This is a genomic window from Caballeronia ptereochthonis (assembly GCF_001545075.1).
In the GTDB taxonomy this organism is placed as follows: domain Bacteria; phylum Pseudomonadota; class Gammaproteobacteria; order Burkholderiales; family Burkholderiaceae; genus Caballeronia; species Caballeronia ptereochthonis.
In genome coordinates, this window is record NZ_FCOB02000029.1 from 1 (window position 1) to 57,671 (window position 57,671).

At 63.0% G+C, this 57,671-nt stretch carries 44 protein-coding genes, 1 tRNA gene and 3 pseudogenes (1 of these 48 running past the window's edge); 10 read left to right on the forward strand and 38 right to left on the reverse strand.

Annotated features, from left to right (window positions below; translation table 11 throughout):
- Both AWB83_RS37000 and AWB83_RS26520 read right to left on the reverse strand, forming a co-directional pair.
- Window positions 1-226, reverse strand: a pseudogene (locus tag AWB83_RS37000) (hypothetical protein); the annotation flags it as partial.
- A gap of 680 nt (window positions 227-906) precedes the next feature.
- Window positions 907-1,959, reverse strand: coding sequence for an IS110 family RNA-guided transposase (locus AWB83_RS26520; RefSeq protein WP_087048599.1), 1,053 nt, complete (start codon window positions 1,957-1,959; stop codon window positions 907-909).
- Window positions 1,960-2,215: 256 nt separating this feature from the next.
- On the opposite strand from AWB83_RS26520, the pseudogene AWB83_RS37845 reads away from it, so the two are divergent.
- From AWB83_RS37845 to AWB83_RS26535, 4 genes and pseudogenes are all read left to right on the forward strand, one after another.
- A pseudogene (locus tag AWB83_RS37845) lies at window positions 2,216-3,109 on the forward strand (flagellin N-terminal helical domain-containing protein); the annotation flags it as partial.
- Window positions 3,110-4,060: 951 nt separating this feature from the next.
- Window positions 4,061-4,447 (forward strand): annotated as a pseudogene (locus AWB83_RS37850) (flagellin); the annotation flags it as partial.
- Window positions 4,448-4,586: 139 nt separating this feature from the next.
- Window positions 4,587-6,407, forward strand: a complete 1,821-nt coding sequence (gene fliD, locus AWB83_RS26530) for a flagellar filament capping protein FliD (protein WP_087048601.1) — start codon at window positions 4,587-4,589, stop codon at window positions 6,405-6,407.
- 23 nt (window positions 6,408-6,430) lie between these two features.
- Complete coding sequence (locus tag AWB83_RS26535; RefSeq protein ID WP_087048602.1) at window positions 6,431-6,730, forward strand: flagellar protein FliT; 300 nt, start codon at window positions 6,431-6,433, stop codon at window positions 6,728-6,730.
- 238 nt (window positions 6,731-6,968) lie between these two features.
- Here the strand turns inward: AWB83_RS26535 and AWB83_RS26540 are convergent, their stop codons facing one another.
- A complete protein-coding gene (locus AWB83_RS26540) occupies window positions 6,969-8,108 on the reverse strand; it encodes a tyrosine-type recombinase/integrase (RefSeq protein ID WP_087048672.1) in 1,140 nt (379 codons plus the stop codon).
- Window positions 8,109-8,198: 90 nt separating this feature from the next.
- Between AWB83_RS26540 and AWB83_RS36550 the strand changes: the two genes are divergently transcribed.
- A tRNA-Arg gene (locus AWB83_RS36550) sits at window positions 8,199-8,290 on the forward strand.
- 212 nt (window positions 8,291-8,502) lie between these two features.
- On the opposite strand, the gene AWB83_RS26545 is transcribed toward AWB83_RS36550, so the two are convergent.
- Window positions 8,503-9,528: a Rieske 2Fe-2S domain-containing protein gene (locus tag AWB83_RS26545; protein ID WP_087048603.1), complete on the reverse strand. Its 1,026-nt coding sequence runs from the start codon at window positions 9,526-9,528 to the stop codon at window positions 8,503-8,505.
- Between the two features lie 191 nt (window positions 9,529-9,719).
- On the opposite strand from AWB83_RS26545, the gene AWB83_RS26550 reads away from it, so the two are divergent.
- Entirely contained in the window at window positions 9,720-10,814 is a 1,095-nt protein-coding gene (locus AWB83_RS26550; RefSeq protein ID WP_087048604.1) for a GGDEF domain-containing protein, read from the forward strand.
- Between the two features lie 38 nt (window positions 10,815-10,852).
- On the opposite strand, the gene AWB83_RS26555 is transcribed toward AWB83_RS26550, so the two are convergent.
- The 3 genes from AWB83_RS26555 to flhF are packed head-to-tail and all read right to left on the reverse strand — an operon-like array spanning window position 10,853 to window position 14,291.
- Complete coding sequence (locus AWB83_RS26555) at window positions 10,853-11,584, reverse strand: RNA polymerase sigma factor FliA (RefSeq protein ID WP_087048605.1); 732 nt, start codon at window positions 11,582-11,584, stop codon at window positions 10,853-10,855.
- 18 nt (window positions 11,585-11,602) lie between these two features.
- A complete protein-coding gene (locus AWB83_RS26560; protein WP_087048606.1) occupies window positions 11,603-12,520 on the reverse strand; it encodes a MinD/ParA family ATP-binding protein in 918 nt (305 codons plus the stop codon).
- Window positions 12,513-14,291: a flagellar biosynthesis GTPase FlhF gene (gene flhF / locus AWB83_RS26565; RefSeq protein ID WP_087048607.1), complete on the reverse strand. Its 1,779-nt coding sequence runs from the start codon at window positions 14,289-14,291 to the stop codon at window positions 12,513-12,515. Before flhF ends, AWB83_RS26560 begins: the two co-directional genes overlap by 8 nt.
- A 311-nt stretch (window positions 14,292-14,602) precedes the next feature.
- Here flhF and AWB83_RS26570 point away from each other — a divergent pair, with 311 nt between their 5' ends.
- From AWB83_RS26570 to AWB83_RS26580, 3 genes are all read left to right on the forward strand, one after another.
- A complete protein-coding gene (locus AWB83_RS26570; protein WP_087048608.1) occupies window positions 14,603-16,309 on the forward strand; it encodes a thiamine pyrophosphate-binding protein in 1,707 nt (568 codons plus the stop codon).
- Window positions 16,310-16,387: 78 nt separating this feature from the next.
- Window positions 16,388-16,651 (forward strand): PepSY domain-containing protein, encoded by a 264-nt coding sequence (locus AWB83_RS26575; RefSeq protein WP_087048609.1) that lies wholly within the window; start codon window positions 16,388-16,390, stop codon window positions 16,649-16,651.
- A 25-nt stretch (window positions 16,652-16,676) separates the two neighbouring features.
- Window positions 16,677-17,204: a cytochrome b/b6 domain-containing protein gene (locus AWB83_RS26580; RefSeq protein ID WP_087048673.1), complete on the forward strand. Its 528-nt coding sequence runs from the start codon at window positions 16,677-16,679 to the stop codon at window positions 17,202-17,204.
- A 48-nt stretch (window positions 17,205-17,252) separates the two neighbouring features.
- On the opposite strand, the gene AWB83_RS26585 is transcribed toward AWB83_RS26580, so the two are convergent.
- The 4 genes from AWB83_RS26585 to hemE form a co-directional block, all read right to left on the reverse strand.
- Window positions 17,253-18,398, reverse strand: a complete 1,146-nt coding sequence (locus AWB83_RS26585) for a branched-chain amino acid ABC transporter substrate-binding protein (protein ID WP_087048610.1) — start codon at window positions 18,396-18,398, stop codon at window positions 17,253-17,255.
- A gap of 100 nt (window positions 18,399-18,498) precedes the next feature.
- On the reverse strand, window positions 18,499-22,437 hold the full coding sequence (gene putA, locus AWB83_RS26590; RefSeq protein ID WP_087048611.1) for a trifunctional transcriptional regulator/proline dehydrogenase/L-glutamate gamma-semialdehyde dehydrogenase: 3,939 nt from the start codon (window positions 22,435-22,437) through the stop codon (window positions 18,499-18,501).
- A 519-nt stretch (window positions 22,438-22,956) separates the two neighbouring features.
- A complete protein-coding gene (locus tag AWB83_RS26595) occupies window positions 22,957-25,209 on the reverse strand; it encodes a primosomal protein N' (RefSeq protein ID WP_087048612.1) in 2,253 nt (750 codons plus the stop codon).
- A 458-nt stretch (window positions 25,210-25,667) separates the two neighbouring features.
- On the reverse strand, window positions 25,668-26,765 hold the full coding sequence (gene hemE, locus AWB83_RS26600; RefSeq protein ID WP_087048613.1) for a uroporphyrinogen decarboxylase: 1,098 nt from the start codon (window positions 26,763-26,765) through the stop codon (window positions 25,668-25,670).
- A 183-nt stretch (window positions 26,766-26,948) separates the two neighbouring features.
- Between hemE and AWB83_RS26605 the strand changes: the two genes are divergently transcribed.
- A complete protein-coding gene (locus AWB83_RS26605; RefSeq protein ID WP_096059394.1) occupies window positions 26,949-27,797 on the forward strand; it encodes a transporter substrate-binding domain-containing protein in 849 nt (282 codons plus the stop codon).
- Window positions 27,798-27,814: 17 nt separating this feature from the next.
- Here AWB83_RS26605 and AWB83_RS26610 read toward each other — a convergent pair whose 3' ends face one another.
- The 27 genes from AWB83_RS26610 to AWB83_RS26740 all read right to left on the reverse strand — a co-directional run.
- The gene (locus AWB83_RS26610; protein WP_087048614.1) at window positions 27,815-28,756 is read right to left on the reverse strand and encodes an alpha/beta hydrolase; all 942 of its coding nucleotides are present in this window, start codon (window positions 28,754-28,756) and stop codon (window positions 27,815-27,817) included.
- A 620-nt stretch (window positions 28,757-29,376) separates the two neighbouring features.
- Complete coding sequence (locus tag AWB83_RS26615; protein ID WP_087048615.1) at window positions 29,377-31,107, reverse strand: AMP-binding protein; 1,731 nt, start codon at window positions 31,105-31,107, stop codon at window positions 29,377-29,379.
- A 329-nt stretch (window positions 31,108-31,436) separates the two neighbouring features.
- Window positions 31,437-31,862: a F0F1 ATP synthase subunit epsilon gene (locus tag AWB83_RS26620; RefSeq protein WP_016346650.1), complete on the reverse strand. Its 426-nt coding sequence runs from the start codon at window positions 31,860-31,862 to the stop codon at window positions 31,437-31,439.
- Window positions 31,863-31,939: 77 nt separating this feature from the next.
- On the reverse strand, window positions 31,940-33,334 hold the full coding sequence (gene atpD, locus AWB83_RS26625) for a F0F1 ATP synthase subunit beta (RefSeq protein WP_087048616.1): 1,395 nt from the start codon (window positions 33,332-33,334) through the stop codon (window positions 31,940-31,942).
- Window positions 33,335-33,372: 38 nt separating this feature from the next.
- Entirely contained in the window at window positions 33,373-34,257 is an 885-nt protein-coding gene (atpG, locus tag AWB83_RS26630) for a F0F1 ATP synthase subunit gamma (protein ID WP_087048617.1), read from the reverse strand.
- Between the two features lie 74 nt (window positions 34,258-34,331).
- Window positions 34,332-35,873 carry a F0F1 ATP synthase subunit alpha gene (gene atpA, locus AWB83_RS26635; RefSeq protein WP_087048618.1) on the reverse strand — a complete coding sequence of 514 codons (1,542 nt, stop codon included), beginning with the start codon at window positions 35,871-35,873 and terminating at the stop codon, window positions 34,332-34,334.
- Between the two features lie 57 nt (window positions 35,874-35,930).
- The gene (locus AWB83_RS26640) at window positions 35,931-36,473 is read right to left on the reverse strand and encodes a F0F1 ATP synthase subunit delta (protein ID WP_087048619.1); all 543 of its coding nucleotides are present in this window, start codon (window positions 36,471-36,473) and stop codon (window positions 35,931-35,933) included.
- A gap of 2 nt (window positions 36,474-36,475) precedes the next feature.
- Window positions 36,476-36,946, reverse strand: coding sequence for a F0F1 ATP synthase subunit B (locus AWB83_RS26645; protein ID WP_087048620.1), 471 nt, complete (start codon window positions 36,944-36,946; stop codon window positions 36,476-36,478).
- A 136-nt stretch (window positions 36,947-37,082) separates the two neighbouring features.
- Window positions 37,083-37,352, reverse strand: coding sequence for a F0F1 ATP synthase subunit C (gene atpE / locus AWB83_RS26650; protein WP_007180033.1), 270 nt, complete (start codon window positions 37,350-37,352; stop codon window positions 37,083-37,085).
- 87 nt (window positions 37,353-37,439) lie between these two features.
- Window positions 37,440-38,291 (reverse strand): F0F1 ATP synthase subunit A, encoded by an 852-nt coding sequence (gene atpB, locus AWB83_RS26655; RefSeq protein ID WP_087048621.1) that lies wholly within the window; start codon window positions 38,289-38,291, stop codon window positions 37,440-37,442.
- Window positions 38,292-38,468: 177 nt separating this feature from the next.
- Complete coding sequence (locus tag AWB83_RS26660; RefSeq protein ID WP_087048622.1) at window positions 38,469-39,002, reverse strand: ATP synthase subunit I; 534 nt, start codon at window positions 39,000-39,002, stop codon at window positions 38,469-38,471.
- Between the two features lie 223 nt (window positions 39,003-39,225).
- Entirely contained in the window at window positions 39,226-40,362 is a 1,137-nt protein-coding gene (locus AWB83_RS26665) for an SLC13 family permease (protein ID WP_087048623.1), read from the reverse strand.
- A gap of 12 nt (window positions 40,363-40,374) precedes the next feature.
- The gene (locus AWB83_RS26670; protein ID WP_087048624.1) at window positions 40,375-41,277 is read right to left on the reverse strand and encodes a ParB/RepB/Spo0J family partition protein; all 903 of its coding nucleotides are present in this window, start codon (window positions 41,275-41,277) and stop codon (window positions 40,375-40,377) included.
- Window positions 41,278-41,322: 45 nt separating this feature from the next.
- Window positions 41,323-42,102, reverse strand: a complete 780-nt coding sequence (locus AWB83_RS26675; RefSeq protein ID WP_087048625.1) for a ParA family protein — start codon at window positions 42,100-42,102, stop codon at window positions 41,323-41,325.
- A gap of 77 nt (window positions 42,103-42,179) precedes the next feature.
- On the reverse strand, window positions 42,180-42,845 hold the full coding sequence (rsmG, locus tag AWB83_RS26680) for a 16S rRNA (guanine(527)-N(7))-methyltransferase RsmG (protein ID WP_087048626.1): 666 nt from the start codon (window positions 42,843-42,845) through the stop codon (window positions 42,180-42,182).
- The gene (gene mnmG / locus AWB83_RS26685; RefSeq protein WP_087048627.1) at window positions 42,842-44,806 is read right to left on the reverse strand and encodes a tRNA uridine-5-carboxymethylaminomethyl(34) synthesis enzyme MnmG; all 1,965 of its coding nucleotides are present in this window, start codon (window positions 44,804-44,806) and stop codon (window positions 42,842-42,844) included. Before mnmG ends, rsmG begins: the two co-directional genes overlap by 4 nt.
- A 158-nt stretch (window positions 44,807-44,964) precedes the next feature.
- Complete coding sequence (locus tag AWB83_RS26690) at window positions 44,965-45,732, reverse strand: ABC transporter ATP-binding protein (protein WP_087048675.1); 768 nt, start codon at window positions 45,730-45,732, stop codon at window positions 44,965-44,967.
- The gene (locus AWB83_RS26695) at window positions 45,732-47,516 is read right to left on the reverse strand and encodes a branched-chain amino acid ABC transporter ATP-binding protein/permease (RefSeq protein WP_087048628.1); all 1,785 of its coding nucleotides are present in this window, start codon (window positions 47,514-47,516) and stop codon (window positions 45,732-45,734) included. The genes AWB83_RS26690 and AWB83_RS26695 overlap by 1 nt, the downstream gene beginning before the upstream one ends.
- 4 nt (window positions 47,517-47,520) lie before the next feature.
- Window positions 47,521-48,576: a branched-chain amino acid ABC transporter permease gene (locus AWB83_RS26700; protein ID WP_087048629.1), complete on the reverse strand. Its 1,056-nt coding sequence runs from the start codon at window positions 48,574-48,576 to the stop codon at window positions 47,521-47,523.
- Between the two features lie 148 nt (window positions 48,577-48,724).
- A complete protein-coding gene (locus AWB83_RS26705; RefSeq protein ID WP_087048630.1) occupies window positions 48,725-49,897 on the reverse strand; it encodes an ABC transporter substrate-binding protein in 1,173 nt (390 codons plus the stop codon).
- 288 nt (window positions 49,898-50,185) lie between these two features.
- The gene (locus tag AWB83_RS26710) at window positions 50,186-51,352 is read right to left on the reverse strand and encodes an ABC transporter substrate-binding protein (protein WP_087048631.1); all 1,167 of its coding nucleotides are present in this window, start codon (window positions 51,350-51,352) and stop codon (window positions 50,186-50,188) included.
- A 521-nt stretch (window positions 51,353-51,873) separates the two neighbouring features.
- Window positions 51,874-52,845: a branched-chain amino acid ABC transporter permease gene (locus AWB83_RS26715; RefSeq protein WP_167389173.1), complete on the reverse strand. Its 972-nt coding sequence runs from the start codon at window positions 52,843-52,845 to the stop codon at window positions 51,874-51,876.
- The gene (locus tag AWB83_RS26720) at window positions 52,845-53,729 is read right to left on the reverse strand and encodes a branched-chain amino acid ABC transporter permease (protein WP_087048633.1); all 885 of its coding nucleotides are present in this window, start codon (window positions 53,727-53,729) and stop codon (window positions 52,845-52,847) included. Before AWB83_RS26720 ends, AWB83_RS26715 begins: the two co-directional genes overlap by 1 nt.
- Window positions 53,730-53,825: 96 nt before the next feature.
- Complete coding sequence (locus tag AWB83_RS26725; RefSeq protein WP_087048634.1) at window positions 53,826-55,046, reverse strand: ABC transporter substrate-binding protein; 1,221 nt, start codon at window positions 55,044-55,046, stop codon at window positions 53,826-53,828.
- A gap of 95 nt (window positions 55,047-55,141) precedes the next feature.
- The gene (locus tag AWB83_RS26730; protein WP_087048635.1) at window positions 55,142-55,903 is read right to left on the reverse strand and encodes an ABC transporter ATP-binding protein; all 762 of its coding nucleotides are present in this window, start codon (window positions 55,901-55,903) and stop codon (window positions 55,142-55,144) included.
- Entirely contained in the window at window positions 55,900-56,679 is a 780-nt protein-coding gene (locus tag AWB83_RS26735; protein WP_087048636.1) for an ABC transporter ATP-binding protein, read from the reverse strand. The genes AWB83_RS26730 and AWB83_RS26735 overlap by 4 nt, the downstream gene beginning before the upstream one ends.
- 372 nt (window positions 56,680-57,051) lie before the next feature.
- Window positions 57,052-57,671, reverse strand: the 3' portion of a protein-coding gene (locus AWB83_RS26740) for a GMC family oxidoreductase (protein WP_087048637.1). It continues 1,057 nt past the right edge of the window; only the last 620 of its 1,677 coding nucleotides appear in the window; its start codon lies beyond the right edge, outside the window; the stop codon is at window positions 57,052-57,054.

A 57,671-nucleotide genomic window follows, 5' to 3' on the forward strand; every position in this document is an offset into this window, starting at 1 on the left:
GGTATCGCGACGAGGAATACTTCTTCCTCAAGATCCGCGCCGCGTTCCCCGGAAAAGCTCGATGAACCATAAAAAAGGCCGGCGCTGCGAGCCGACCACGAGAAGATGCTAAAGCGCAAACGAAAACGGCCCGCACAAGGCGGGCCGCTGAGTCATGTCGCAACTTGGACACGATGGCAAAAGCATAAACAAACATAACATCGCTGTCAAGTGCATCGATGGTCAATCCGGTGCGCCTGCGTGCCCCGAGGTCTGGTTCACCGCCCTCAGTTCACGACATCGCTACTGCGTCCAGCTTCGCTCGCGTCTTGTCGTGTCGCAGGTGGCGTAGTGCTGGTCAATCATCGCGGTCGATGTACCGGCGAGTCGCGCGACAACAAACGAGTCCATGCCCGCGGCGATCGTTTCTGAGATCGCTGTGTGCCGTAGCGAATACATAACGGCGGTAGGCGGTAGCTTTGCTGCAGCCGCTGCCGCCTTGAACGGCTTCTTCCAGTTGTCGTTATTTCACCGCTGGCCGAATTCCGTACCCAGCAGTGGCGCATTTACATTTACAAGACGCGGATATATCTCAGGGATCGGATTCCGCGAGCCAGTTCGCCGATATCATCAAAAGGAGTGCCCCGCAGGGCACCAAGCTATCCGTTAGACGGCAGACGGCTCCGAAAACTTAACCGGCTTCATGGTTCATCATGAGCCACAGAGGGAATGGAGTGTCTGTCTGCGCTGGACGATCAAGCGATCACCTGGATAGCAACGGCGACCGACGATAACGTCTGACAGTCGCGCACGGATGGATGATCGGTCGACGCATCCCTTCCTGAAGCGGCTTCAAAAGCCAATTTTTTCCCGGGATTGCCCACGTCTCGATGGCTCCATCTCTTACTACACTCAAGCAACAAAGGTTTAAGGTGCGGAACTACTATTGGTTTCGGGCAACCGGCGGCTCATCGGCTCCGGCTCAAACCTGCTATGCTGGCTGGCAATGGCCCACGCGATTCGCGCAAGCTTGTTGGCCAAGGCGCACGCGACGATATTGGTTGCCCGTCGGAGTTTCACCGCGCGCACCCATTCGGCAAGGGGGCCGGTTTTACGGTGTACGCTGCGCATGTAGGAATGGGCACACAGAATCAGTAACGTATGAAGCGGCTTGCCTGTTCCTGGACCAATCCCCAGCAAGGTCGTCTTGCCGCCTGTGCTGCGCTGGCGAGGTACCAGTCCAAGCCACGCCGCAAAATCACGGCCACTGGCAAATTGTCGCCCGTCTCCGAGCTCACCGGCGAGAGCGCTCGCGGTAATCGGCCCGATTCCTGGAATGGTCAGCAGCCTCTGGCCGAGTTCATCGGCCGCGAGTTCGCTGGAAAGCTCCTTTTCTACGACGGCAATCTGGGCCTGAAGATAGACGAAATGTGCCTGCAAGTGAGTAAGCAGTCTCACCATGCTCGGTGGCATCGACTGGCTAGCGAGTACGCTCGGCAAATGCTTGGCAAGATTGGATCTGGGCGGCAGGCTGACACCGAATTCCAATAAAAAGGCATAAATCTGGTTGCCGGTGCGTACCCGATCCTTCAGGAGCGTTTGCCGAACGCGGTGCAAGGCCGACAACGTCTGCTGTGATGGACTTTTGGGCGCGACAAAACGCATCGACGGTCGGGAGACCGCTTCGCAGACGGCTTCCGCATCGACGAAATCACTCTTGCTGCTCTTGACAAAGGGCCGGACAAACCTCGGCGAGACCAGTTTCACCTGATGTCCAAGCGCCGCGAGTTCGCGCGCTATGAAATGTGCACCACCGCAGGCCTCCATCCCGACTGTACAGGGCGGCAGCGCGGCGCAGAATTTCAGAAGTTGGGTGCGGGCGACCTTTTTACGAAAAACCTGCTGCCCCGCTCGGTCTTGACCGTGAAGGTGGATGACGTTTTTACCTAGATCAAGCCCGATCAGTGCCGCGTTCTCCATGGGTCACCTCTGCCAGCGTCTTTCAATAATACTGGCTCCGCCTGCTACTTCAAGCGCCTCACGACTGCTCGCTAAATAAGTTGAACAGCCTCGGCCGATGTCAGGGCTTTCTCCTGACATTTCTGCTTAAGTTTCTCGGGTTACCGCCGTCAACCACAAGTAGGCGGCCGGCTATCACCGAAAGGCAGGACCGCCCCGGTAATACATTCGGTGTTTCAGCCAAAGCCAGACCCAAAGTCTCCCAAGGGGAAATTTCATGCTCGGAATCAACAGCAACATCAACTCGCTCGTCGCTCAGCAAAACCTGAACGGCACGCAAAACGCTCTGTCGCAAGCCATCACCCGCCTGTCGTCGGGCAAGCGCATCAACAGCGCAGCAGACGACGCGGCCGGCCTCGCGATCTCGACCGGTATGCAAACCCAGATCAACGGCCTGAACCAGGGCGTGTCGAACGCCAACGACGGCGTGTCGATGATCCAGACGGCAACGAGCGGTCTGAGCCAGATCACGTCGAGCCTGCAGCGTATTCGTACGCTGGCAGTGCAAGCGTCGAGCGGCGGCCTCACGGCGGACAACCAGGCGTCGCTGCAGCAGGAAGTCCAGCAGCAGATCGCCGAAGTGAACCGTATCGCTTCGCAAACCACGTACAACGGCAAGAGCGTGCTCGACGGTTCGGCTGGCACGGTCAACTTCCAGATCGGCGCGAACGTCGGCCAGACGATCAGTCTCGACCTCAGCAAGAGCGTTTCCTCTGCCAACCTTGGCACGGGCGTCGTGGCGAAGGGTTCGGTGCTCAGCACGATGACGGGCCTGTCGCTCGACGCGAAGACCGGCAACGCCGCAACTGCAGGCTCGACGGCTACCCTGACGTCGATCAACGTTCTCGCTGATGGCAAGGGCGGCTTCTCGTTCACCGACCAGAACAACCAGGCTTTGAGCAGCAACGCGGTCGCCAGCCTGTTCGGCGGCGCTTCGGCCACGACGGGCACGGGCACGTCGATGACGCTGACGGCACAAGGCGCGCTGACCAGCGGCGCCACCGCTTCGCAGACGGCAGCAATCGCAGCTATCCAGACGGCCAACGCCAAGGTCACGCAAGGCGGCTTCGCGGCAGCAGGCTCGCCGCTCGCAACGCTGGCGATGACCAGCACCACGCCGCTCAAGCTGGACCTGTCGGGCGAAGCAGCGGGCGCGGACGCGACCAAGATCAACTCGATCCAGGTCAACGCAGACGGTTCGGGCGGTTACACGTATCAGGCGCTCGACGGCAACGGCAAGGACATCACGTCGCAGGTCAAGATGTCGGACGGCACGACCGGCAGCGCCGCGCTCGCCACGATGTTCTCGACGACGGCAGCTTCGGGTTCGACTCCGGGCACCATTGCGCTGTCCAATTCGGGCTCGAACGCACTCGGCGCCACCGACGCGGGCACCTCTGCGACGGCGCTGAGCGGCGCGGCAGCGAAGAACTATATTGCCCCGACGTATCAGACGGGTTACGCTGCAGCAGGGACGAAGCTCGGCGCGCTCAACCTGGACGCGGGCAAGTATCTCGACGGTACGAATCTCGCGGCTGAGACGGCCGTCAATCCCGGTGTCGGCAAGGCCATCCAATCGATCGAGGTTCTGGCTGACGGCAAGGGTGGGTACACCTTCCAGGCGTATTCGGGAGCAAACGGTACGGGGTCGTCAGTTGATACCAGCACCTCGGCCACTTCACTTTCCAGCCTGTTCACGTCTGCCCCGAATGCCAACGGCGCACCTGCCACGTTGGGCCTTTCCGGGGGCGCGCTGACCGCCGACGCGACCGCATCTGGCGGCCTCAGCGGCATCAACACCGCGGCGGCGAACACCTCTGCAACCAAGCTCGGCAGCGTCTCCGTCAACCTCGACGCGAGCGGCAATCCGCTGAGCAGCGGTTCGGCAGTGTACTCATCGGTGGACGTCTACGCTGACGGCAACGGCGGCTACACCTTCGCAGCCGTCAAGGCCGACGGTACTGGCGAATCGACCAACAGCGCGATCAACGGCCAAGCGGCCAAGCTCTTCTCGGTCGGCAGCGCGACGAGCACGGGCGCAGACGCACTGTCGGGCGTCGGCACGCTGGCGAACAACCCGAACGTGACGGCTGCAGCCAGCGCGATCACCTCCGCCAACACCAACAACCAGCCGGTCAAGGTGTCGGACATCAACATCAGCACGACGGCTGGTGCGAACCTGGCGATGGAGTCGATCGACAACGCGCTCAACGCGGTCAACACCATCCAGTCTAGCCTGGGCGCGGCGCAAAACCGCTTCACGGCGATCTCCACGACGCAGCAGTCGATGTCGACGAACCTGTCGCAAGCTCAGTCGCAGATCACCGACGCGAACTTCGCGCAGGAAACGGCGAACCTGAGCAAGGCTCAAGTGCTGCAACAGGCCGGCATCTCGGTTCTTGCGCAAGCCAACTCGTTGCCGCAGCAGGTTCTGAAGCTGTTGGGCTAAGCATCTCGCGGTAACGGCATGCGCACCGCTCGCTTCATGTGGCGCGCATGCCGCAGTTGTATGGGGAGGCCTGGCCTCCCGCAATGCTTTCTAAGACACTAACGGCTTCACTGATTTACCGAGGCACGGAGCTTTCCATATGTCCACCGTTTCGACGTCCACCACCAGCACGAGCGCAAGCAGCAACACGGCGCTTCAGCAAGCCGCTCAGTCCATCATCAGCGGCTCGACCGGCAATTCGTCGATGGACGTATCGTCTCTGGTGAGCGCACTGGTCAACGCGAAGACGGCAAGCCAGACGGCGGCGCTGACTTCGCAGCAGACGAGCGACAACACTAAACTCTCCGCCATCGGCACGTTGAAGTCGGCGCTCGGCGCGCTGCAGGCCAGCCTCACGAATCTGACGAACGGCAAGACGCTGGCGTCATACACGGCGACCGCAAGCGGCTCGGGCATCACCGCAACGGCCGGCGTCGGCGCCGTGGCGGGCAGCTACTCCATTTCGGTCTCGCAGATCGCGCAGGCCCAGACGCTCTCCTCCGGTGCGTACGATGCGACCAAGACGCTCGGTACCGGCACGCTGCAGGTCGCGCTCGGCAGCCAGTCGATGAGCATCAACATCGATTCGACCAACAATACGCTCTCCGGCATCGCATCGGCGATCAACTCGGCGAGCAACAACCCCGGCGTCACCGCGACCATCGTCACCGGCACGGACGGCGCGCACCTCGTGCTGCGCTCGTCGAGCACGGGCGCCTCGAACACGATCAGCGTCAGCACGAGCAACGTCCAGAATGACGCCGGCCTGTCGGGCCTCGGCGTGAGTTCGTCGCCGGCGCTGACTTCGGGCGCGCTCAGCTCGACGCAAGCGCTCGGCACCGGCACGATGAACGTGTCCATCGGCGGAAAGTCGATGAGTCTCACCATCGATTCGACGAACAACACGCTCTCGGGCATCGCGGCGGCAATCAACGGCGCGTCCGGCAATCCGCGCGTGACGGCCAAGGTCGTCACCACGTCCGGCGGCTCGCAACTCGTGCTCACCTCGAGCAACGGCGGCACCGACCCCGTCACCGTCTCCATGAGCGGCGTGCAGAACGATCAGGGACTGTCGAGTCTCGGCGACATGGCCACGACGTCGTCCGTCACTTCGTCGGGCACTCCGGCGTGGACGCAAACGCAATCGGCGCAGGATGCGCTCTTCACCGTCGACGGCACCGAAGTCAGCAGTTCCAGCAACTCGTCGACGACCGCGATCGCGGGCGTCACGCTGAACCTGACGGCGGCCGCGCTCGGCAGCACGTCATCGTCCGGCACTAGCACCGGCAACGCGCAGACGCTGACGGTTGCATCCGACACCACGTCGCAGGCGACCGCCATCAACAACTTCGTGAGCCTCTACAACACGATGGTCACGACGATGGGCACGCTCACCTCGTTCGACTCCACGCAGGCAGCAGGCTCCCAGGGTGGCCCGCTCCTCGGCGACTCGATGCTCAACACCGTGCGCAGCACGCTCGCGGGCATCATCAGTGGCGGCGTGATGAGCGGCAACTCGACGATCAACCTGAGCGCGATCGGCATCACTCTGAACGCGGACGGCTCGCTGACCACGGACACCACCGCGCTCAACACCGCGCTGACTTCACCGTCGAAGGTCGCAGCGCTGTTCAACTCGACGACCGGCATTGCAGCCAAGCTGAACAACAGCATCACGAATTTCACTCAGACGGGCGGCCTCATCGATACCGAAACGGCTGCGATCAACAAAGACCTGACGAACATCACCACGCAGCAGAGCGCGCTGTCGACCTACATGGCGCAACTGACCAACCAGTATCAGGCGCAGTTCACCGCGCTGAACACGCTGATGGCCACGATGAACAATAACTCGCAATATCTGACGCAGCTCTTCGGCGGCACGAACAGCGCGGGGGCGATGGCCACCAACAAGAGCTGATCGCGCAAAGGAATCGACGAATCATGAACCAAAAGCGACTGATCCAAGACGCCTGGACGCTCACCGAGGCGATCGAACTGGCGGTGGGCAAGGAAGACTGGGAGCACGCGGCTAGCCTCGCCGAGGCGCGCTCGCCGATGCTGATGTCCCTGCAGGCAGACCAGCCGGCGGAGGCGCTCGTGGTCATCCGCAAGATCCAGGCGAGCATCAACGCAGTTGCCTCACGCGCGCGGGCTGAGCAGGTAAATCTTTCGGCGACGTATTGCCAGTCGATGGAAAACGCGAAGGCGGCGAGCCAATATCAGCAGATGGCACGGTTCTAGGCATCGAACGATCACGACAGGCCACGCATTCTGCCCCGTTCTCGCCTCGTCCGTCCTCCCGGAAGGATTTGCCCTGATATGTTACGTTGAACACGATGACCGGACTGCTTCTTTATCGGCCTTTAGATGCTCGACCGCGCGACCAGTTGTGCTGGGTTGATCGCCGCCCGTCGCCTCGAGAATGAGCGCTCGTGACGAGATCTGACTGCGACTGTCCGGTCGCTTCCCTACTTCCGCGTCAAAACATTGCTACTGCGTCCAGCTTCGCTCGCGTCTTGTCGTGACGCAGGTGGCCATAGTGCTGGTCGATCATCGCGGTCGATGTGCCCGCCAGTCGAGCCACTACGAAGGAATCCATCCCCGCCGCAATCATCTCCGAGATTGCCGTGTGGCGAAGTGAATACATCACCGCCGTAGGAGGAAGCTTGGCAGCGGCAGCAGCGGCCTTGAACGGCTTCTTCCAACTGTCTTTATTCCATCGCTGACCGAACTCGGTAGCTAGCAGGGGCGCGTTCGCGATCTTCGCCTTTGAGCAATCGGCAAAGAACGACAATGCGGCGGACGACAGAGTCACCACGCGAAAGCCCGTCTTTCCTTGGAGCGCCAGAGTACCCTGCTCCCGATTGAGGTGTTGAACGTTCGCGTTCGCCAATTCCCCCGGCCTCGCTCCAGTCAACAGGAGAGCCGTAACCAGGCGCTGCAGATCCGCAGGACACGCATTCACCAGCTCTTTTCTCTGCGGCGCTGGCAAGAACGCGTCTCGCCGCCGGCCTACGTCGCGAAACTTCGAGACGGTCTTCCATCCGGCATCCGTGGCGACCAGCCGATCGCGCAAAGCCAGATTGAGAGCCGCCTTCAGAGAGGCGAGATTACGGTTTGCGCTGTCTTTCGCGCGCCTCAGATCGTCTTCGTCTTCAGCGTCGTCCTCGTCACGTTCGACCTGCATCGCGAGCCATGCCGTGAGGTCAGACGTTCGAAGTTTGGAAAGGTCGACCTTCCCAATCTTGGCGTCATATACGAGTCGCTTGAAGCGCCCCTCTGCATCGCGCTCGCTTGCAGCGCCTTTGTGAAGCGCGAGGTGCTTCACGTAGTGCTCACAGGCCGCCTTCACGGTCATGCCCTTCGATGACACGCCTGCATCGATCGCGTTGGCCCATTGATTTGCAGCTTTCACGGCCTCGTCGTAGCCCGGAAAGGTGCCAAGCGACTGATATGCCTGTTTTCCATCGTCGGACCGGCGGCGCGCAATCCATGTCCCTTGCCCCTGCTCCGGCTTCCTATACCCGATAAATAGACCGGTCTGAATGCGCGACCAGTACGGCTCGCGCCGAGGCGCAAGTTTGTCACGAGCTGTCTTGGAGTTGATCGAAACTGGCATATGCATCCGTACGGAATCTGTACGGAACGTCTACGGTGAACCCCGCCGAACGTCAATGATCTAAAAGTCTTTATTTCTCAGCACTTTAAGGCGCTATGTTGAACTTAGGCATACCGCCATAAACGTCCCTTCCTGCCCTCCGAAGGCAGGGGTTGCTGGTTCGATCCCAGCCGGGCGCGCCAAATAGATTTCATCCGCCGGTTCGTTTAATAACACCCAGTCATCCCGCCCTTGGCAGTACGCGGTCCAACTATCCCGGACACGCCGAACACTGGGTTGCTTTCACGTCTGGAGACGGGATGCGCCAACTGCTGTGCTGATCGACGGTGCTTATTTCGTCAAGCGACGACCTGCCCGCAAGCAGACAGAAGAAGCGCTGCTCGAGCCAGCGGAGTCAGCCCGCCGGCCTAGGTAAAGCCCTAGGTAAAGCATCAAGCACCGTGCCATACCCAAACCCCATCCCCGCCAGCCATCGCCTGTAAGCCACCGACATCCGATCACACCGCTGATGCAACTCCGCATCCGGATCCAGCGGCAAACACTTCGGCCATTGCGACTCCACGATCGGCGTGTCCTGCATCAGGATCTCCATGTTGAAGTCATAAAGCGCCTGATCGTCATGCCTCGTGTCGTCTTCGTGAATCGACACGAGCCACGCGCGCGTCTCCGTCTGCGTCACCGGCGAGGCCGCCAGCATGATATGCAGCGCGCCCTGCCCGCCCGACGCCATCTTCGTGAGGCTCGCGATCAACGGCCGCTTCACGCGATACACGTAATCGATCATCGCGCCACCGCCCTGCCCCGGCATTCCCGCAGGCTGCCAGTAGCGACACTGCCGCGCCTCCAGTCCGCCATTGGGAATCTGAACGACCTCGTAATCCGGCACCTCGGTATGCGCACGCTCACCAAGAATCCCCACATGCACGAACGAGAAGTGCGCCATATCCAGAAAATTCTCGACGACACGCGGCGCCGATGACCTCACCGTCTGCGGCGCGAGGTTGATCCGCCTGCCACCAGGAATCGCGGCTTCGGGGAAGAAATCGAGCGCATACGAAGGCTCGCCGAAGCACATCCACACGACGCCGTACCTCTCCTCGCTGACGAACGTCGTCGCACACACGCGCTTGCTCGGACGCAACGACGGATTCGACGGAATCCGCAGACACTGCCCTTCGACGTCATAGCTCCAGCCGTGATACGGACACGCGATCTGATCGCGCATCACGGAACCGAGCGACAACTGCGCCCCGCGATGCGGACAGTAATCGCGCCACACATGCGCCGCGCCGACGCCGTCCCGCCACACGACGATCCGCTCATCCGCGACGATGAACCCGCGCGCGCCGCCCGTCGGCACGTCCTCGCTATTGCACACCGGCAACCATTCACCGGCCAGAGAAAGAGATTCGTCGCGCATCACGGTGAACCGTAAAAAGGAAGTCCGAACGCCGTTCTTACACGAAACCCAGCGCCTTCGCAAAAAGTTGCAAAATAGCGGGTCGCTCGCGCGGTGCAACTCGATGGAACTCGTCACCGATGTCATGCGACGGGGCCGCAATACATAACAGCAAGAGAAAACGGCAAGAGATCACCATCCGGGGGTTCAGTATGGAGCAGGCGCATCAACCGGCACGCCGGGCTTATGCCTACGCATGGTCCGGCCACCGGAATCCGGAACGCGAGCAGGCCACGCTTCGGGTCTGGATGGGAGCGGCGGTTCTTCTGGCTTACGGCGTCTTCGCATGGTTGCATCCGTCGCACGACGCATCGCTGGTCACGCGCCTCATCGCGCTTTACGTGGCTTACGGCGCGATGACGCTGCTCGTCGTGAGCCGCATGAGCGCGCCGTCGCTGGCGCGTCTCACCGTCACGACCATCGCCGATCAGGCGCTCCTCGGGCTCGCGCTCGCCGCGGGCGGCGCGACCGCGCTGCCGCTGCTCTGGGTAGTGTTCTGGTTTCTGATCGGCTCGGGATGCCGCTATGGCAAGCGCACGCTCGCCGTTTCTTGCGTGACGGCGCTCATCGTCGTCGTGGCGCTCGGGATCTGGCAGCCGTGGTGGAGTGCGAATCTTCCCGCCGCGATCGGGCTGGGACTGAGCGTGCTGGGCGCATCGGTGTATCTGAGCGTGCTCGTCGATCGGCTCGGCAACGCGAACCGCGACCTGGCGCGTCAGGCATCGACCGATCCGCTCACGGGCCTGTCGAACCGCTACGCGCTGGAGCAGATCGTCAATCGCGCGATGCACGCGCCGGAAGCCGACGACAACGGCGCCACCGCGCTCCTGCTGATCGATCTGGACGGATTCAAGGAAGTGAACGACACCTACGGTCACGCCGTCGGCGACATGCTGCTGCAGTCGTTCGCGCAACTGCTCGCGAGGCGCATGCGCAAGACGGACACCATCGCGCGTCTAGGCGGCGACGAGTTCGTCGTGCTCGCGCATCAGGTCCGCGACCGCGGGGCGGTGCTGTCGGTGGCCGACAGCATCCACTCGGCCTTGAGCACGATCACGTCGGTGCAGGAGCGGCCGGTGTCGGTATCGGCGAGCATCGGCGCGTGCCTGCTTTCCAGCGCCACGGCCGCGCGCCGGGCCGACATGAGCGCCGTGCTGCGCGCCGCCGACCGCGCGATGTATCGCGCAAAAAGCCTCGGCGAAGGCAAGACCGTGTTCGCCGAAACGCGCGACTTCGAATCAGGCTAGGCAACTTCATTCGCCCGCCGTCGGGCGGGCAAATGTCTTCAGGCCTCGACGCTCGTCCAGGACTGCTCGCGCAGCTTCGCACGCAGACGCGCAACCGCCTGGCTGTGCAGCTGGCACACGCGCGACTCGCTCACTTCCATCACCGCGCCGATTTCGCGCAGGTTCAGGCCGCGTTCGTAGTAGAGGCTCATCAGGAGCTTCTCGCGCTCGGGGAGCTTGTCGATCGCGTCGATCAGCGCGCCGCGCAGGCTGTCGTCCAGAAGCGCCGAAAGCGGGTCCGAGCGATCGACGCAGTAGCGGTCGAGGAACGGCTCGTCGTCGGCGGAGCGGTCGAAATCTTCGTAGTAGATCAACTGGCTGCCGTGCAAATCCTGCAGCATCGACTGGTACTCGTCGAGCGGCATGTTCATGTGCTCGGCAATCTCCGTCTCGCTCGCGGCGCGGCCGAGGTTCTGCTCGACCTTGTGCACCGCCGACTCCACTTCACGCGACGTCTTGCGCATGCTGCGCGGCAGCCAGTCGTTCGCGCGCAGCTCGTCGAGCATCGCGCCGCGAATACGCTGGCTCGCGTAGGTTTCGAACTGCGCGCCCTGATCTTCCTTGTAGCGGCTCGCCGCATCCATGAGGCCAATCATGCCGGCCTGGATCAGGTCGTCGAGATCGACGCTCGCCGGCATCTTGGCGACGAGCTGAAGCCCCAGCCGGCGAACGAGCGGCGCATATTTCGTCAGCACGTCCGACTGTGAGAGTTTGCCTTGGGCGTTATACATCTTGGTCACCTATCTTGATCACATCGACGCCGTGCTGCTCATTGCAAGATCGTGAAGCGCAGCCGCACGACGCGCCGCCTCCCGCCCGCCCTGTTCAGAGTCGCCAACCGCAACACGCGCGTCCGCCGGTCCGCCCGCCGCGCGCATGTACGGCGCGGGGCGCATCGGCCAGTGCAGGAGCTCCGCCGCAATCGCGCGGTAGTCGCGCGCGGCGGCCGTGGCCGGGAACGCTTCGACTGCGCAGCGGGAGAGCTCCTTCGCCCGAGCGACGCGCGCATCCTCGGACACATACCCTGCCTGTGCCAGCGACACGGCCAGATACCGGCTCGCGACGCCCGACAGGTTGTCGAACGCGACCGCCGCGTCGGCCGGGTTCTGCACGTGATTGACGAGCACGCGGAACTGGCCGATCGCATGGGCGTAGTGCAGACGCTTCATGCACGCATACGCCTCGGTGATCGCCGACGCGGCCACCCGCGTCACGATGAGAAAGTCATGCGCCTGCGCCGCGAGCGACGAGAGCGCGCCGTGGCGATCGAGCTGCGCATCGATCAGCACGATGTCCGCCGGACCGTCGAGCAGCGCGCGGCACTGCGCGGCGTCGTGGCTGATGCGCTCGTCGCGCGGCGCCGCGATTAGCGAGAAGCCGAACGGCGTGCGCCCGACGACATCCGCAAGCGCCCGGCGGCCCGACATCACGGCGGCAAGCGCGCCCGCATCGGAGAAACCCGCGAGACGGCTGACCGATCCCGCATTGCGATGCTCGTCGATCACGAGCACATCCTTGCCGTGCACGGACAGCGCCGCGCCGAGATTCACCACCGCCGACGTGCACCCGATGCCCGCCGGCCCGCCCGCAACCGCCACCACGCGCGAACCTGCACGCGTGAGGAGCCGTCGCAGACCTTCCGCCTGGTCGAGCACGAACTTATCCAAAGTGCACCCCATGCATTTCGGTCATGGCGCGCGCGGACAGCGCGGACAGCAGCGCCGGCACTTCGTCGTCGTGCGGCACGAACGGCGAGCCGTCGCGCGGAATGCAGAACGCGCTCTTGATGAGGAATCGCTTGGTCGCGACGTACAGGTTCTCCGGCACCTTCTGGCCGGTCGAAACGTAATGCACGGGCAGCTTGTAGCGGATGACCGTATCGAGCACGCCGCCGAGATTGGTCGCTTCGTCGAGCTTGGTGAGGATGCAGCCCGCGAGCGGCGGCTGGTCCGGAGCGCTCTTGTACGCCTGCACGACTTCGTTCAGCGTGTCGCCGTGGCTCGTCGCGTTGAGCAGCAGGATGCGCTGCACCGGATGGCCCGCGCCGCACAGCATCGCGATCTGGTCGGAAACCATGCGGTCGCGCTGGCTCATGCCGATCGTGTCGATCAGCACGATATGTTTGTTGCGCAGCTCGGAGAGCGCGAGCTGCAGGTCGGCGGCGTCCTTCACCGCGTGAACGGAAACGCCGAGAATCTTGCCGAAGATGCGCAGTTGCTCGTGCGCGCCGATCCGGTAGCTGTCGGTCGTGAGCAGCGCGACCTTGCTCGCGCCGAAGCGCATCACGCAGCGCGCCGCCAGCTTCGCGGTGGTCGTCGTCTTGCCGACGCCCGTCGGGCCCATCAGCGCGAACACGCCGCCGCGCTCCATCAACGCGTCTTCGCTGTCCATCACCGGGATATTCGCTTCGAGCACCTGCTGAACCCACTCGAGCGCGCCTTCCACGCTCTCCATCTCCGGCATGTTGTCCATCATCATGCGCACGAGCTGGGCGGAGAAGCCGGCGGCGAAGAGACGCTTGGTCAGCGCGCCACCCGTCGGATTGCGGCGCTGGCGCTCGCCCCACAAAAGGCCGGAGAAGTGCTCTTCCATCATCTCGCGCATCGACGAGAGTTCGTTCATCACCGTTTCGTTGACGACCTGCTCCATGCGCGCGCGCAGCGCTTCGGTCACGGCCGCCGCCGCATTCGCGGGCAGCCCTTCGAACGCGCTTTCCGGCGCCGCGCTCGCATCGGCGTGCGACGAGCTCGCGTTGATCTTCCGAGCGGCGCGGCGGGCGGCGACCTGTGCGGCTTCGCGCGCCCAGTCGGGGGTTTCGATCTTCGGCTGGATGTCCGGTTGACCGATTGCCTCGGCGCGATTCGCCGGCTGGCGCATCGCGTACTTGCCTGCTTCCGGCGCGTGCTCGGCGCGAGCTTCATTCGACGGAACCGACACCGGCGACACCGGCACGCCCATGCCGCGCGCGATCGCGGCGGACGGCGTGAGCGGACGGTTCGCCGGCATCGACGCCTGCTGCGCGAGACGCTTCGCGTGCTCGATCAGCCATGGGTTCGAGTCGGCCATCGTGCGCGGTGCTTCGTCGGCCAGAGATGCTTCGCTTTCTGCTTGCGCGTAGTCGACTTCGGCGTCGGTGTTCGCGCCGAAGATGGAGGAAAACACGTCGCCGCTCACGTAGGGATTCGCGGCGGGCTGCTTCGCCGGCATCGCGGCCGCGGCGGCCGCCAGCGCTGCGCGGGACGTGCCGCCCGAGCGCACCGCCTGCTCCTTGACGGCGGGCGAGATCGAGGCGAGATCGCTGTCCGCGACCGCGACGATCTCCACGGAACCATCGTCCAGCGTGCGATTCGATAACACCACGGCATCGGGCCCAAGCGCTTCACGAACCTGACGCAGTGCGTCGCGGCTGTTCGCGCCAATGAATTTACGAATGTTCAAACTTGCCCCCGATGAGGTGTGAAACGGCGATCTTTGCGAGGCGGGCCGTCCGGCTCATATGCCGTGCCCGCTTTTCAGTGAGGCCATTATTGCGAACTTCACCTTTGGTCCATCGCTGGATAAAGGGTGAGAAAAAGGGGTATTTCGGCTGATGGAAACGTCGCGGCAGGCACGCGCAGTTCCGCGTACCGGAAAAAGATTCCGCGTGGCGGGTTTCGGAGCCGCGCGCGAGGGCGTAAGCTTGAGGGCATTTCGCTCACCGTCCGGCAGGCTTCCGAGCCGGCGAGGACACTCAAAGGAGACTTCATCGCATGGCGTCCGCTGTCCCCTCCGCGCAATCCGCTTCCCCTGAAGGTCAAACCACCGGCGCGCGACTCGTCGTCGATGCGCTCGTGCATCACGGCGTCGAGCGCGTGTTCTGCGTGCCCGGCGAGAGCTTTCTCGCCGTGCTCGATTCCCTCCACGACGAGACCTCGCAAATCCAGACGATCGTCTGCCGCCACGAGGCGGGCGCGGCGAACATGGCCGAAGCGGTCGGCAAGCTGACCGGCCGGCCGGGCGTCGCGATCGTCACACGCGGGCCGGGCGCGACGCACGCGTCGATCGGCGTGCACACCGCGTTTCAGGATTCGACGCCGATGATCCTGCTCATCGGCCAGTGCGCGCGGGATCACATGGACCGCGAGGCGTTCCAGGAAATCGACTACCGGCGCATGTTCGGGCAGATGACGAAGTGGGTCGCGCAGATCGACGATCCGCGCCGCGTGCCGGAGTACATGAGCCATGCGTTTCATGTCGCCACCGCTGGCCGGCCCGGTCCGGTCGTGCTGGCGCTGCCGGAGGACATGCTCACCGAGACGTGCCCGGCCGCGCCGCCGGCGCCGCGTTATCAGCGCGTCGCGGCAGCGCCCGCGCCCGCGCAGATCGAGCGGCTGCGCGAGCTGCTCGCGAACGCGAAGAAGCCGTTCGTGATCGCGGGCGGCAGCGGCTGGACGCTCGATGCGACGCGGGACTTCGCGCGCTTCGTCGAGCAATGGCAATTGCCGGTGGGCTGCGCGTTCCGCTATCAGGACACACTGAACAACGAGCATCCGAACTATGCGGGCGATGTCGGCCTCGGCATCAATCCGGCGCTCGCCGCGCGCGTGCGCGACGCCGACGTGCTCCTCGTGCTCGGCCCGCGCATGGGCGAATCGACGACGGGCGGCTACACGCTGCTCGATATCCCGAAGACGAAGCAGACGCTCATCCACGTGCATCAGGGCGCGGAGGAGCTCGGGCGCGTCTACAGCGCGGATCTGCCGATCGTCTCGGGCATGCCGGAAATCGCCTCGATGCTCGCGGTGCTGACGCCGCCCGCGAACATCGCGTGGTCGGGCGAGGCCGAAGCCGCGCACCGCGCCTATCTGGAGTGGCGCAAGCCGCGCCCGATGCTCGGCGACGTCCAGCTCGGCGAAATCATGCGCACGCTCGCGGAGACGATTCCCGCCGATTCGATCCTCACGAACGGCGCCGGCAACTACGCGACGTGGCTGCATCGTCACTATTCATATCGCCACTTCCGCTCGCAGATCGCGCCGACCAACGGCGCAATGGGCTACGGCGTGCCCGCCGCGATCGCCGCGAAGTCGCTCTATCCGGAGCGCACGGTGATCGCGTTCGCGGGCGACGGCTGCTTCATGATGTCGAGCCACGAACTCGCGACGGCCATGCAGTATCGGCTGCCGGTGATCTTTATCGTCGTGAACAACGCGCAGTACGGCACGATCCGCATGCATCAGGAGCGGCACTATCCGAATCGCGTGCACGGCACCGGGCTCACCAATCCGGACTTCGCCGCGTATGCGCGTGCGTTCGGCGCGCACGGCGAGCTGGTCGAGACGACGGATCAGTTCATGCCTGCGTTCGAACGCGCGCAGCGTTCAGGTCTCCCCGCAGTGATCGAGATCCGCATTCCGCCGGATCAGAGCACGCCGGGTGCGACACTTGAACAAATTCGCCAGCAAGGCAAGCGCTAAAGGACAAACTTTCGATATGCTTGCGATGCGATCCCAGTGGCAGTAGAGTAGCCAGTTCGAAAACACTGGGAGTTAGCGATGCTTAGGATTCTGGCTTTGTCATTGGCGTTGGGCTTTTCGGGTGCGGCATTCGCGAAGGCCGATTGCACGGCGCATCCGAAGAGCGAATGGATGAAGGAGTCGGACGCCAAGGCGCAGCTCGAGGCGCAAGGCTACAAGATCCGCAAGTTCAAGGTCGACGGCAACTGTTACGAGATCTACGGCCACGACAAGGACGGCAAGAAGGTCGAGATCTACTACGACACGAAGACGCTGGCCGTCGTGAAGTCGGAAGTGGAGTAAGCGCGCTGTCTTTCAGGTCATGACGATGCGCGTGAAAGTCTGGGACATCTGGGTGCGGCTCACGCACTGGACGGTGGCGGGCATCGTCCTCTGGAATCTGTTCGGGCCCACGGATTCCACGCATCGTCTGCTCGGCTATATCGTGGCGGGGCTCGTCGTTGCGCGCATCGCGTGGGGCTTCGTCGGATCGCGTCACGCGCGGTTCTCCGCGTGGTGGCCGACGCGCTCACATCTCTTCGAATATCTCCGCTCGCTTGCTTCGGCCAAGCCGATGCACCACGTCTCGCACAATCCGCTCGGCGGGTTGATGGCGCTCTTCCTGTGGCTCCTTATTCTCGCGCTCGCGGTGTCGGGATGGATCATGCGGCTCGATGCGTTCTGGGGCGAGGACTGGCCGCAGGAGATTCATATGTGGCTGTCGATCGCGGTCGAGGTTTGCGTGTGCGTGCATGTTGCCGCGGCGGTGCTGATGAGTTTCTGGACGGGGGAGAATCTCATCGGGGCGATGGTGACGGGGTATAAGCGGGACGGGGGAAAAGAAAAAGCCCCGTGACGCGAATCACGGAGCTTTCTCTCACTACCTTGAAGCACGAGGGACTGCTTACTTCCCGCCCACGCTCTGCAGCGTCGTCCACTTGCCACCGACGACCTTGTACAGCGTGATCCCGCCGTTCTTCAGATCGCCCTTCGAGTCGTACGACAGGTGCTTCGCCGTCACGCCCTGCATGTCCGTCTTCGCGAGGAACGGCAGGTACTTCGCCGGGTCCGTCGAGTTGGCCGCCTTCATCGCGTTGAACATCGCCATCGCGCCGTCGTAGGCGTAGGGCGAGTAGGTCTGCACGTCTTCGTTGAAGCGCTTCTTGTACTTCGCTTCGTATTCCGCGCCGCCAGGCATTTCGTTCATCGGCAGGCCGGCGAGCGATGCCACCGTGCCGTCGGCCGCGTCGCCAGCGATCTTGACGAACGTGTCGGTCTTCACCATTTCGCCCGCCATCAGCGGCGCGCGGAAGCCGAGCGTCTTCATCTGCTTGACCATCGGGCCGGCTTGCGAATCCGCGCCGCCGTAGTACACGAGGTCCGGGTTCGTCGACTTGATCTTGGTCAGAATCGCCTTGAAGTCCACGGCCTTGTCGTTCGTGAACTCGCGGTCGACGATCGTGCCGCCTGCCGCCTTCGCCGCCTTCTCGAACTGGTCGGCGAGACCCTGGCCGTAAGCCGTGCGGTCATCGACGATTGCAATCTTCTTGACCTTCAGGTTCTTCACCGCGAATTCACCCGCGACCGAGCCTTGCTGCGTGTCCGAGGTCATCATGCGGAAGGCCGTCTTGAAGCCTTGCGTCGTGTATTCGGGGGCGGTCGCCATCGCGATTTCGGGGATGCCCGCGTTCGCGTAAATGCGCGAAGCCGGAATCGTCGTGCCCGAGTTGAAGTGGCCGAGCATGCCCTTGATGCCGTCGTCGACGAGGCGCTGCGCGACGGTCGTGCCCGTGCGCGGGTCGGCCTGGTCGTCCGCCGAGTTCAGCACGATGCGAACCGGCTTGCCGCCGATCACCGGCTTGGTCGCGTTGAAGTCCTCGACAGCCAGCGTGATGCCGTTCTGCATGTCCTTGCCGTAGTGCGCCTGCGCACCGGTCAGCGGTCCGGCGTAGCCGACCTTCACGTCTTCTGCCTGCTGTGCAACTGCGGTCCCCGCGAACAGGCCGGCGAGCGTCATGGCTGCCGCCAGCTTGGTCATCGTGTGCTTCATAGCTTCTCCTGGTTCCAGTGTGGATGGCAGCCTGTGCCGGGATCGCCGTGCCTGCTGCCGCTTGTTTGAATTCGTTTGAATCGAGCGCTCGAGGGATAACTCAACCGATCGTCATCAAATTCGCATTACCGCCCGCCGCCGCCGTATTCACGCTCACCGAGCGTTCCGTCAGCAGACGTTCGAGCGCGTAGTCCTCGCCGTCGTGGCCAGCTTCGGCGAACGCTCCCGCCGCCACGCCCTGCACCGATACGATCGGCCCCGGACGCTTCGCGACTTCCTTCACGAGCGACAGCAGTTCATCGCTGTCGCCTTCGAACAGCACGGCGTCGAAGTCGGCCGATGCGTCCTTGACGTCTTTCTTCACCGATGCGTACGGCTTGAGCGGGGCCGGCAACGACGCCACCAGCTGCTCGCCCGCCGATCCGGCGAACAACGCGCGGTTGCCCGTCGCGAGCACCGCGGCCAGCTGCGCGCGCGCGCCGCTCGCGGTGGCCGCCACGCACAGCACCGTGCCGCGCGCGCCGAGCGTGTATGTGTTGCGCTCGCCGGTCGGGCCCGAGAGAACCGCCGTCGCGCCCGCCATTACATGCTGCAGATAACCGTCGCAACGCGCGGCCGTCTGCGGATCGCGCTCGCCGATCGCCCAGTCGCGCAATGCGGTGAGCGCCGCGGCCGGCGTGTCCTTCGACGCGGCCTGATCGACCACGAGCGTGCTCGCGAGCGACTTCGGCAAACCCGTCGGGCGCTTCGCCAGCAGGCGCTGCAGATACAGCGCGCCGCCCGCCTTCGGACCCGTGCCCGACAAACCTTCGCCACCGAACGGCTGCACGCCGACCACCGCGCCGATCACATTGCGGTTCACGTAGATGTTGCCCACGTGCGCCCGCGCGATCACATGCGCGATGGTTTCGTCGATCCGCGTATGGATGCCGAGGGTGAGGCCATAACCGGTCGAGCGAATTTGGTCGAGGAGTTTATCAAGGTTCGCCCGGCGATAACGCACCACATGCAGCACCGGGCCGAACACTTCGCGCTTCAGCTCGTCGATGCCGTCGAGCTCGATGAGCGTCGGCGGCACGAAAGTGCCTTGCGCGCAGTTCTCGGGCAGCGGCAGTTGCACGACCTTGCGGCCCTTCTCGCGCATCGCGGCGATATGCGCATCGATGCCGCGCTTGGCATCGGCGTCGATCACGGGGCCGACATCCGCCGAGAGGCGATCCGGATTGCCGACCGCCAGCTGGTTCATCGCGCCGGTGAGCATTTCGAGCGTGCGATCGGCGATGTCGTCCTGCAGGCACAGCACGCGCAGCGCCGAACAGCGCTGGCCGGCCGAATCGAACGACGACTGCAGCACGTCCGCCACGACCTGCTCCGCGAGCGCGGACGAATCGACGATCATCGCGTTCTGGCCGCCGGTTTCGGCGATCAGCGGAATCGGCCGGCCGTCCGGGTCGAGGCGCTCGGAGAGCGTCTTGTTGATGAGGCGCGCGACTTCCGTCGAGCCTGTGAACATCACGGCGCGTGTGCGCGGATCGGCGACGAGCGCCGCGCCCACGGTCTCGCCGTTGCCCGGCAGCAGTTGCACCGCGCCTGCCGGCACGCCCGCCTCGCGCAGAATGCGCACGGCTTGCGCGGCGATCAGCGGCGTCTGCTCGGCGGGCTTCGCGAGCACCGGATTGCCGGCCGCGAGCGCCGCCGCAACCTGACCCATGAAGATCGCGAGCGGGAAGTTCCACGGGCTGATGCACACCACCGGACCGAGCGGGCGATGCGTATCGTTCGAGAACTCGCCGCGGATCTGCGCGGAGTAGTAGCGCAGGAAGTCGACGGCTTCGCGAATCTCGGCCACCGCGTTCGGCAGCGACTTGCCCGCTTCGCGCACGACGAGGCCCATCAGCGTGTGCATCTGCGCCTCGAGCAGGTCGGCGGCGCGCGCGAGGCAATCGGCGCGGTCTTCGACGGGCGTGGCCTGCCAGATCGGCGCGGCGGCGACCGCGTTCGCGATCGCGGCGCTCACATCGTCCGGCGACGCTTCCACGACCGTGCCGACCACATCGCGCAGATCCGACGGATTGCGGATGTCGCGCGCAACGCCGTTGCCGACGGAGCCGCCCTCGAGCATCGGCTCGGCGCGCCACGGATGATTCGCGCTCGCGAGCAGCGCCGACGACAGCGACGCCAGGCGATGCTCGTTCGACAGATCGAGGCCCATCGAGTTGAGGCGCTCGTTGCCGTACAGGTGGCGCGGCAGCGGAATCTTCGCGTGCGGCGCGCCGAGCGGCACGATCTGCTGCGCTTCGTCGATCGGATCCTGCACGAGATCCTTCACCGGAATCGATTCGTCGGCGATGCGGTTCACGAACGACGTGTTCGCGCCGTTCTCCAGCAGGCGGCGCACGAGGTACGCGAGCAGCGTCTCATGCGTGCCGACCGGCGCGTACACGCGGCACGGACGGTTCAGCTTGTCGCGGCCGGTCACTTCTTCGTAGAGCGGCTCGCCCATGCCGTGCAGGCACTGGAACTCGTACTGGCCGGGATAGTAATTCTGTCCCGCGAGGTGATAGATGGCCGAGAGCGTGTAGGCATTGTGCGTGGCGAACTGCGGATAGACGGCGTCTGGCGCTGCGAGCAGCTTCTTCGCGCACGCCAGGTACGAGATGTCCGTGTAGATCTTGCGCGTGTACACCGGATAGCCTTCGAGGCCATCGACTTGCGCGCGCTTGATTTCCGTGTCCCAGTACGCGCCCTTCACGAGGCGAATCATCAGGCGATGACGGCTGCGGCGCGCGAGATCGATCAGATAGTCGATCACGAACGGGCAGCGCTTCTGATACCCCTGCACCACGAAGCCGATGCCGTTCCAGCCCGCGAGCTCCGGATCGAAGCACAGCGCTTCGAGCAGATCGAGCGAGATTTCGAGGCGATCGGCTTCCTCGGCGTCGATGTTCAGGCCGATGTCATAGCGGCGCGCCAGTTGGGCGAGCGAGCGCACGCGCGGCAGCAGCTCGTTCATCGTGCGTTCCTGCTGGGCGCGCGAATAGCGCGGATGCAGCGCGGAGAGCTTGATCGAGATGCCCGGGCCTTCGTAGATGCCGCGCCCGCCTGCCGCCTTGCCGATCGCGTGGATCGCCTGCTCGTAGGAGGCGTAGTAGCGCTGCGCGTCTTCCTCGGTGGTCGCGGCTTCGCCGAGCATGTCGTAGGAGTAGCGGAAGCCGCGCGCCTCGTACTTGCGGCTGTTGGCGAGCGCTTCGGAAATCGTCTCGCCGGTGACGAACTGCTCGCCCATCAGGCGCATCGCCATGTCGACGCCCTTGCGGATCAGCGGTTCGCCGCCGCGGCCGATCAGGCGTGTCAACGCGGAGGACAGGCCCGCTTCGCTGTTGGTCGTCACGAGCTTGCCGGTGATCATCAGGCCCCACGTCGCCGCGTTCACGAACAGCGACGGCGCTTGGCCCATGTGCGATTTCCAGTCGCCCTTGCTGATCTTGTCGCGGATCAGCGCGTCGCGCGTGGCGCGGTCGGGAATGCGCAGCAGCGCTTCGGCGAGGCACATCAGCGCGACGCCTTCCTGGCTCGACAGCGAGAATTCGTGGATCAGCCCTTCCACGCCGCCGCCCGAGCTCTTCGCGCGCAGCGCTTCGACGAGCTTCGTCGCGAGCTTTTCCGTCTCGGCCGCGACCGTCGCGGGCAGGCGCGCCTGGCCGATCAGGAACGGCACGCACTCCGGCTCCGGCCGGCGATAGGCCGCCGTGATCGCGGCGCGCAACACGGACTGCGGCTGCACGTTCTGCGCGAAGTCGAGGAAGGGATGCGGCGCGCCGTCTTCGTCGTTGTCCACGGAAGCGGCATCAGCCAGTTCGGACGAGCCGTTCGCGCCCGTCAGTTCGGGCGGAAGCTGGCCATGCTCGATGCGCTCGAGGTAGGCGAAGATCGCCTGCTTGATCAGCCAGTGAGGGGTGCGCTCAAGGCGCATCGCGGCATCCTTGAGCCGGGAACGCAGCAAATCGTCGACTTTGACGCCTAGGGTTGTGCTCGCCATATTTCCTTCGTTTGCCGGTCGTGCCCACCCGGCCAATGACCAAAAAGTTGGCGAATCGTACCCCGCTGTAATAAAAGGTGCAACCGAGATTTTCGATACGGTTGCACCATCTTAAAACCCTTGTACCATAAGGCTTTCCGCGGTGCACCGCCGGATGGCGGCTGGCGCTTTTGGCCTAGTAGTTTCCCTAACCCAAATATTTTTGGGATACCCCCTAAGCAAATCCCCAGGCGCCGCCGATATAAACGCAATGCGCGCCGCCGGCGCGGCATTCGCGGCCAGCGCGCCGCGGTCTCGGGGAGAGCAACGAGCATGAGCACTTGGATGGTCGTAACAAGCGTTTGGGTGATGTTCGCAATCTGCGTCGTCTTGTTCGTGCGGGGCGCCTCGCCGCACGTTCAGCGGTCCGACGAGGCCCGCGATGACGGCGACCACAGGCCCGCGGATATGTCCCGCGCGAAGGTCTGAATGGCATGACGAGCCGGTTGCGCTGCGGGGCGCGGCCGGCTCTCGCCGGAATCACACGTCCTGTGGATCGACTTCCACGCTCCAGCGCAGCACGCCCTTGAGCGAGCGCAGCACCGGCTGCCACGCCCGTAGCGACGCCTGGAGCGCGGCCCGCGAGGCGCTTTCCAGCAGCAGTTGCGCCCGGTGCACGTTGAACACCTTCACGATGGTGAGCGGCACGGCGTCGTAGACCGTCACGCGGTCCGCACCGGGCAAGGTCCCGAACGCTGCCGCCGCTTCCTCCAGAAACGCCAGCGCCGCTTCCAGCGTGCGGCCCTCGGCGCGCAGCATCGCCTGATAGACAAACGGGGGCAGACGCGCCTCGCGCCGTTCGGCGAGCGTCGAGTTGGCGAAACCGACGTAGTCCTGTCGCGTCAGCGCCTGGAACAGCGCGTGGCGCGGATAGCGCGTCTGAATCATCACTTCGCCGGGCAATCCGGCACGCCCGGCGCGTCCGCTCACTTGCGTCAGTTGCGCGAAGAGGCGCTCGCTCGCGCGGAAGTCGTGCGAGAAGAGCGCGGTATCGGCATTGAGCACGCCGACGAGCGTCACGCGCCGGAAGTCGTGGCCCTTGGCGATCATCTGGGTGCCGACGAGAATGTCGACTTCGCCCGCGTGCACGTCCGAGAAGAGCGCCTGCGCGCTGCCCTTGCGGCGCGTGCTGTCTGCGTCGATGCGCAGCACCCGCGCGCCCGGCACCACGCTGGCGAGCGTTTCCTCGACGCGCTGCGTGCCTCGGCCCATCGGCGCGATATCGATGTTGCCGCAATCCGGGCACGACTTCGGAATGCGCGCTTCCCAGCCGCAGTGATGACAGCGCAGCGCCCGCTCGGGCTTGTGCAGCACGGCATAGGCGCTGCAGCGCGGGCAGCCGGCGACCCAGCCGCACGCGTCGCACGAAAGGATCGGCGCATAGCCCCGCCGGTTCAGGAACACGAGACTCTGCTCGCCGCGTTCGAGGCGCGTCTTCAATGCGGCGATGAGCGGCCCCGCCAGCCCCTCGACCGACGCGCGGCCGCGCCGCCTTTCCTCTTCGAGATCGATGAGCCTCACGCTCGGCAGCACCGCCTCGGCGACGGCGCGGCGCGTGAGCGTCAGACGCGTGTAGCGGCCCTGCTCCGCCTGCCACCAGGTTTCGAGCGAGGGCGTCGCCGATCCGAGCACGACGGGAATGCCGAGTTGCTTCGCGCGATAGATCGCCAGATCGCGCGCGGAGTAACGCAAGCCTTCCTGCTGCTTGTAGGCGGGATCGTGCTCTTCGTCGACGACGATGATCGCGAGCCGGGGCATCGACGCGAGAATCGCGAGGCGCGTGCCGAGTACGATGCGCGCGCTGCCCGTATGCGCCGCGAGCCAGTTGCGCGCGCGCTCGCCTTCCGCGAGGCCGCTGTGCATCGTGACGATCGAGCCTTCGGCCAGGGTCGCGAACCGCGCGCGAAAGGCCGCTTCGAACTGCGGCGTCAGGTTGATTTCGGGCACTAAAACGAGCGCTTGCGCATCGGGACGCGCGGCGAGCAGTTCGGCCAGCGCGTGCAGATACACCTCGGTCTTGCCGCTGCCCGTCACGCCGTGCAGCAGAAACGGCGCGAAGCCTTCCGCGCCCGAGATGGCTTCGACGGCATCGCGCTGTTCGTCCGTCAGCACGGGCAGCGCGGCGGAGCCTGTCGGCGGTACGCCCGCTTGCGCGGCTTCGGTCGTTGCGCCGTCACTCGACTCCGCAAGCTCGATCCAGCCGCGCGCCAGCCAGTCCTCGAACGTCGCGCTCGCCCTGGGATGCAGCGCGCGGGCGTCGGACATGCCGAGCGACGCCTGTTCGGCTAGCGCATCTGCCAGGCGGCGCAAGGCGCTCGCGCGCGCGGGCAACGCGTCGGGCAGTTGGGCGCGGCCCGCCGGCAAAAGCCGGTAGCGTTCGTCGACCGCGAAAAGACGATTCCATCGCGATGCGTCACGCAATGCCTGCGGCAGCGCCGGCAACGCGACTTCACCCAGGCCGCGCTGATAATAATCGGCCGCGAAACCGGCAAGCGCGATCCACACGTCCGAAAGCGGTGGGCAGGCCGAGCAGACCGCGCTGACGTTGCGCAGCTTGTCGGCCGGCACGTCGCTCGTCGCGATGACTTCGCAGATCAGCCCCACCACCTCGCGTCGTCCGAACGGAACCAGCACGAGCGAGCCGACGGCAGGCGGCTCGGGCAGCGCATAGCGGTAGTCGAACAGCACGGGCATCGGCTGATCGACGGCGATCTGGACGAAAACGTCCGTCATTGCGCATGGCCCCGTGCACGGAGGCCCGACACGGGGGCGCGGCTCAGCCGGGCGAAGTTAAAGTAAAACATCAGAAAAGCCGGTAAACCGCAGATTATTTTTGGATTTCCGCTGCTTTCCACAGACCTGTGGATAACTTTGTTGAGAAGTGCCGACGAGGCCGCCGCAAGCAATGACAGGAATCCCTTATGTGCGTTTGCCCACATTTCGGGTCAAGCCATCGAATTTCTTTGAAAATCATTTACTTACGTCACATACAGAGATCTGTTATTGGTTGCGGCGAGCCATATGTCTGATGGCGCGCCGCAGCGAACAAAATGTGCATAAGTATGGTCTTGACATCGCCAGCGGCCGCGTGAGGCGGGCGATCCCGACGAAATCCTCAAGACACTGACAACCTGGTGCGGTGGCTCGATACCGCGCTGCAACATACATCCGTTGCCAGTTTCCGCGCAGGCTTAGCGCGCGGCATGCGCGGCGCGCATTGCCCGGCTGTGACGATGCACCTCGTCCACCAGTTCGGCGACATGCTCCGGGGGCGTGAATTGCGAGATGCCGTGGCCGAGATTGAAAACGTGGCCCGGAAAATTCCCGAAGCTTTCCAGCACGGCGCGCGCTTCGGTGCGGATCGTCGCGGGCGGGGCGAAGAGCACGCTCGGGTCGATGTTCCCTTGCAGCGCCACGCGCGACCCGACCTTCTCGCGTGCGATGCCCAGGTTCATGGTCCAGTCGAGACCGACGGCATCGACGCCCGTCGCCGCGATCTCTTCGAGCCACAGGCCACCGCCCTTCGTGAACGTGATGACCGGCACGCGCGCGCCATCGTGCTCGCGCTTCAGCCCCGCCACGACCTTCGCGATGTAATCGAGCGAGAAGCGCTGATATGCGCCGTCGGCGAGCGCACCGCCCCAGGTATCGAAGATCATCACGGCCTGCGCGCCGGCTTCGATCTGCGCGTTCAGATACGCGGTCACGGCTTGCGCGTTGACTTCGAGAATGCGCTGCATCAGATCGGGCCGGGCATAAGCCATCGACTTGACCGTGCGGTGGTCGTCCGAGCCGCCGCCCTCGACCATGTAGCACGCGAGCGTCCACGGACTGCCGGAGAAGCCGATCAACGGCACCTTCTGACGGCCTTGCACATCGGTGAGCGCGCGGCGGATCTGGCTGACGGCATCGGTGACGTAGCGCAGCGTCGCGTCGATGTCCGGCACGGCGAGACGTTTCACGTCGTCCTCCGTGCGCACGGTGCGCTCGAAGCGCGGACCCTCGCCCTGCACGAAATGCAGACCAAGCCCCATCGCATCCGGCACGGTGAGGATGTCGGAGAAGAGGATCGCGGCGTCGAGCGGAAAGCGTTCGAGCGGCTGAAGCGTCACTTCGGTCGCGTAATCGGGACTCTTCGCCAGGCCGAGAAAGCTGCCCGCGCGCGCGCGCGTCGCGTTGTACTCCGGCAGATAGCGGCCAGCCTGGCGCATCAGCCAGATCGGCGTGTAGTCGGTCGGCTGGCGCAGGAGCGCGCGCAGGAAGGTGTCGTTCAGGAAAGTGTGTGCCACGTCGCTCGATGCTGAAGGCAAAGAATCATTCATTCTACCGGACCGGCCCCGCGTTTTCGTTGACTGAGCCCGGCGATTCGGGAAGTCTCATGCAGCGCGGCCTATGCCGTTTGGCCGGCTATTCAGATACTCGGCCGCCTCGTTATGATCGACGGGCGTACACAACTAGAACCAGGAGAATCGATGAAACGCACGTCTGTCAGTCTTGCCGCATCCATTTCCGCCGTCGCGCTGGCGTTCGCATTCGTGGGCGCCGCGCAGTCTCAAACGATTCAGGCCGGCACCGTCTCCGGCGCGCCGCCAGCGCCTGCGCCGGCCGCCGCCGCGCCCGCCTCGCGGCTCGACGACATTCTCGCCCGCCGCACCCTGCGCGTCTGCACGACGGGCGACTACAAGCCGTACTCGTTCCTGCGCCCGGACGGACAGTTCGAGGGCATCGACATCGACCTCGCGGAGAGCCTCGCGAAATCGCTCGGCGCGAAGGCGGAGTACGTGAAGACATCGTGGTCGAACCTGATGAACGACTTCATCGCGAAGTGCGATATCGCCGTGGGCGGCGTCTCGACCACGCTCGAGCGGCAGAAGCGCGCGTTCTTCACGGCGCCGTACATGGAGGACGGCAAGACGCCGATCGTCCGCTGCGACGATGTGGACAAGTACCAGACGGTCGCGCAGATCGATCAGCCGACCGTGCGCACCATCGTCAATCCGGGCGGCACGAACGAACGCTTCGCGAAGCAGTTCTTCCCGCACTCGCAGCTGATCGAGTATCCGGACAACGTGACGATCTTCAAGCAGATTCTCGACGGCAAGGCCGATGTCATGGTCACCGACGCGTCGGAAACGCTGCTGCAGCAGAAGCTCAATCCCGGCCTGTGCTCGGTGCATCCGGACAAGCCGTTCCAGTTCGGCGAGAAGGCCTACCTGCTGCCGCGCGGCGACGTCGCATTCCAGGAATATGTCGATCAATGGCTGCATCTCGCCCGTTCGTCGGGCGAGTTTCAAACGGTGTACGACAAGTGGCTGAAATGAGCGCGGCGCGCCCGATGCTAACCGCGCACGAGTTCGCCCGTGCGCTCGCCGATCTTGCGCAGCCAGGCGAGCGCCGCTTCCGACTGCGAATGCAGGCGCGCGAAGCCATGCGTCATGTCGCGCGCATCGATCATTTCGCCACGGCCGCCGTTGGCTTCCAGGAAGCGCTTGAGTTCGTACGCGTCGTCGTAGAGCGGATCGTAAGCCGCCGCAACGATGAGCGCGCTCGCCGGCGTGCGCTCGAACGGTTCCGAGAGCGGGAACGCGCGCACGTCGTGGTCGCGAGGCGTTTCGCCTGAGAGGAACTGCGCCCAGTACCACTTCATTTCGTCGTTCGTGAGGCCGGGGCCGTTCGCGTTGGCGACGCAGCTGGAACTCTCGAATTGCCGCCGCATCACCGGATAGAGCAGCAGCTGCAAGCCGACGAGTCCGGCCACGCGCTCGTTCGCGCCCCGCGCCGCGACGACCGCCAGATGTGCGCCCGCGCTGTCGCCGCCGACTGCGAGGCGGTCAGTCGCGAAGCCCAGCCGCGAGCGATGCTCGGCGAGCCAGATCAGCGCGTCGAGCGCGTCGTCGCAGGGCGCGGGAAACGGATGCTCGGGTGCGAGGCGGTAGTCGACGCTCGCCACCGCGCATTGGGAGTCCTGCGCGAGCCGCTCGGCGAGGCCATCGTGCGTTTCGAGATCGCCCACTACCCAGCCACCGCCGTGGAAATAGACGATGAGCGGCAATGCCCCGCGCGCTGCTTTCGGCTTGTAGATCCGCGCGGCGAGCGTGCGGCCTTCGAGCGGAATTTCGATGTCTTCGGCCGCGACGGCGTCGCCGCGAGTTCGCGCGTAAGCCTTTGCTACTTGGCTGAAGCGACCCCGCACCGTTTGCGCGTCGGCATCCGGTGCCAGAGGCGGAAAAGCCTCGGCAATGCCTTGGTAGTAACGAAGCAGGGCTGCGTCGATGGTCATGCGTCTCTCCAAGTGCGGATTTGTGGGTGGAGAATCAGACGTGCGCGGTTTTGCGCATCGTTTTCATGCGTTCACGCGTTCTATTTTCTCGGAAGATTAGAATAATCGTACTAGTCCGAAAATCGGCATTTGCTCGTCCGCTCGGGCCGATCGAATAAACGATCCGGATAACGGACAATATATTCGCCAAAATCAGGCCATTTGCGCGCAAAAATTTACTCGAAGCCTTGCCGGACGGGGGTTACAACCTGAAACACTTTGTTACGGCGACTTGGAATCAATTCGCCCACAATCTGTTCAAACGGTTTCAACACGGATGTATTCGGGCGCGCTGTGCGAAAGCCGCGTATTTCCGATGGTCGGCCTTGGCCGAAGCTCTGATGGGGGCATCCTTGTTGGGATCGTTCTTCGAATGTCAGCCATTCGAAATCATCCCACGTTTGGTCTCCTCGCGCTAACCCCGTAGCGTGTGGTTTTTAGCGGGCTCCAGGCCCGCTTTTTTTTCGCCCGGACAAACGTTTGCGCCGTTTGAGAGATTCAGGGTGCGAACGTTTCATCCAATGACAAGAAGGGAGCGCCGTGGCGCTCCCTTCCTCGTTTGTAACTTCCGCTCGCGATAATCAGGCCGTCCTGGCCTCGGCGAGCTTCAGTTCGTCGATCATCCGCGCGCGCATCACGAACTTCTGCGCTTTGCCGGTGACGGTCATCGGCAGTTCATCGACGAAGCGGATGTAACGTGGAATCTTGTAATGCGCGATCTGCCCCTGGCAGAACTCGCGAATCTCTTCTTCGGTCGCCTGTTCGCCCGGACGCACGACGATCCACGCGCACACTTCCTCGCCGTACTTCGGGTCGGGCACGCCGAACACCTGCACGGACTGCACCTTCGGATGGCGGAACAGAAATTCCTCGATTTCACGCGGATAGACGTTCTCACCGCCGCGAATCAGCATGTCCTTCAACCGCCCGACGATGTTGCAGTAGCCTTCCGCGTCGAGCGTCGCGAGGTCGCCGGTATGCATCCAGCCATCGACGATCGCCTCGCGCGTCTTGGCGTCGTCGCCCCAGTAGCCTTTCATCACCGAGTAGCCGCGCGTGCACAGTTCGCCCGTCTCGCCGACGGGCACGATGTTCCCCAGCGGATCGACGATCTTCACCTCGAGATGCGGCTGGATGCGTCCGACGGTCGTCGTGCGCTTGTCGAGCGGATCGATGGTCGAGCTCTGGAACGACACCGGGCTCGTCTCCGTCATGCCGTACGCGATGGTGATCTCGCCCAGATGCATCTTCGAGACGACGCGCTTCATCGTTTCGATCGGACACGGAGAGCCCGCCATGATGCCGGTGCGCAGGCGGCTCAGGTCATACTTCGCAAAGTCGGGATGATCGAGTTCGGCGATGAACATCGTCGGCACGCCGTGGAGCGCCGTGCAGCGCTCCTCGTTGACGGCGGCAAGCGTCGCGCCGGGATCGAAGGCTTCGCCGGGAAATACCATCGCGCAGCCGGTCGACACGCACGCGAGCACCGCCAGCACCATGCCGAAGCAGTGATAGAGCGGCACAGGAATGCACAGCGAATCCTGCTCGGTGAGGCGCATCGCCATCGCGATATAGCGCGCGTTGTTGACGATGTTCCGATGCGTGAGCGTCGCGCCCTTCGGATTGCCGGTCGTGCCGCTCGTGAACTGGATGTTGATCGGGTCGTCCGGATTCAGCTTCGCTTCGAGCGCGTCGAGCGTTGCCGCGTCGGATTGTGCGCGGCCGGTGCGCATCAGATCGTCGAAATTGAGCATGCCGGGTGTCGTGCCCTCGCCCATGCGAATCACGGCGCGCAGCTCCGGCAGCTTGGCGGCGTTGAGCGCGTTCGGCGCGGCGTCGGCAAGTTCGGGCGCCAACGCCTGCAGCATCTCCAGATATTTCGACGTCTTGAACTGCTCGGCTGCGATGATCGCCTTGCAGCCGACCTTGTTCAGCGCGTACTCGAGCTCGGCCAGCCGATATGCCGGATTGATGTTCACGAGCACGGCGCCCATGCGTGCGGTGGCGAATTGCGTAAGCAGCCATTCGACCCGATTCGGCGACCAGATGCCCACGCGATCGCCTGCCCGAATACCGAGCGCGAGCAATCCGCTGGCGAGCACGTCGACCTCGTTGGCGAATTCGCGCCAAGTCCAGCGGACATTCTGCTCGCGAAACACGACCGCCGGCCGATCGGGAAACCGGCTGGCCGTTTCCAGAAGAAAGCGCGATACGGTTGCGTCGCTCAAGGGAATATCGGTCGCGCCGCGAACGTAGGAAACACCGTCGCGCGGTTCGATCTGCGCGCCGGCCTGCGTCGGGTCAGTTGCCATCGAAGGTCTCCGCCAATGTGAATCGCGGCCTGAATGAGGCACGCGTTGAAGGCCGATGTGAAGGCCGATGTGAAGGCCGCTGTGAAGGCCAATTGGAAGGCCATTGTGCATGGCGAAGCGCCATGCGGGCATTGAGTGTTTCCCCGCAATGCCGTTTTGAAGCGATTTGCGAAAACCCCGATGAATCAATGCATTAGGCCGCTTCGACCGAGGGCCCGCACATCCGATATGCAGAATTGCGCGCGCGATTTGCCGATTTGGCACATAAAAAAAGCAGCCCGAAGGCTGCTTTCTTCAAACTGCTGAACGCCGTTTGGCGCGTGCGCCGCTTAGTGCTTCGCGTGGACCTTGCGCAGACGCTGGATCGCAGCGAGCTGCGCCGTCGCATACGCGAGCTCGGCTTGCGCCGTTGCGTACTCGAGCTCCGAGGTGTTGTTCTGCATCGCTTCCTCGGCGCGCTTCTTCGCCTGCTCGGCCTTCGCTTCGTCGAGATCGGCGCCGCGAATGGCGGTGTCGGCGAGTACGGTCACGACGCCCGGCTGGATTTCGAGAATCCCGCCCGCGACGAACACGAACTCTTCCGAACCGTCTTCCGCCTCGATGCGCACCGCGCCCGGACGAATGCGCGTGATGAGCGGCGTGTGGCCCGGCAGAATACCGAGTTCACCGGCTTCGCCCGGCAGCGCAACGAACTTCGCCTGGCCCGAGAAGATCTGCTCTTCCGCGCTGACGACGTCTACCTTGATGGTTGCCATTTATGTCGACTCCAAGTTGAGCGTAGCTCGTGAACGCCGGCTCACCGAGCCAGCGTCCGCTTCTTTACACCCGACCTTTACTGGATCTTCTTGGCCTTTTCGAAGGCTTCGTCGATCGTGCCGACCATGTAGAACGCCTGCTCCGGCAGATGATCGCACTCACCGTCGACGATCATCTTGAAGCCGCGGATGGTTTCCTTCAGCGGCACATACTTGCCCGGCGAACCCGTGAACACTTCAGCAACGTGGAACGGCTGCGACAGGAAACGCTGGATCTTGCGAGCGCGCGCGACCGACAGCTTGTCTTCCGGCGACAGTTCGTCCATGCCCAGAATCGCGATGATGTCGCGCAGTTCCTTGTAGCGCTGCAGCGTCTGCTGAACGCGGCGGGTGATCGAGTAGTGCTCTTCGCCGATCACGTTCGGGTCGATCTGACGCGAGGTCGAATCGAGCGGGTCCACCGCCGGATAGATACCGAGCGATGCGATGTCACGCGACAACACGACGGTAGCGTCCAAGTGGCCGAAGGTCGTGGCCGGCGACGGGTCGGTCAAGTCATCCGCAGGGACGTACACAGCCTGCACCGACGTGATCGAGCCGGTCTTGGTCGACGTAATGCGCTCTTGCAGCTTGCCCATTTCCTCAGCCAGCGTCGGCTGATAGCCCACTGCCGAAGGCATACGGCCGAGCAGTGCGGACACTTCCGTACCCGCCAGCGTGAAACGGTAGATGTTGTCGACGAAGAACAGCACGTCGAGGCCTTCGTCACGGAAGTACTCGGCCATCGTCAGACCGGTCAGCGCGACGCGCAGACGGTTGCCCGGCGGCTCGTTCATCTGGCCGTACACCAGCGCGACCTTGTCGAGAACGTTCGAGTCCTTCATTTCGTGATAGAAGTCGTTCCCTTCACGGGTACGCTCACCCACACCGGCGAACACGGAGTAACCGCCGTGCTCCTTCGCGATGTTGTTGATGAGTTCCATCATGTTCACGGTCTTGCCCACGCCCGCACCGCCGAAGAGGCCGACCTTGCCGCCCTTCGCGAACGGGCAGATCAGATCGATAACCTTGATGCCCGTTTCGAGCAGTTCCGTCGAAGGCGACAGTTCGTCGAATTTCGGCGCTGCCTGGTGGATCGACCGCGTATTTTCCGATTCGATCGGACCCGCTTCGTCGATCGGACGGCCGAGCACGTCCATGATGCGGCCGAGCGTCGGCTTGCCGACCGGCACGCTGATGGGCTTGCCGGTGTTCTTGACCATCGTGCCGCGGCGCAGACCGTCGGATGCACCCAGACAGATGGTGCGGACCACGCCGTCGCCCAACTGCTGCTGGACTTCGAGCGTCAGTTCGGTGCCTTCCAGAATGAGCGCGTCGTAGATCTTCGGCATGCGATCACGCGGAAATTCCACGTCGATAACGGCGCCGATGCACTGTACGATCTTGCCTTCTACCAAAGCAGTAGTACTCATCGCATTTCCTTTAGATACTGTGTTCTTTCACGCGGCCGTCAGACCGCTGCGGCGCCGCCGACGATTTCCGACAATTCCTTCGTAATCGCGGCCTGGCGGCTCTTGTTGTAGACGAGCTGCAGTTCGTTGATCACGGTCTTCGCGTTGTCGGACGCGGCCTTCATCGCGACCATGCGCGCCGATTGCTCGGACGCCATGTTTTCCGCGACCGCCTGATAGACGAGCGCTTCGACGTAGCGTACGAGCAACTCGTCCACCACGGTTTGCGCGTCCGGCTCGTAGATGTAATCCCACGAGGTCTTCGGCGTTTCGCCGTCTTCATCCTTCGCGTGGAGATCATCCACCGACAACGGCAGCAACTGCTCGATCACCGCTTCCTGCTTCATCGTGTTGATGAAGCGCGTGTACGCCAGGTACACCGCGTTGATCTTGCCTTCCGAATACAAGTCGAGCTGCACCTTGATCGCGCCGATCAGCTTTTCCAGATGCGGCGTATCGCCCAGTTGCGTGACTTGCGACACGACCTTGGCCTTCAGCCGGTTCAGGAAGCCGAGCCCCTTGCCGCCGATCGCCGACGCCTCGATGCTGACGCCGCTCTGATCGAGTTCCTTGATCTTGTTCAGCGACGCACGCAGGATGTTCGTGTTCATGCCCCCGCACAAACCCTTGTCGGTCGTGACGAGGATCAGGCCGGCCGTCTTCGCGCCTTCGTTCTTCACCATGAACGGGTGGCGATACTCGGGGTTCGCGCGGCTCATGTGCGACGCGATTGCGCGGACCTTGTCGGCGTACGGGCGGGCGGAACGCATGCGCTCCTGGGCGCGGCGCATCTTCGATGCGGCGACCATTTCCATCGCTTTCGTGATCTTGCGCGTGTTTTGCACGCTCTTGATCTTGCCGCGAATTTCCTTCATTCCAGCCATTGCTTACTCCTTGATCGAAGCCACGCGATGCCGCGTCTTTAAGACTGGCATCGCGCGTTGCCTCTTTATCCCGATCAATAAGCGCCCGACTTCTTGAAGTCCTTCAGCGCGGCATGCAGTGCGCCTTCGTCGTCCTTCGACAAGTCTTTGTTGTCTTCGATGCGCTTAATCAGATCGCCGTGGCTGGTCTTCAGGAATTCGCGCAAGCCCTTTTCGAACGGCAGCACTTGCGAGACTTCGAGATCGTCCAGATAGCCATTGTTGGCCGCGAACAGCGCGACAGCCAGTTCCCATACTTGCAGCGGCTGATACTGCGGCTGTTTCAGCAGTTCCGTCACGCGGCGACCGCGCTCGAGCTGCTTGCGGGTGGCTTCGTCGAGGTCCGATGCGAACTGCGCGAACGCAGCCAGTTCACGATACTGCGCGAGGTCGGTACGAATACCGCCCGACAGCTTCTTGATGACCTTGGTCTGAGCCGCACCACCGACGCGCGACACCGACACACCCGCGTTGATTGCGGGGCGGATACCAGCGTTGAACAGGTCGGTTTCAAGGAAGATCTGGCCGTCGGTAATCGAGATCACGTTCGTCGGAACGAACGCGGTCACGTCGCCAGCTTGCGTTTCGATGACGGGCAGTGCCGTCAGCGAGCCGCTCTTGCCCTTCACTTCGCCCTTGGTGAACTTCTCGACGTACTCTTCCGAGACGCGCGCGGCGCGCTCGAGCAGACGCGAGTGGAGATAGAACACGTCACCAGGATACGCTTCACGGCCCGGCGGACGGCGCAGCAGCAGCGAGATCTGGCGATATGCCCAAGCTTGCTTGGTCAAATCGTCATAAACGATGAGGGCATCCTGGCCGCGGTCGCGGAAGTATTCGCCCATCGTGCAGCCGGCGTACGGTGCGAGGTATTGCATCGCAGCCGATTCCGAAGCCGAAGCCGCCACGACGATGGTGTAAGCCATCGCGCCGGTTTCTTCGAGCTTGCGCACCACGTTCATGATCGACGAAGCCTTCTGGCCGATCGCGACGTAGATACAGATGAGGTCCTTGCCCTTCTGGTTGATGATCGCGTCGACGGCCACCGCGGTCTTGCCGCACTGACGGTCGCCGATGATCAGCTCACGCTGGCCGCGGCCGATCGGCACCATCGAGTCGATCGACTTCAGACCCGTTTGCACCGGCTGCGACACCGACTTGCGCCAGATCACGCCCGGGGCGATCTTTTCGATCGCGTCGGTCGCCTTCGCGTTGATCGGACCCTTGCCGTCGATGGGGTTGCCCAGCGCATCGACCACGCGGCCGATGAGTTCCGGACCAACCGGCACTTCGAGAATGCGGCCCGTCGTCTTGACGATGTCGCCTTCCGAGATGTGCTCGTACTCACCGAGAATAACGGCGCCGACCGAGTCACGCTCGAGGTTCAGCGCGAGGCCGAAGGTGTTGCCCGGGAATTCGAGCATTTCGCCCTGCATCACGTCCGACAGGCCGTGGACACGCACGATACCGTCGGTCACGGAGATCACGGTGCCCTGGTTGCGAACGTCCGCGCTCGCTTCAAGGCCCTGGATCCGGCTCTTGATCAGCTCGCTGATCTCAGAGGGATTGAGTTGCATTATTCGCTCCTGATAGTCAATTCTGTTGCGTGCCAGCTTTCAGACACGGTTGATCGCTTAAGCGGTCAGAGCCGTCTGCATGCTGGCGAGGCGCGCGCGGACCGAGGTATCGAGCACTTCGTCGCCAACCGTCACGCGAACGCCGCCAATCAGCGACTGATCGACTGTGACGATGGGTTTCAGCTTACGCTGGAACTTGCGTTCGAGGCTTGCAACGAGGTCGTTCAACTGTTCGCCTTCGAGGGGGAACGCGCTCACGATATACGCGTCGGCCGCACCTTCACGGGCGTTCTTCAGCTCGTCGAACTGGACGGCGATTTCCGGCAGCAGCGACAGGCGATGATTCTCGACCAGCATGCCGACCAGGTTCTTCGCCTGAGCATTATCCTGTGCGAGCGGCGACTTCACTGCGGCGAGCAGGAGATCGACGATTTGCTGACGGCTCACCTTCGGGCTCGAAGCGACCGATTCCACTTCGGGCAGACGCGCAACCTGTGCCAGCTCCTCGACGAAAGTGGACCAGCCCGCGAGATCGCCGGTTTCGGCCACGCGGAACAGCGCTTCTGCGTAAGGACGAGCGATGGTTGCAAGTTCGGCCATGATCAGAGCTCGGTTTTGAGTTGATTCAGCAGGTCGGCGTGAGCCTTCTGATCGACTTCGCGCTTCAGAATTTGCTCGGCGCCCTTGACGGCCAGCGCCGCGACTTCGGCGCGCAGCGTTTCGCGCGCCTTCACGATTTGCTGGTCGGCGTCAGCCTTGGCTTGCGCGACAATGCGCGCGGCTTCGGCCTGAGCATTGGCCTTGATTTCTTCTGCGACTGCGGCGGCGCGCTTTTCGGCATCGGCGATGCGTTGCTGGCCGTCGGTGCGCGCTTGCGCGAGTTCCTGGTCGACGCGCTTGTGCGCTGCTTCGAGTTCCGCTTTGCCCTTGTCGGCGGCGGCGAGGCCGTCGGCAATCTTCTTCGAGCGCTCGTCGAGGGCGTTGATCAACGGCGGCCACACGAACTTCATCGTGAACCACGCGAGGATCAGAAACACGACCATTTGCGCAAACAGGGTTGCGTTGAGATTCACGGTGTTTCCTTAAACGTTGCTAGATCGGAGGTGAAACGGTTAAAAGGCGCTCATCGGCTCATTTGCTCGATCAGCGCCTCACCCGTTCCGTCTTGCGTCTCGTCTCAAAAGATCAGACGCACACTTCCGAGGAACCTCAGCCTGCGAGCTTCGAGAGCAGCGGGTTCGCAAACGCAAACAGCATTGCCACACCAACGCCGATCAGGAACGCCGCGTCGATCAGACCAGCCAGCAGGAACATCTTGGTCTGCAGCGGGTTCATCAGTTCCGGCTGGCGGGCGCACGCTTCAATGTACTTGCCGCCCATCAGACCGATACCGATACAGGCGCCGATTGCACCCAGGCCGATGATGATGCCGATACCGATGGCGGTCAGACCCTGGATGTTGGCGATGAAAGCTTGCATGATCACTCCTTTGATTAAAGACTTTGGAACTGGATTTATAAAAACGAAAACTTGAAACCTGAACGATTCCGGAACGACTGCAGCGCGTCAGTGTGCGTCATGCGCCTGGCCGATGTACACCAGCGTCAGCATCATGAAAATGAACGCTTGCAACAGCACGATCAGAATGTGGAAGATCGCCCAAACCGTGCCCGCGATCACATGACCGATGAAGCCGAGCAACGAAGCGTCCGCACCGAACGTCCACATGCTGCCCAGAAGGGCGATCAGGAGGAACAGCAGTTCGCCGGCGTACATGTTGCCGAAAAGCCGCATGCCGAGCGAAACCGTCTTGGCGACGAACTCGATGATGTTCAGCGCGAGGTTCGGAATCCACAGGAGCGGATGCGCGCCGAACGGAGCGGACAGCAGCTCGTGCACGAAGCCGCCTGCGCCCTTGATCTTGAAGTTGTAGTAGATCATCAGCACGAACACGCCGAGCGCGATGCCGATGGTGCCGTTGAGGTCAGCCGTCGGAACGATGCGATGGTGGGGCAGCACGTGCTCGAGACCTAGCCAGCCGATGACGCGGCCGGGCAGATCCACGGGGATGAAGTCGAGCGAGTTCATCAGGGCGACCCAGACGAACACGGTCAGCGCGAGCGGAGCGATGAAGCGGCGGCTGCCGTGGATCATCGACTTCGACTGGTCTTCGACCATTTCGACCAGCATCTCGATTGCGCACTGGAAACGGCCGGGAACGCCGGACGTCGCCTTGCGGGCCGCGAGGCCGAGAATGATGATGGTCAAGAGACCGCACACGATCGACCAGAACAACGTGTCGAGATTCCAGACGTGGATATCGAAGATCGACGTCTGCGCGTGCGTGGAAAGATTCTGCAAGTGGTGCGCAATGTACTCGGACGGATCCAGAGCGTGCGTTCCTTCGCTAGCTGCCATATCGTTAAAGCCACCCAAATTGTCAAAAATCTTTCGCCGCCTGCCGCTTCCGAGCCGTCGCTTCGCGTTACGTCTCCGGGGCGGAAGGCCCGAGCGCGGAACAGGGTCCGCACTTATTCATCTGTGATGCTACTTGCATCCGGTGCTGCCGGCACTTACCTGGGACGTCAAGAATCGTCACCGTAGCGCCATCGCTACCCAGTAAGTCTTCAAAGCGACGATGTACGTGACGAGCAGCGGCAGCCACAACGCGCTCTTGTACCAGTACGCCACCGCCACGAACATGGCGATCGTCGCTCCCATCTTGAGCGCCTCGCCGATCATCCAGCTCATGATCGTTTCCGCGCCGCTCTTCGCTTTCAGGCGCGCGGCGAACAACGCGCTCGGCACCCAGCAGATTGCTCCTCCCAGAAAGGCGGACAGCGCAGCATCACCCGGCGGCTTGTAGAACAGCCACCACAACAGCGTCGCACCCAGGGACAAAACCATTTGCGCCGCCACGACTCTGTAGGGCGTGACACGCGATGGACGACTCACTTCGGGGCCAAACAGCTTCTCTGCCTGACTCCGGGTGAGCGGAACGATATTGTTATCTTGCGCCTCGGCATCCCACGACTCGCTCGACGAACTGCGCGGCTGATTTCCGGAGGCGTTCGCTTCGCCGGTTGCGTGAGCGTTCGGCGCTCGACTTTCCTCTCGCACCGTCTTCAAACCTTCAACCAAAAGTCCGGGGAAATCACCTTGCGCTTTCGCTGCGCTTTCGAGGTGGCCTAGCTGATAAATCCGGGGGATTGTAAGCGATTGTTGTCACGGATTCAATAGTTTAGGCGTGTCAAAAGCCAAGCAGACAGGCCTTAAAAAACGGTCTCGAAAGCGAGATTTCTCTTGCAATTGCAAGGAGATTTTCAGTCGATGCCGAAGCATCCGCTGAGCGTCAAATGAGCGCCCAACCGATGACCATTGCCACGATCCAGAATGGTATCGACACGATGTGAAACGGCATCCACATGCCCTTTTCACCCGACAGTCGAACGGCAATGAGATTGGCCAGTGAACCGATCGCCACTCCGAAGCCGCCCACGCTCACGCCAAAGGCAAGCGCGCGCCAGTCCTTGGAAAATTCCGCGAGAACGATGGCTGCGGGCACATTGCTGATCGCTTGCGAAAGCACGGCGCCTGCCGCATACGCGCGCACCGGCGTGCTTACGCCGAGATGGGCGATGGCTTCATGAATCGAAGGCAAAGCGGCGGCGCTGCGCAGCACAATGAACATCAGCACGAAGATGAGCAGCAACAGCCAGTCGATCTTGAATACGACTTCGCGGCGCCACAGGAGGAAGCCGATGGCAAGCGCGGCGAGCGCCGGGCCGGCATGATGCGCATCGGCGAGCGTCACGAAGGCAGCGAACGCGAGCACGCCGACGCCGCACAGCACGCGATCGACACGATGCGCCTCGACATCGCCGGAGAGATCGAGCGGTTGAGCGCGGAACATCGCGAACGTCACCACCCCGAGCAAGACCATCAACGCGGCGCACAAAGGCAGCAGCGCCCACACAAACGTGGGAAACGCGACGCCGCTCGTCTGCCAGAGAAACAGGTTCTGCGGATTGCCGAGCGGCGTGAGGATCGATCCCGCATTGACCGCCAGTGCGATCACGATGACGAGCCGCTTGATTGGCAGCGGCGCGAGCTTATGCAGCGACAATGCGAGCGGCACGACGGCAAAGAGCGCGACATCGTTGGTCAGCACCGTTGAAAGTCCGGCGGCGAGCGCGACGAGCAGCAGCGCCAGCGTGCGCTCGCCATGAACGTGGTGCACCAGCCGATGCGCCGCCCACATCAGGAATCCTGACAATTCGATGGCTTTGGTCAGGATGAGAAGACCGGCGAGCGTAAGCACCGTCTGCCAGTCGACGAGACCGGGCAACGACATCCACGCGCGCGGATGCGCGATCTGAAGCACGACGAGCGCAAACACGAGAATCGCGAGAACCGGCTCCTTCGAGACGGTTCTCCAGATGCGTGTGAAGAAGTCGGGCCGTGTGCGCTTGGCATTGAACTCGGACAAGATGCGCGCGAATCAGGCAGCGGGAGCCGGCGTTTCGATGCTGCCGCGCAGCTTCGAAAGGATGCCCTCGAGCGAATCGAGATTGCCGAAGTCGATGGTGACCTTGCCGCGCCCTCTCCCACCGAGCTTGATCTTCACGTTGGCGGACAGCAGATCCGACAGCTCCTCTTCGAGACGACGCGTATCGCGACCGCCGTCGTTCGCGACGCGCGCCTTCGTCGCAGGCGCTTCCTTGGTCGTCGCGGCGACGAGCCGTTCGGTTTCACGCACCGACAGGCGACGGTTCACCACGTGATTGGCGAGCTGGATCTGGGTGGCCGCATCGACGGCGAGAAGCGCGCGTGCGTGACCCATGTCGAGATCGCCGGCGAGCAGCATCGTCTGCACGGGCGTGGCGAGGTTCAGAAGACGCAGAAGATTCGATACCGCACTACGCGAGCGCCCGACCGACTCGGCTGCCTGCTCGTGCGTGAAGCGGAATTCGTCGAGCAGCCGCTGGATGCCCTGCGCCTCTTCCAGCGGATTCAGATCCTCGCGCTGGATGTTTTCGATCAGCGCCATCGCTGCGGCGGCCTGATCTGGCACGTTTTTCACCAGCACCGGCACTTCGTCGAGTCCGGCGAGGCGCGCAGCGCGGAAGCGTCGCTCGCCCGCGATGATCTCGTAACGGTCCTCACCCACCGAGCGCACGAGAATGGGCTGCATCAGGCCTTGCGCGCGGATGCTGGCAGCGAGCTCCTGGAGCGCGCCCTCGTCCATGCGTGTCCGCGGCTGATATTTGCCGGCCTGCATCTTGTCGAGCGGCAGCACCGAGGGCGAGCCCTCGCCGCGCACGGCTTCCGTAATGTCGACGCTGCCGCCGAGCAATGCATCCAGGCCTCGGCCCAAACCCTTCTTTTTCATCACAGCGCTCATCTCGGTTCCTCCGTCGGCGTTCCCTGCCGCATCGAGTGGGTTTGACTAGTTCAGGTCGAGCGCACGCACGCGCTCGATCATTTCCGTGCCGAACTGGATATACGCCTGCGCCCCGCGCGACGACTTGTCGAACACGACGCCCGGCAGCCCGTAACTCGGCGCCTCGGCAAGACGCACGTTACGCGGAATGACGACGTCAAACAGCTTGCTGCCGAAGTGTTCCTTCAGCTGGTCGGACACTTGTTGCTGCAGCGTGATCCGTGGATCGAACATCACGCGCAACAGGCCGATGACCTTCAGATCGCGATTCAGATTCGCGTGGACCTGCTTGATGGTGTTCACCAGATCCGACAGTCCCTCCAGCGCGAAGTATTCGCACTGCATCGGGATCACGACGCCGTGCGCCGCACACAACGCATTGAGCGTCAGCAGCGAAAGCGCCGGCGGGCAATCGATCAGCACGAAGTCATAGTCATCGACTACCTCGGCAATCGCGCCACGAAGAATGCGCTCGCGATTCTCCATGTCCACGAGCTCGACTTCCGCGCCCGCGAGCTCGCGATTCGCCGGCAGCACGTCGTATCCGACGGTGGCCGGGCGCAAGCGTGCCTCGCGCAGCGTAACGCCATCGACGAGCACTTCGTAGACCGTGCTCTCGCACGCCGCCTTGTCGATGCCGCTGCCCATCGTGGCATTGCCCTGCGGATCCAGATCGATCAGCAGCACGCGCTGATCGAGCCCGGCAAGGCTCGCCGCGAGATTGACCGCTGTCGTGGTCTTTCCAACGCCGCCCTTCTGATTTGCGACGCAGAAGATTTTTGCCATCGTTTAGTGTCCTCGTTTTCTCGCTGTCAGAAGATCAGCGTGCCTGAAATGCCGGATCAAAACGGTGCGGCGGACCGTCATCCCGGTCCTACGGCGATCTCGACGAGATGCCGCTCCGCGTCGAGCCTGGGAACGCTCAGGCGCTCGATTCCGAGCACTGTGGCGCCTTTGGGCAATCGCGCGACTTCGGCATCGGGCCTTACGCCCTTCATCGCCAGAATCCGTCCATCAACGGCAAGCAGGTGACGCGCAAGTGTAACGAAATCGGAGAGCTCTGCGAATGCGCGCGACACGATTACGTCGAATTTTTCCGGCACTTCAATGCCCGGACGCAGACTTTCGACGCGGCCGGTCACGACCGACAGGTTGCTCAACCCCAATTGCACCTTTGCCTGTGACTGAAACGCGGTTTTTTTGTGAACGATGTCGTTCAGCGTGACCCGCAGTTCGGGCAGAGCGATCGCCAGCACGATGCCGGGCAGTCCGCCGCCGGAACCGACGTCGAGCGCCGTCGCCGGATTGCGCGCGGCCACCGCCGGAACGATGGCGAGTGAATCCAGAATGTGTTGAATCATCATCTGCTGCGGGTCGCGGATCGCCGTCAGGTTGTAGACGGCGTTCCATTTGCCGAGCAGCGCGACATAGTCGAGCAGTTTTTGCTTTTGCGAGGGCGACAGCGCAAGGCCGAGTTCGGCGACGCCCTGATCGAGCGTCGTCGCCAGGGATGAATTGCGCTCCGTCATTGAACCGCCGTCGTGTTATCCGCTGCGCCATTCCCGTCCGCCGAATTGCGGCCACGGCGCCCGATTCCGCGCTTGAGATGCACCATGAGGAGCGAAATCGCGGCCGGCGTAATGCCGGAAATGCGCGACGCCTGGCCGATCGTCTCCGGGCGATGCTGAATCAGCTTCTGGCGCGCTTCGAAGGACAACCCGCGAACGTCGTTGTAGTCGATTCCTTCGGGCAGGCGCGTGTTTTCCTGCGCGCCGTTCCGCACGATTTCATCTGCCTGGCGGTCGATGTAACCCTGATACTTCACGCCGATCTCGATCTGTTCCTTGATCTGCGCCAGCAGCACAGGATCGTCGGCAAGCGGCGCTTCCGGTCCGCACGCGCCATCACGGAGCGCGCAGATTCCGTCATACGATACGCCCGGACGGCGCAGAAGATCTGCAAGACTGTATTCGTGATCGATCGGTTTCCCGAGCAACGCTGTCGCTTCCTCCGTCGGCAGGGTCTTCGGATTGACCCATGTCGAACGAAGGCGCTGTGTTTCACGTGAAACAGCATCGCGCTTGCGACTGAAAGCCTCCCAGCGAACGTCGTCGATAACGCCCAGTTCGCGTCCGATCTCCGTCAAACGCATATCCGCGTTGTCCTCCCGGAGCGACAGACGGTATTCCGCCCGGCTCGTGAACATACGATACGGCTCCGAAACACCACGCGTGACGAGATCGTCGACGAGCACGCCCAGATAGGCCTGATCGCGGCGCGGCGACCAAGGCTCTTTGCCTTGAACTTGCAGACCCGCATTGATACCCGCGAGCAGCCCTTGCGCGGCGGCCTCTTCATATCCGGTCGTACCGTTGATCTGTCCCGCGAAGAACAGACCGTTGATCGCCTTCGTTTCAAGCGATGCCTTCAGCGCACGCGGATCGAAATAGTCGTACTCGATGGCATAGCCGGGACGCAGGATATGCGCGTGCTCGAGCCCGTACATGGAGCGAACAAGATTGAGCTGGACGTCGAACGGAAGGCTCGTGGAGATGCCGTTCGGATAAAACTCGTTCGTGGTCAGCCCTTCCGGCTCCAGAAAGATCTGATGCGCGTCCTTCGATGCAAAACGATGAATCTTGTCCTCGATCGACGGGCAATAGCGCGGCCCAACACCTTCGATGACACCGGTGTACATCGGCGAACGGTCCAGACCGGAGCGAATGATGTCGTGCGTTTGCGCGTTCGTATGCGTGACCCAGCACGGCATCTGACGCGGATGTTGCTCGACACGCCCAAGGAACGAGAAAACCGGGATCGGATCGAGATCGCCCGGCTGCTCTTCGAGCTTGGAAAAGTCGATGGTACGGCCGTCGATACGCGGCGGCGTGCCAGTCTTGAGGCGGCCTTGTGGCAGCTTCAGCTCCTTGAGTCGAGCCGAGAGCGACACCGCAGCCGGATCGCCTGCGCGTCCGCCGACATAATTGTTCAGTCCGACGTGGATCTTGCCGTCGAGGAAGGTCCCAGCCGTCAAAACGACAGCGCGGGCGCGGAAGCGCAACCCAACCTGCGTGACAGCCCCGACGACCCGGTCGCCTTCGACCATCAGATCATCGACGGCCTGCTGAAACAGCCACAGATTCGGCTGGTTCTCCAGCCGATGACGGATTGCCTGCTTGTACAGGAGCCGGTCGGCCTGCGCGCGCGTCGCGCGCACGGCCGGACCCTTCGACGAGTTGAGAATCCGGAACTGAATGCCCGCCTCGTCCGTGGCCGCCGCCATGGCGCCGCCGAGTGCATCGACTTCTTTGACCAGATGGCCCTTGCCGATACCACCGATCGACGGATTGCAGCTCATTTGGCCTAGCGTCTCGATGTTGTGGGTCAAAAGGAGCGTTTTGCAGCCCATGCGCGCGGAAGCAAGCGCGGCCTCAGTGCCTGCATGACCGCCGCCAACGACGATCACATCGAATTCTGTCGGATAAAGCATTGGAGATTTCGTGTACGAACGACACGAACCTGAAGAGGGAATAGCTTTAAATTATAACGGTTTCCTCTTCACCTCGAATTCGACCGATCGGCTAAGGACGAAAAAATGGCGTGTTTCACGTGAAACACGCCATATCCAGGTACTTGCGGATGTCGCGTTTATGCGACTTTTTTTGTCAGACCCAGGTAGGTCTCGATGACTTGCGGATTGTGCTGCAAATCGTCCGCATTGCCTTCCAGCGCGAATTCGCCCGTTTCCAGCACATAGCCGTAATCGGAGATTTGCAGCGCGGCGCGAGCATTCTGCTCGATCAAAAGCGTCGCTACACCCGTCTGACGAAGCGCACTGATGATGTGGAAAATCTCCTTGACGATGAGCGGTGCGAGACCAAGACTGGGCTCGTCCAGCATGAGCAACTGCGGCTTGCCCATCAGCGCCCTGCCGACCGCCAGCATTTGCCGCTCTCCACCCGACAGCGTTCCCGCCGCTTGCTTGCGGCGCTCCTTGAGCCTGGGAAACAGCTCGAAGACGTGGTCGAGTTGATCGAGGTAATTCCGTTCGCCCGCCCGCTTGCGTCGATACGCGCCGAGAACCAGGTTGTCCTCGACGGTCATCGTCGAGAACAGTTCGCGTTTCTCAGGTACGAGGCACATTCCACGTGAAACACGGCGCTCGATTGCGAGCGCAGAAACGTTTTCCCCAAGATAACGCACGGTGCCCTTCGCATGTCCCGTCTGCGGCAACGCACCCATGATCGCGTTGAGCAGCGTCGACTTCCCCGCGCCGTTCGGCCCGATCACCGAAACGATCTGTCCTGCTCCCACCGTCAGCTTGCCATCGTGCAGTGCTTCAACCTTGCCGTATCGCACAGACAAGCCTTCCACCTGCAGAATCGGGTTAGCCACCGCGTTCGATCCTTTCGTCATCATTCCACCCCGCCCAGATACGCCTCGAGCACCGCCGGATCTTTCTGGACGTCCTTCGGCAATCCTTCCGCTATCTTTGTGCCGAATTCCATCACCACCAGACGATCCGTGAGATTCATCACGAAATCCATGTCGTGCTCGACCAGCAGAATGCTCATGCCTTCAGCCCGCAGCTTTCTCAACAGATCGGCGAGTTGCAGCTTCTCCTGATAACGCAGGCCCGCCGCAGGCTCGTCTAGCAACAGCAACGTTGGATCGCAGCAAAGCGCGCGGGCGATTTCGAGAATCCGCTGCTGGCCGAGCGCAAGACTGCCCGCTTCGCTGTAGATGTGCTTCTCCAGACCGACGCGCGCAATTTGCTTCACAGCTTCCGACATCAACCGCGCCTCTTCCGCCGCATTCAGCCGCACGATACTGCGCCACACACCCGTATTCCCACGCAGATGCGCGCCGATCGCGACGTTCTCCAGCACGCTCATCCCGGGCAGCATCTTGACGTGCTGAAACGTCCGCCCAATGCCGCGCTTGACGATTTCACGTGAAGTGAGCTGATCGATTCGCTCGCCGTGGAAACTGATCGCGCCGCTCGTCGCCTGAAGCACGCCGGTAACGAGATTGAACGTCGTGGATTTGCCCGCGCCATTCGGTCCGATCAAACCGATGATCTCGCCCGCCTTCACCTCGAAACTCACATCATTGACGGCGACGAGCCCGCCGAACTGCTTACGCGCCTTCTCGACCACCAGCAACCGCTCGCCCGACGCGGGTTTGCTGCGCTGCGGCAATGATTCATTCTGTTCGGGTACATGCGCGCGCGGTCCGCGCGGAAAGATCCGGGCGACGAACGGCCAGACGCCCTGCCGCGCGTATTGCAGCAACAGCACCATCACGACGCCGAACACGATGATCTCGAAATTGCCGTTCGCGCCGATCAGCTTCGGCAGCAAGGTCTGAAGATAGTCCTGCAGGACGGTGAGGATCGTCGCGCCGAGAATCGCACCCCAGACATGCGAGACGCCGCCGACCACGGCCATGAACAGGAATTCGATGCCGTGATTCAGCCCGAACGGAGTCGGGTTCACCGCCCGCTGCAAATGGGCATACAGAAAGCCCGAAATGGCCGCCAGAACGGCTGCGTAAATGAAGATGACCACGCGCATCCACGCGGTGTTGACGCCCATCGCCTCGGCCATCGTTCCCCCGCCGCGCAGCGCACGGATCGCGCGTCCCGGACGACTATTAAGCAGATTCTGAACAGAAATCACCGCGAGCAACACGACGATCCAGATCAGGTAGTAAATGCTGCGGCCCGACTCGAGCTGCCACCCGAACAGGTTGAGTACCGGAATGCCGTTGATGCCGTCGTATTTGCCGAGCAGCTCCATGTTCCCGAACAGATAGAACAGCGACAAGCCCCACGCGATCGTCCCGAGCGGCAGGAAGTGCCCGGAAAGCCGCATCGTGATGAGCCCGAGCAGGAGCGCGATGAACGCCGTCAGCACGACGCCCGCGATCAGCGCGAGCCAGGGCGAAACGCCATAGCGCGTCGTCAGGAAGGCCGTCGCGTAGGCGCCTACGCCCACGAACGCGGCCTGCCCGAAGCTCGTCATGCCGCCGATACCCGTCAGCAGCACGAGCCCGATCGCAACGATCGAATACAGGCCGATATAGTTCAGCAGCGTGATCCAGTATTCGGGCACGGCGACCGGACGCGGAAGCACGGGCAACGCGAAGACGATCACCAGGAAGATCCAGAAGAATCGATATCGATGCAGGAATTTCATCGGCTTACTCCTCGTCCTCATCCGAATGCGGGCTGGCGAGGCTTCGCCATAGCAGGACCGGAATAATCAGGGTGAAGACGATCACTTCCTTGTACGCGCTCGCCCAGAACGACGAATACGATTCGAGCAAGCCCACGAGCAGCGAGCCTGCCGCCGCGAGCGGGTAGCTCACCAGGCCGCCCACGATGGCGCCCACGAAACCCTTCAGGCCGATCAGGAAGCCCGAGTCGTAATAGATGGTCGTGATCGGCGCGACCAGCACGCCGCACAGCGCGCCGAGGCCGGCCGCGAGCGTGAATGCGAGCCGCCCGGCCTGCGTCGTGCCGATGCCGACGAGCCGCGCGCCCAGACGGTTCACCGACGTCGCGCGCAGCGCCTTGCCGGAGATCGTGCGATCGAAATAGAAGTAAAGCGCCACGATCAGCACGACAGCCGTGCCGACTACCCACAGGCTCTGCCCGGAGATGGACACGCTGCCGAGATTGAAGCTCGCGTCGGAGAACGCCGTCGTGCGCGAGCCTTCCGCGCCGAACATGACGAGTCCGAGCCCGACCATCGCGAAGTGCACGGCCACCGCGACGATCAGCAGCAACAGCGTGCTCGCCTCCGCGATCGGCTCATACGCGAGCCGGTAGACGAACGGACCCATCGGCACGACGATCAGAAGCGTCAGCGCAATCTGCGCGATCATCGGCAGAGGCTGGGCGAAGACCGCTTGCGTGAATCCCCCCACAGCGGCGGGAAACAGCAGATACTTCCCCGCCAGCACGGCCAGCAGGCGGCCGATCTGGTGATATCGCGCAGGATGCCGCGCGATGCCCGCCACTTCGGCGATGAAGCAGCCCACGCCCATCGCGATGAGCAGATAGCAGGTCGCCGGCAGCTTCTGCGTCTGCAGCGCGGCCAGCGTGAGCGCGCCGTACGCGACGAACTCGCCCTGCGGAATGAAAATGACGCGCGTCACGGAGAACACGAGCACCAGGGCGAGCGCGAGCAAGGCATAGATCGCACCCGTGGTGATCCCGTCCTGCGCGAGAATGGCCGCAATCGATAAGTCCATACTTCCTCTTCGGAGCTTCTGCAAAACAGGCGGATCGAAAACGGCATCCGCCGGAACATGGTCAAAGCGGCGCGCCGTTGCCGGTGCGCCGCCAGGTCATCTCGAAATTAAGAAACAGGAACGCGCGATGAAGCGCGTCTCGCGAAGCTCAGTCGTTCAGCAGCTTCCACTTGCCGTCGACGATCTGCACCATCACGCGCGCGCGATTGTCGAAGCCGTTGTGATCGGTCGGCGTCATGTTCATGATGCCGTGCGACACGGGCAGGTCCTTCAGGTTTTCGAGCGCGGCGCGCAGTGCCTCGCGGAACGCCTCGGTGCCCGGCTGGCCTTTCTTCAGCGCTTCGGGAATCGCGCGCTGGAGCATCTGGCCCGCGTCCCACGCATGGCCGCCGAAGGTCGAGAGCGAGCCCGCGCCGTAGGCCTTTTCATACGCGTCCTTGTAGGCCGCCGACGACTTCTTCACCGGATTGCTTTCCGGCAGTTGTTCCGTCACGAGCACCGGACCCGCGGGCAGGATCTCCCCCTCGCAGTCCTTGCCGCACACCCGCAGGAAGTCGTTGTTGGCGACGCCGTGCGTCTGATAGACCTTGCCCTTGTATCCGCGCTCCTTCAGCGCCTTCGCAGGCAGCGCCGACGGCGTGCCCGCGCCCGCGATCAGCACCGCGTCCGGGTTCGCGCCCATCGTCTTCAGCACCTGGCCGGTCACCGACGTATCCGTGCGGTTATACCGCTCGTTCGCGACAATCTTCAGCTTGTGCGCCGTCGCCGCCGTGTTGAAGACGTTGTACCAGCCGTCGCCGTAGGCATCCGCGAAGCCGATGAAGCCCACCGTCTTCACGCCGTGCTTCTCCATGTAGCTCGCGATCGCGTCGGCCATCAATGCATCGTTCTGCGGGGTCTTGAAGACCCACGCCTTCTTCGCATCCATCGGCGCGATGATCGCGGCCGATGCGGCCATCGAGATCATCGGCGTCTTGCCGGCCGCGGCCGGATCGATCATGGCGAGCGAGTTCGGCGTCACGGTGGAGCCGACGATCGCATCGACGTGATCCTCGTCGATCAGCTTGCGTGTGTTCTGCACGGCGCGGCTCGTGTCGGAGCCGTCATCGAGCACGATGTACTCGACCGACTTCCCGCCGATTTCCTTCGGCAGGAGCGCGAATGTATTTTTCTCGGGAATCCCGAGCGATGCGGCCGGTCCCGTCACCGAGAGCGTCACGCCGATCTTCACTTGCGCGAGCGCCGCGCCCGCGCCTGCGAGCGCGCTGCCCGCGATGGCGAGCGCGATGCTCGTCCTGATCCATGCCTGCTTCGTTTTCATTGCTTGTCTCCAAACGCGACTTGCTCGTTTTTGCCAGCACGCACCCCTGCGGTGCGCTGCTGCGAGTTGTTATCGATGCAGCTTCTTTGGGCCAATCAAAGAGCCGCCCCAATCTATTTACCGCGTTACTGCGTGCCTAGGGTGGTTTTCCCTGACCGTTGCGCGGCTGCATGCGAGGCTATGCGCCCTCTTCTTTCGCCGCGGCTGTTTCACTGCACAGCGCAGAAAAAAAGGCGCGTTACCTTGCAACGCGCCTTTGTTCTCCGAATCAGCTCACATGCGATTCCGTCAGTTGCCCGAGAGCTTCCATTTGCCGCCGACGATCTCCACCATCACGCGCGCGCGCTGGTCCAGTCCGGAGTGATCGTTGGGGCTCATGTTGAAGATGCCGTGCGATGCGGGCAGATTCCTCGTCTCTTCGATGGCCGCGCGCAACGCTTCGCGGAATGCCGGCGTGCCGGGCTGCCCCTTCTTCAGCGCGGCGGGAATCGCGCGCTGCAGGATGAGGCCTGCGTCCCACGCGTGACCGCCGAAGGTCGACACCGAGCCCGCGCCATACGCGCCTTCATAGGCCTTCTTGTACGTGAGCGCGGCCTGCTTCACGGGATTGCTGTCGGGCAGCTGCTCCGCGACGAGCAGCGGACCCGCGGGCAGGAACGTGCCTTCGCAATCCTTGCCGCACACGCGCAGGAAGTCGTTATTGGCGACGCCGTGCGTCTGATAGATCTTGCCCTTGTAGCCGCGCTCCTTGAGCGTCTTCTGCGGCAGCGCGGCCGGCGTGCCCGCCCCCGCGATCAGCACCGCGTCCGGATTCTGCGACATCATCTTGAGCACTTGGCCCGTGACCGATGCATCGTTGCGCGCGAAGCGCTCGTTTGCGACGATCTTCAGCTTCGCGAGATCGGCCGACTTCGAGAATTCCTTGAACCAGCTCTCGCCGTAGGCGTCGCTAAAACCGATGAACGCGACCGTCTTCACGCCGTGATTCGACATGTGCTGCGCAATCGCGGTGGCCATCAGGATGTCGTTCTGCGGCGTCTTGAAGATCCATGCCTTCTTGGCGTCCATGGGCTCGACGATGCTCGCGGCCGCGGCCATCGAGATCATCGGCGTCTGCGTTTCCGCGGCGATGTCGATCATCGCGAGCGAATTGGGCACGACAGTCGAACCGACGAGCGCGTCGACGTGATCCTCGCTCGTGAGCTTGCGCGCGTTCTTGACGGCTTGAGTGGAATCGGTGGCGTCGTCGAGGACGATGTATTGCATCTTCTGTCCCGCGATTTCCTTGGGCAGCAGCGAGATCGTGTTCTTTTCGGGAATGCCGAGCGAGGCGGCCGGCCCGGTCGCCGAAACCGTCACGCCTATTTTCACGCCCGCCAAAACCTGATTGCTGAATACCGCCGATAATCCCGCGACGGCCATTGCGACCGCCTTACCGCGTAAAGCCGACTTCATTGATTTGCGCCCCGTAAATCGTGTTTCTTCGTGAAGAACTGCCTGCGGCCAGCCCGTGACTCGCACCCGCAAATAATCGCCGACCAATGGGTCGGGAAATGCAGTTTAACGGACGAAAGCGCCGCCCAGCAAGCGTTTTGAAGGCTTTCCGACGCACTTCGGCGGGGCTTTTCAACGCCTTTGCAACGCCGCGCGCAGGAAGGAAAATCCCTCGGGAATATCCCGCTGTAAAATGCCCGCGAGATTATTTCGTATTATCAACGGGCAAATAAAAAAGCGCTGTTGGACTCATCCAACAGCGCTTTCGGTCGGGCACTTTGTGCCTCATGTCTCCTCGTTCTCCACCTCAAAAAATCTTGGGTGCAACAGAACTAGGACGCATGTTAAAGAACGCAACACTGCACGACAACCTAGCATTTACCCTAGTGGTGCACGAAAGCACCCCTAAGGGGCGTATTTCTTGCAATATATCGCGAGTTTTTTGCTTCCATCAAATTGTTCGTATCGCAAATCAAATCGCCTCAGCCCTGCAGAGGCCGGACCCGCGCGACGATCTCCCCGACGATCCCCCGGCGGAACGCCAGCACGCACGCGATGAAAATGATGCCCGTCACGATCGTCACCGATTCGCCCAGCGAGTTGAACCATGTCATGCCGGTGAGCCGCGCGATGCCGCTGCCGATGTCGCCGAGCCGGTCTTCCAGCGCGACGATGATCGCGGCCCCGAGCAGCGGCCCGAACATCGTGCTCATGCCGCCGACGAGCGTCATCAGGACGACCAGGCCGGACATCGTCCAGTAGGCGTCGCCGAGCGTTTCGAAGCCGAGCACGACCGTCTTGAGCGCACCCGCCAGACCCGCGAGACCCGCCGACAGCACGAACGCGAGCAGCTTGTAGCGCGACGTGTCGTAGCCGAGCGAGACCGCGCGCGGCTCGTTCTCCTTGATCGCGATCAGCACCTGCCCGAACGGCGAATGCACGATGCGCACGATCAGCGCGAACGCGAGCAGCATCACGATGAGCACGACGTAGTAGAGCGTGACGTCGTTGCCGAGGTCGATGGCATTGAAGAGCTTGCCGCGCGGCACGCCCTGCAGGCCGTCCTCGCCGTGCGTGAACGGCGCCTGCAGAAAGACGAAGTACACCATCTGCGCGAGCGCGAGCGTGACCATCGCGAAGTAGATGCCCTGGCGCCGGATCGCCAGCAAGCCGGCCACGAGGCCGAGCAGCGTCGCGGCGGCCGTGCCCACGATCACGCCGAGTTCGGGCGTCAAACCGAGCGTCTGGATCGCATAACCGGTGATGTAGCCGGCGGTCGCGAGAAACATCGCGTGCCCGAACGACAGCAGCCCCGTATAGCCGATCAAGAGGTTGAACGCCGCCGCGAAGAGCGCGAAGCACAGCACCTTCATCATGAACAGGGGATACACGCCGATGAACGGCGCCACGATCAGGCCGACGAGCAACAGGCCGTAGAGCGCTTTTCTCTGCATCATTTTTCCTTGCCGAAGAGTCCTGCCGGGCGAATCATCAACACGATCGCCATGATGACGAAGACGACCGTCGCGGACGCTTCCGGATAGAACACGCGCGTGAAGCCCTCGATCACGCCGAGCAGCAGGCCCGTCAGAATCGAACCCATGATCGAGCCCATGCCGCCGATCACGACGACCGCGAACACGGTGATGATCATCGACTGGCCCATCAGCGGCGAAACCTGGATGACGGGCGCCGCGAGCACGCCCGCGAACGCCGCGAGCGCGACGCCGAAGCCGTAAGTGAGCGTGATCATCAGTGGCACGTTGACGCCGAACGCCTCGACGAGCTTCGGATTCTCCGTGCCCGCGCGCAGATACGCGCCCACACGCGTCTTCTCGATCACGAACCATGTCGCGAAGCACACCGCGAGCGACGCGACCACCACCCACGCGCGATAGTTCGGCAGGAACATGAAGCCGAGATTGGTCGCGCCGGAAAGGACCGAGGGCACGTCGTAAGGCTGGCCCGACGAACCATAGATCGAGCGGAACACGCCTTCGATCACGAGCGTGAGGCCGAAGGTGAGCAAGAGCCCGTACAGATGGTCGAGCTTGTAGAGCCAGCGCAGCATCGAACGCTCGACGACGACGCCGAACAGCCCGACGATGACCGGCGCGAGCACGAGCATCGCCCAGTACGGGACGTCGAAATAGGAGTAGCCCATCCACGCCAGCATGGCGCCCAGCATGAAGAGTGCGCCGTGCGCGAAATTGATGACGTTGAGCAGGCCGAAGATCACCGCGAGCCCGAGGCTCAGGATCGCGTAGAACGAGCCGTTCACCAGCCCGAGCAACAGCTGGCTCATCATCGCGGCGAGTGGAATGCCGAAAATTTCCATTGAACCTGCCGTCAGAAACGTGTTGACGCGGGAGCGGCGGCAAGGCAGCCCTTCCGGCCGCCCGCCGCGCGAACGCGCTAAAGCACTACCGAACGCTTACTTCCAGAGCTTGCAGCGCGACTCCGCCTTCGTGCCGAACGCCTGATCCCCCGGAATCGTCGCGGTGATCTTGTAGTAGTCCCACGGCTCCTTCGACTCCGACGGCTTCTTCACTTCCATCAGGTACATGTCGTGGATCATCGAGCCATCCTCGCGGATGTAGCCCTTCGCGTAGAAGTCGTCGATCTTCGCCTTGTGCAACTGCGCCATGACCTTGTCGCTGTCGGTCGTGCCGGCCGCCTGCACCGCCTTCAGGTAGGTCGTCACGGCGGAGTAGTCGGCGGCCTGGAGGCTCGACGGCATCTTCTTCATCTTGCCGAAGTAGCGCTGCGCCCACTTGCGCGTGTTCTCGTCCTTGTTCCAGTACCAGCTGTCGGTCGCGACGAGCCCCTGCGTCGTCTCGAGCCCAAGGCTGTGGATATCGTTGATGAAGATGAGCAGCGCGGCGATCTTCATCGACTTCGTGATGCCGAACTCCTTCGCCGCCTTGATCGAGTTGATCGTGTCGCCGCCCGCATTGGCGAGGCCGAGCACTTGCGCCTTCGAGCCCTGCGCCTGCAGCAGGAACGACGAGAAGTCCGACGCGGACAGCGGATGGCGCACTTCGCCGAGCACTTGTCCGCCGTTGGCCTTGACGACATCCGACGTGTTCTTTTCCAGCGCCTTGCCGAACGCGTAATCGGCAGTCAGGAAGTACCAGGTCTTGCCGCCCTGCTTCGTCACCGCGGAACCGGTGCCTTTCGCGAGCGCCATCGTGTCGTAGGCGTAGTGGACCGTGTAGGGCGAGCATTGCTCGTTGGTCAGGTTGTCCGCGCCCGCGCCGATGTTGATGTACGGCACCTTCTTTTCAGCCGCGACTTGCGCGGAGGAAAGCGCGGTTGCCGAGTTCGTGCCGCCGATGATCACGTTCACGCCGTCGCGGTCGATCCACTCGCGCGCACGCGAGGCCGCGATATCGGCCTTGTTCTGGTGATCCGCATAGACGAGCTCGATGGGCTTGCCGTTCACCTTGCCGCCGAAATCCGCGATCGCCATGCGAATGGCTTCGAGGCCGCCCTGGCCGTCGATGTCCGCGTAGAGGCCCGAGAGGTCGGTGACGAAGCCGATCTTCACGCTGTTGCCGTCGGCGGCGTATGCACTGCTGCTCATTGCCGCCACACTCGCCGCCGCAGCCGCAAAGCAAAGAGTAGAGAGGCGCGCGAGGGTCTTCTTTTTCATTCCAGTCTCCATGAGTTTTTGATTGTTGCGGTGCTACTGGTGGTGCCCTGATGATGTGCTGCGCTAGAAATGAACCAATGAGCGAATGCGATCGATTACACCCCGAGCAATTCGTGCAGCACCGGCATCTTCGCCTCGAGTTCCCCCGCGCCGAAATGCTCGACGATGTTTCCGTGCTCCATCACGTAAAAGCGGTCCGCGAGCGGCGCCGCGAAACGAAAATTCTGTTCGACCATGACGATCGTGTAGCCGCGCGACTTCAGCATGAGAATCATGCGCGCGAGCGTCTGCACGATGACCGGCGCGAGCCCTTCCGAGATTTCATCGAGCAGAAGCAGATTCGCGCCCGTGCGCAGAATGCGCGCGACGGCCAGCATCTGCTGCTCGCCGCCCGAAAGACGCGTGCCCTGGCTGGCGCGGCGCTCCTTCAGGTTCGGGAACATCGAGTAGAGCTCGTCGAGCGACATCGCCTCCTTCGGATTGCCGATCAGCGGCGGCAAAAGCAGGTTTTCCTCGCAGGACAAGCTCGAAAAAATGCCGCGCTCCTCCGGACAATAGCCGATCCCGTAATGCGCGATCTTGTGTGTGGGCAAGCCGATGGTTTCGTGTCCGCCCACGCGGATCGAGCCCGTGCGCCGCCCGGTCAGACCCATGATGGCTCTGAGCGTGGTCGTACGGCCCGCGCCGTTGCGCCCGAGCAGCGTGACCACTTCGCCACGATTCACCCTGAGGTCCACGCCATGCAGAATGTGCGATTCCCCGTACCACGCCTGCAGGCCCGAAATTTCCAGCGCGGGCGTATTGCCCGCCCCGCCGTTCGCGTTCAGCGAGCGGCGTTCCTCCACGATCGTACTCATGCATGCGCTCCGGTGAGCGCCGCATCGGCGCTGCCCATGTAGGCTTCCATCACGAGCGGATTCTTCGACACTTCCGCGTAGCTGCCTTCGGCGAGCACTTCGCCACGCTGAAGCACGGTGATGGTGTCGGAGATGCCCGCGATCACGTTCATGTTGTGCTCGACCATCAGGATGGTGCGGCCCGCCGACACTTTCTTGATCAGCGCGGTGACGCGATCGACGTCTTCGTGGCCCATGCCTTGCGTCGGTTCGTCGAGGAGCATGAGCTCGGGCTCCATCGAGAGCGTCGTGGCGATCTCGAGCGCGCGCTTGCGGCCGTAGGAGAGTTCGACCGTTTTCGTATCCGCGAAATCGGTAAGACCGACTTGCGTGAGCAGATCCATCGCGCGATCGTTGAGTTGTTCGAGCGAACGTTCGCTGCGCCAGAAATGAAACGATGTGCCCAGTTGCCGCTGCAGGCCGATACGGACATTCTGCAGCACCGTCAAATGCGGAAACACGGCGGAAATCTGGAACGAGCGGATGATGCCACGCCGCGCGATGTGCGCCGGGCGCTCGCGTGTGATGTCAGTGCCGTTGAAAACGATCTTACCCGCAGTGGGCTCGAGAAACTTGGTGAGCAGATTGAAGCAGGTAGTCTTGCCTGCGCCGTTCGGTCCGATCAGCGCATGGATCGAGCCGCGGCGAACGCGCAGGTTCACGCCATTCACGGCCGTGAAGCCTTTGAATTCCTTCGTGAGCCCTCGCGTTTCCAGAATGGTGTCGCCGAGAATCATGTCCCCTTCCATGCGAAGTGAGGCGCTGGGCAAACCGGTTTCGCCTGCGCCTTATTTTTTTCTATCCGCGCGCACCGAACGTTGTCTCCATTCCGGTACTGCTTCGCTTCGTACACCGCTGTTGCGGCCGCACAAAGTGTGCACGAGGTATGCCGAGCATCACTTGATTCGGGGCCATTGTCGCGCCAATGATGCAGCGCAATCATTGGGATTTGCACTAACTAACGAATTGCTTGGAAGCTCGGCGCATGCACGCAATAGGGGCATGGTCAGTGCTTATTCCGTGCGCATATAAGCATTGCCTTATGCGATGCCATGGCCGTGCCATACCTGCGCCATCTCAACATGTGAGGCATGCACGTCATCGATCTGTCACGCAAGCGCCGTCGCGATCACTTCCTGTGCTTCGATGCCGCGCCGGTCCTCGCGGATCATCTCGCTCGCGCGCTCCGCGATCATCAGCGTCGGCGAATTCGTGTTGCCCGATGTGATGGTCGGCATCACCGATGCATCGACCACGCGCAAACCCCGCACGCCGATCACGCGCAGGCGGCTGTCGACGACCGCGCCCGGATCGTTGTCCGTGCCCATGCGGCACGTGCCGACCGGATGGAAGATCGTCGTGCCGACATTGCCCGCGGCCTCGACCAGCTCTTCCTGCGTCTGGTACCGAATGCCCGGAAGAATCTCCTCGGGCGCATAGGGCGCCATCGCGGGCGCGCTGACGATGCGCCGCGTGAGACGCAGCGCGTTCGCCGCGACTTCGCGGTCGCGGTCCGTCGACAGATAATTTGGCGCGATCAGCGGCGCCGCATGCGCATCCGGCGATTCGATATGCACGCTGCCGCGCGAGGTCGGCCGCAGGTTGCACACGGAAGCGGTGAATGCATTGAACGGATGCAGCGGCTCGCCGAAGCGTTCGAGCGACAAGGGCTGGACATGGTATTCGACATCGGGCCGCTTGATGGATGCATCGTCGGGATCGGACCTGG

Coding starts and splice junctions, on each gene's coding strand:
- AWB83_RS26715 (WP_167389173.1), bottom strand. CDS start 52,845: ATGCAGAGAAAAGCGCTCTACGGCCTGTTGCTCGTCGGCCTGATCGTG.
- atpA (WP_087048618.1), bottom strand. CDS start 35,873: ATGCAACTCAATCCCTCTGAGATCAGCGAGCTGATCAAGAGCCGGATC.
- AWB83_RS26620 (WP_016346650.1), bottom strand. CDS start 31,862: ATGGCAACCATCAAGGTAGACGTCGTCAGCGCGGAAGAGCAGATCTTC.
- AWB83_RS26535 (WP_087048602.1), top strand. CDS start 6,431: ATGAACCAAAAGCGACTGATCCAAGACGCCTGGACGCTCACCGAGGCG.
- AWB83_RS26610 (WP_087048614.1), bottom strand. CDS start 28,756: ATGACCATCGACGCAGCCCTGCTTCGTTACTACCAAGGCATTGCCGAG.
- AWB83_RS26570 (WP_087048608.1), top strand. CDS start 14,603: ATGGCGTCCGCTGTCCCCTCCGCGCAATCCGCTTCCCCTGAAGGTCAA.
- AWB83_RS26725 (WP_087048634.1), bottom strand. CDS start 55,046: ATGAAAAAGAAGACCCTCGCGCGCCTCTCTACTCTTTGCTTTGCGGCT.
- atpD (WP_087048616.1), bottom strand. CDS start 33,334: ATGAGTACTACTGCTTTGGTAGAAGGCAAGATCGTACAGTGCATCGGC.
- AWB83_RS26555 (WP_087048605.1), bottom strand. CDS start 11,584: ATGTATAACGCCCAAGGCAAACTCTCACAGTCGGACGTGCTGACGAAA.
- putA (WP_087048611.1), bottom strand. CDS start 22,437: ATGGCGAGCACAACCCTAGGCGTCAAAGTCGACGATTTGCTGCGTTCC.
- mnmG (WP_087048627.1), bottom strand. CDS start 44,806: ATGCTTTATCCGACAGAATTCGATGTGATCGTCGTTGGCGGCGGTCAT.
- AWB83_RS26575 (WP_087048609.1), top strand. CDS start 16,388: ATGCTTAGGATTCTGGCTTTGTCATTGGCGTTGGGCTTTTCGGGTGCG.
- AWB83_RS26690 (WP_087048675.1), bottom strand. CDS start 45,732: ATGACGAAAGGATCGAACGCGGTGGCTAACCCGATTCTGCAGGTGGAA.
- AWB83_RS26640 (WP_087048619.1), bottom strand. CDS start 36,473: ATGGCCGAACTTGCAACCATCGCTCGTCCTTACGCAGAAGCGCTGTTC.
- AWB83_RS26705 (WP_087048630.1), bottom strand. CDS start 49,897: ATGAAAACGAAGCAGGCATGGATCAGGACGAGCATCGCGCTCGCCATC.
- AWB83_RS26695 (WP_087048628.1), bottom strand. CDS start 47,516: ATGAAATTCCTGCATCGATATCGATTCTTCTGGATCTTCCTGGTGATC.
- AWB83_RS26730 (WP_087048635.1), bottom strand. CDS start 55,903: ATGAGTACGATCGTGGAGGAACGCCGCTCGCTGAACGCGAACGGCGGG.
- atpB (WP_087048621.1), bottom strand. CDS start 38,291: ATGGCAGCTAGCGAAGGAACGCACGCTCTGGATCCGTCCGAGTACATT.
- AWB83_RS26675 (WP_087048625.1), bottom strand. CDS start 42,102: ATGGCAAAAATCTTCTGCGTCGCAAATCAGAAGGGCGGCGTTGGAAAG.
- atpE (WP_007180033.1), bottom strand. CDS start 37,352: ATGCAAGCTTTCATCGCCAACATCCAGGGTCTGACCGCCATCGGTATC.
- AWB83_RS26545 (WP_087048603.1), bottom strand. CDS start 9,528: ATGCGCGACGAATCTCTTTCTCTGGCCGGTGAATGGTTGCCGGTGTGC.
- AWB83_RS26735 (WP_087048636.1), bottom strand. CDS start 56,679: ATGATTCTCGGCGACACCATTCTGGAAACGCGAGGGCTCACGAAGGAA.
- AWB83_RS26580 (WP_087048673.1), top strand. CDS start 16,677: ATGCGCGTGAAAGTCTGGGACATCTGGGTGCGGCTCACGCACTGGACG.
- AWB83_RS26710 (WP_087048631.1), bottom strand. CDS start 51,352: ATGAAGTCGGCTTTACGCGGTAAGGCGGTCGCAATGGCCGTCGCGGGA.
- AWB83_RS26520 (WP_087048599.1), bottom strand. CDS start 1,959: ATGGAGAACGCGGCACTGATCGGGCTTGATCTAGGTAAAAACGTCATC.
- AWB83_RS26670 (WP_087048624.1), bottom strand. CDS start 41,277: ATGAGCGCTGTGATGAAAAAGAAGGGTTTGGGCCGAGGCCTGGATGCA.
- AWB83_RS26615 (WP_087048615.1), bottom strand. CDS start 31,107: ATGGCAACTGACCCGACGCAGGCCGGCGCGCAGATCGAACCGCGCGAC.
- AWB83_RS26585 (WP_087048610.1), bottom strand. CDS start 18,398: ATGAAGCACACGATGACCAAGCTGGCGGCAGCCATGACGCTCGCCGGC.
- fliD (WP_087048601.1), top strand. CDS start 4,587: ATGTCCACCGTTTCGACGTCCACCACCAGCACGAGCGCAAGCAGCAAC.
- AWB83_RS26720 (WP_087048633.1), bottom strand. CDS start 53,729: ATGGAAATTTTCGGCATTCCACTCGCCGCGATGATGAGCCAGCTGTTG.
- AWB83_RS26605 (WP_096059394.1), top strand. CDS start 26,949: ATGAAACGCACGTCTGTCAGTCTTGCCGCATCCATTTCCGCCGTCGCG.
- AWB83_RS26595 (WP_087048612.1), bottom strand. CDS start 25,209: ATGACGGACGTTTTCGTCCAGATCGCCGTCGATCAGCCGATGCCCGTG.
- atpG (WP_087048617.1), bottom strand. CDS start 34,257: ATGGCTGGAATGAAGGAAATTCGCGGCAAGATCAAGAGCGTGCAAAAC.
- AWB83_RS26550 (WP_087048604.1), top strand. CDS start 9,720: ATGGAGCAGGCGCATCAACCGGCACGCCGGGCTTATGCCTACGCATGG.
- AWB83_RS26700 (WP_087048629.1), bottom strand. CDS start 48,576: ATGGACTTATCGATTGCGGCCATTCTCGCGCAGGACGGGATCACCACG.
- rsmG (WP_087048626.1), bottom strand. CDS start 42,845: ATGACGGAGCGCAATTCATCCCTGGCGACGACGCTCGATCAGGGCGTC.
- AWB83_RS26540 (WP_087048672.1), bottom strand. CDS start 8,108: ATGCCAGTTTCGATCAACTCCAAGACAGCTCGTGACAAACTTGCGCCT.